The sequence below is a fragment of the Vibrio sp. zbq_1 genome (assembly GCF_043102935.1).
Lineage (GTDB): Bacteria > Pseudomonadota > Gammaproteobacteria > Enterobacterales > Vibrionaceae > Vibrio > Vibrio parahaemolyticus.
Genome location: NZ_JBICJH010000009.1, coordinates 57,672 through 115,342 on the forward strand (window position 1 = coordinate 57,672; position 57,671 = coordinate 115,342).

General features: G+C 45.2%; 51 protein-coding genes and 1 riboswitch (2 of these 52 cut by a window edge). Of the genes, 23 read left to right on the plus strand and 28 right to left on the minus strand.

The genetic code is table 11. The annotated features are described in order from the left end of the window. The 4 genes from ACF8CV_RS06390 to ACF8CV_RS06405 form a co-directional block, all read left to right on the plus strand. Positions 1-1,457, plus strand: the 3' portion of a protein-coding gene (locus tag ACF8CV_RS06390; RefSeq protein WP_025508951.1) for an EAL domain-containing protein. It extends 52 nt beyond the left edge of the window; only the last 1,457 of its 1,509 coding nucleotides appear in the window; its start codon lies off the left edge, out of view; it ends in the stop codon at positions 1,455-1,457. Between the two features lie 557 nt (positions 1,458-2,014). Further along, positions 2,015-4,180 carry an Ig-like domain-containing protein gene (locus tag ACF8CV_RS06395; RefSeq protein WP_230391719.1) on the plus strand — a complete coding sequence of 722 codons (2,166 nt, stop codon included), beginning with the start codon at positions 2,015-2,017 and terminating at the stop codon, positions 4,178-4,180. 131 nt (positions 4,181-4,311) lie between these two features. Beyond that, a complete protein-coding gene (locus tag ACF8CV_RS06400; protein ID WP_120458764.1) occupies positions 4,312-4,953 on the plus strand; it encodes an alanyl-tRNA editing protein in 642 nt (213 codons plus the stop codon). A gap of 134 nt (positions 4,954-5,087) precedes the next feature. After that, a complete protein-coding gene (locus tag ACF8CV_RS06405) occupies positions 5,088-5,915 on the plus strand; it encodes an AraC family transcriptional regulator (RefSeq protein ID WP_138937498.1) in 828 nt (275 codons plus the stop codon). 59 nt (positions 5,916-5,974) lie between these two features. Here the strand turns inward: ACF8CV_RS06405 and ACF8CV_RS06410 are convergent, their stop codons facing one another. Beyond that, on the minus strand, positions 5,975-6,862 hold the full coding sequence (locus ACF8CV_RS06410; RefSeq protein WP_015296859.1) for a DMT family transporter: 888 nt from the start codon (positions 6,860-6,862) through the stop codon (positions 5,975-5,977). Positions 6,863-6,982: 120 nt separating this feature from the next. On the opposite strand from ACF8CV_RS06410, the gene ACF8CV_RS06415 reads away from it, so the two are divergent. The 6 genes from ACF8CV_RS06415 (at position 6,983) to ACF8CV_RS06440 (ending at position 10,369) form a co-directional block, all read left to right on the plus strand. Beyond that, the gene (locus tag ACF8CV_RS06415) at positions 6,983-7,465 is read left to right on the plus strand and encodes a MarR family winged helix-turn-helix transcriptional regulator (RefSeq protein ID WP_005464470.1); all 483 of its coding nucleotides are present in this window, start codon (positions 6,983-6,985) and stop codon (positions 7,463-7,465) included. A gap of 33 nt (positions 7,466-7,498) precedes the next feature. Next, positions 7,499-7,852: an MmcQ/YjbR family DNA-binding protein gene (locus tag ACF8CV_RS06420; protein WP_025554373.1), complete on the plus strand. Its 354-nt coding sequence runs from the start codon at positions 7,499-7,501 to the stop codon at positions 7,850-7,852. Between the two features lie 124 nt (positions 7,853-7,976). Beyond that, entirely contained in the window at positions 7,977-8,411 is a 435-nt protein-coding gene (locus ACF8CV_RS06425; protein ID WP_005477866.1) for a DUF962 domain-containing protein, read from the plus strand. An 87-nt stretch (positions 8,412-8,498) separates the two neighbouring features. Then, positions 8,499-9,044: a class IV adenylate cyclase gene (cyaB, locus tag ACF8CV_RS06430; protein WP_138937499.1), complete on the plus strand. Its 546-nt coding sequence runs from the start codon at positions 8,499-8,501 to the stop codon at positions 9,042-9,044. 183 nt (positions 9,045-9,227) lie between these two features. Then, on the plus strand, positions 9,228-9,560 hold the full coding sequence (locus tag ACF8CV_RS06435; RefSeq protein ID WP_005464576.1) for a hypothetical protein: 333 nt from the start codon (positions 9,228-9,230) through the stop codon (positions 9,558-9,560). 182 nt (positions 9,561-9,742) lie between these two features. Next, positions 9,743-10,369, plus strand: a complete 627-nt coding sequence (locus ACF8CV_RS06440) for a sugar O-acetyltransferase (protein WP_005464401.1) — start codon at positions 9,743-9,745, stop codon at positions 10,367-10,369. Between the two features lie 80 nt (positions 10,370-10,449). On the opposite strand, the gene ACF8CV_RS06445 is transcribed toward ACF8CV_RS06440, so the two are convergent. The 7 genes from ACF8CV_RS06445 to metA form a co-directional block, all read right to left on the minus strand. Further along, a complete protein-coding gene (locus tag ACF8CV_RS06445; protein ID WP_171055876.1) occupies positions 10,450-11,538 on the minus strand; it encodes an outer membrane protein in 1,089 nt (362 codons plus the stop codon). 1 nt (position 11,539) lies between these two features. Continuing rightward, complete coding sequence (locus ACF8CV_RS06450; RefSeq protein ID WP_005485695.1) at positions 11,540-12,019, minus strand: hypothetical protein; 480 nt, start codon at positions 12,017-12,019, stop codon at positions 11,540-11,542. A gap of 11 nt (positions 12,020-12,030) precedes the next feature. Continuing rightward, the gene (locus ACF8CV_RS06455) at positions 12,031-15,186 is read right to left on the minus strand and encodes a response regulator (RefSeq protein ID WP_138937501.1); all 3,156 of its coding nucleotides are present in this window, start codon (positions 15,184-15,186) and stop codon (positions 12,031-12,033) included. Between the two features lie 174 nt (positions 15,187-15,360). Further along, on the minus strand, positions 15,361-17,520 hold the full coding sequence (locus ACF8CV_RS06460) for a GGDEF domain-containing phosphodiesterase (RefSeq protein ID WP_208871013.1): 2,160 nt from the start codon (positions 17,518-17,520) through the stop codon (positions 15,361-15,363). After that, complete coding sequence (locus ACF8CV_RS06465; protein ID WP_021449133.1) at positions 17,520-18,449, minus strand: phosphate/phosphite/phosphonate ABC transporter substrate-binding protein; 930 nt, start codon at positions 18,447-18,449, stop codon at positions 17,520-17,522. The genes ACF8CV_RS06460 and ACF8CV_RS06465 overlap by 1 nt, the downstream gene beginning before the upstream one ends. Before the next feature lie 330 nt (positions 18,450-18,779). Continuing rightward, the gene (gene pilW, locus ACF8CV_RS06470) at positions 18,780-19,505 is read right to left on the minus strand and encodes a type IV pilus biogenesis/stability protein PilW (protein WP_005477819.1); all 726 of its coding nucleotides are present in this window, start codon (positions 19,503-19,505) and stop codon (positions 18,780-18,782) included. 149 nt (positions 19,506-19,654) lie between these two features. After that, positions 19,655-20,596, minus strand: a complete 942-nt coding sequence (metA, locus tag ACF8CV_RS06475) for a homoserine O-succinyltransferase (RefSeq protein ID WP_005464332.1) — start codon at positions 20,594-20,596, stop codon at positions 19,655-19,657. A 377-nt stretch (positions 20,597-20,973) separates the two neighbouring features. Between metA and ACF8CV_RS06480 the strand changes: the two genes are divergently transcribed. Continuing rightward, positions 20,974-21,333 (plus strand): hypothetical protein, encoded by a 360-nt coding sequence (locus tag ACF8CV_RS06480; RefSeq protein WP_005485673.1) that lies wholly within the window; start codon positions 20,974-20,976, stop codon positions 21,331-21,333. A gap of 112 nt (positions 21,334-21,445) precedes the next feature. On the opposite strand, the gene ACF8CV_RS06485 is transcribed toward ACF8CV_RS06480, so the two are convergent. After that, positions 21,446-22,873 (minus strand): APC family permease, encoded by a 1,428-nt coding sequence (locus ACF8CV_RS06485; RefSeq protein ID WP_138937502.1) that lies wholly within the window; start codon positions 22,871-22,873, stop codon positions 21,446-21,448. 685 nt (positions 22,874-23,558) lie between these two features. Here ACF8CV_RS06485 and ACF8CV_RS06490 point away from each other — a divergent pair. Next, entirely contained in the window at positions 23,559-24,518 is a 960-nt protein-coding gene (locus tag ACF8CV_RS06490; protein WP_005500398.1) for an LpxL/LpxP family Kdo(2)-lipid IV(A) lauroyl/palmitoleoyl acyltransferase, read from the plus strand. 90 nt (positions 24,519-24,608) lie between these two features. Here the strand turns inward: ACF8CV_RS06490 and ACF8CV_RS06495 are convergent, their stop codons facing one another. Continuing rightward, positions 24,609-26,081, minus strand: coding sequence for a carboxypeptidase M32 (locus ACF8CV_RS06495; protein WP_171055877.1), 1,473 nt, complete (start codon positions 26,079-26,081; stop codon positions 24,609-24,611). A gap of 221 nt (positions 26,082-26,302) precedes the next feature. Between ACF8CV_RS06495 and ACF8CV_RS06500 the strand changes: the two genes are divergently transcribed. Together ACF8CV_RS06500 and ACF8CV_RS06505 are read left to right on the plus strand one after the other, a co-directional pair. After that, complete coding sequence (locus tag ACF8CV_RS06500; RefSeq protein ID WP_021486433.1) at positions 26,303-26,938, plus strand: LysE family translocator; 636 nt, start codon at positions 26,303-26,305, stop codon at positions 26,936-26,938. Further along, positions 26,939-27,505 (plus strand): threonine transporter RhtB, encoded by a 567-nt coding sequence (locus ACF8CV_RS06505; protein WP_138937504.1) that lies wholly within the window; start codon positions 26,939-26,941, stop codon positions 27,503-27,505. It abuts the gene before it with no gap. A gap of 108 nt (positions 27,506-27,613) precedes the next feature. Here the strand turns inward: ACF8CV_RS06505 and ACF8CV_RS06510 are convergent, their stop codons facing one another. Further along, positions 27,614-28,990: a sodium:alanine symporter family protein gene (locus ACF8CV_RS06510; protein WP_005464704.1), complete on the minus strand. Its 1,377-nt coding sequence runs from the start codon at positions 28,988-28,990 to the stop codon at positions 27,614-27,616. A 117-nt stretch (positions 28,991-29,107) separates the two neighbouring features. After that, a riboswitch (glycine riboswitch) is annotated at positions 29,108-29,209 on the minus strand. A gap of 528 nt (positions 29,210-29,737) precedes the next feature. Here ACF8CV_RS06510 and ACF8CV_RS06515 point away from each other — a divergent pair. Further along, positions 29,738-29,896: a hypothetical protein gene (locus tag ACF8CV_RS06515; protein ID WP_005477734.1), complete on the plus strand. Its 159-nt coding sequence runs from the start codon at positions 29,738-29,740 to the stop codon at positions 29,894-29,896. A 31-nt stretch (positions 29,897-29,927) separates the two neighbouring features. Continuing rightward, on the plus strand, positions 29,928-30,662 hold the full coding sequence (locus tag ACF8CV_RS06520; protein ID WP_005464478.1) for a hypothetical protein: 735 nt from the start codon (positions 29,928-29,930) through the stop codon (positions 30,660-30,662). A gap of 81 nt (positions 30,663-30,743) precedes the next feature. Here the strand turns inward: ACF8CV_RS06520 and ACF8CV_RS06525 are convergent, their stop codons facing one another. From ACF8CV_RS06525 to proV, 13 genes are all read right to left on the minus strand, one after another. Further along, positions 30,744-31,127, minus strand: a complete 384-nt coding sequence (locus ACF8CV_RS06525; protein ID WP_020840698.1) for a hypothetical protein — start codon at positions 31,125-31,127, stop codon at positions 30,744-30,746. A 101-nt stretch (positions 31,128-31,228) separates the two neighbouring features. After that, positions 31,229-31,594, minus strand: a complete 366-nt coding sequence (locus ACF8CV_RS06530) for a VOC family protein (protein WP_138937505.1) — start codon at positions 31,592-31,594, stop codon at positions 31,229-31,231. A 158-nt stretch (positions 31,595-31,752) separates the two neighbouring features. Continuing rightward, entirely contained in the window at positions 31,753-33,702 is a 1,950-nt protein-coding gene (locus ACF8CV_RS06535; RefSeq protein ID WP_138937506.1) for an LTA synthase family protein, read from the minus strand. A gap of 203 nt (positions 33,703-33,905) precedes the next feature. Further along, positions 33,906-35,318 carry an ATP-binding protein gene (locus ACF8CV_RS06540; protein ID WP_025499122.1) on the minus strand — a complete coding sequence of 471 codons (1,413 nt, stop codon included), beginning with the start codon at positions 35,316-35,318 and terminating at the stop codon, positions 33,906-33,908. Next, entirely contained in the window at positions 35,308-35,964 is a 657-nt protein-coding gene (locus ACF8CV_RS06545) for a response regulator (protein ID WP_005464355.1), read from the minus strand. The genes ACF8CV_RS06540 and ACF8CV_RS06545 overlap by 11 nt, the downstream gene beginning before the upstream one ends. A gap of 3 nt (positions 35,965-35,967) precedes the next feature. After that, complete coding sequence (locus ACF8CV_RS06550; RefSeq protein WP_023623474.1) at positions 35,968-36,603, minus strand: hypothetical protein; 636 nt, start codon at positions 36,601-36,603, stop codon at positions 35,968-35,970. 14 nt (positions 36,604-36,617) lie between these two features. Next, on the minus strand, positions 36,618-37,412 hold the full coding sequence (locus ACF8CV_RS06555; protein ID WP_025795114.1) for an SDR family oxidoreductase: 795 nt from the start codon (positions 37,410-37,412) through the stop codon (positions 36,618-36,620). Positions 37,413-37,420: 8 nt separating this feature from the next. Then, positions 37,421-38,104, minus strand: a complete 684-nt coding sequence (locus ACF8CV_RS06560; RefSeq protein ID WP_005464637.1) for a TenA family transcriptional regulator — start codon at positions 38,102-38,104, stop codon at positions 37,421-37,423. A gap of 25 nt (positions 38,105-38,129) precedes the next feature. After that, entirely contained in the window at positions 38,130-39,689 is a 1,560-nt protein-coding gene (locus tag ACF8CV_RS06565; RefSeq protein WP_138937507.1) for an AMP-binding protein, read from the minus strand. Between the two features lie 80 nt (positions 39,690-39,769). After that, a complete protein-coding gene (locus ACF8CV_RS06570; protein WP_015296838.1) occupies positions 39,770-40,381 on the minus strand; it encodes a thermostable hemolysin in 612 nt (203 codons plus the stop codon). Between the two features lie 277 nt (positions 40,382-40,658). Then, entirely contained in the window at positions 40,659-41,666 is a 1,008-nt protein-coding gene (proX, locus tag ACF8CV_RS06575; RefSeq protein ID WP_015296837.1) for a glycine betaine/L-proline ABC transporter substrate-binding protein ProX, read from the minus strand. Then, a complete protein-coding gene (proW, locus tag ACF8CV_RS06580; RefSeq protein ID WP_138937508.1) occupies positions 41,659-42,744 on the minus strand; it encodes a glycine betaine/L-proline ABC transporter permease ProW in 1,086 nt (361 codons plus the stop codon). The genes proX and proW overlap by 8 nt, the downstream gene beginning before the upstream one ends. A 3-nt stretch (positions 42,745-42,747) precedes the next feature. Beyond that, positions 42,748-43,935: a glycine betaine/L-proline ABC transporter ATP-binding protein ProV gene (proV, locus tag ACF8CV_RS06585; protein ID WP_005500435.1), complete on the minus strand. Its 1,188-nt coding sequence runs from the start codon at positions 43,933-43,935 to the stop codon at positions 42,748-42,750. 438 nt (positions 43,936-44,373) lie between these two features. On the opposite strand from proV, the gene ACF8CV_RS06590 reads away from it, so the two are divergent. The 7 genes from ACF8CV_RS06590 (at position 44,374) to ACF8CV_RS06620 (ending at position 52,899) form a co-directional block, all read left to right on the plus strand. Beyond that, complete coding sequence (locus ACF8CV_RS06590; protein WP_005485718.1) at positions 44,374-46,254, plus strand: DUF294 nucleotidyltransferase-like domain-containing protein; 1,881 nt, start codon at positions 44,374-44,376, stop codon at positions 46,252-46,254. Next, positions 46,251-46,997, plus strand: a complete 747-nt coding sequence (locus ACF8CV_RS06595; protein WP_047726093.1) for a 3'-5' exonuclease — start codon at positions 46,251-46,253, stop codon at positions 46,995-46,997. Before ACF8CV_RS06590 ends, ACF8CV_RS06595 begins: the two co-directional genes overlap by 4 nt. A gap of 188 nt (positions 46,998-47,185) precedes the next feature. Then, a complete protein-coding gene (locus tag ACF8CV_RS06600) occupies positions 47,186-48,847 on the plus strand; it encodes a BCCT family transporter (protein WP_020838949.1) in 1,662 nt (553 codons plus the stop codon). Between the two features lie 300 nt (positions 48,848-49,147). After that, positions 49,148-49,681, plus strand: coding sequence for a diaminobutyrate acetyltransferase (gene ectA, locus ACF8CV_RS06605; protein ID WP_005477699.1), 534 nt, complete (start codon positions 49,148-49,150; stop codon positions 49,679-49,681). 34 nt (positions 49,682-49,715) lie between these two features. Then, on the plus strand, positions 49,716-50,981 hold the full coding sequence (gene ectB / locus ACF8CV_RS06610; RefSeq protein WP_138937510.1) for a diaminobutyrate--2-oxoglutarate transaminase: 1,266 nt from the start codon (positions 49,716-49,718) through the stop codon (positions 50,979-50,981). 15 nt (positions 50,982-50,996) lie between these two features. After that, complete coding sequence (locus tag ACF8CV_RS06615) at positions 50,997-51,383, plus strand: ectoine synthase (protein WP_005464385.1); 387 nt, start codon at positions 50,997-50,999, stop codon at positions 51,381-51,383. Between the two features lie 91 nt (positions 51,384-51,474). After that, on the plus strand, positions 51,475-52,899 hold the full coding sequence (locus tag ACF8CV_RS06620) for an aspartate kinase (protein WP_020840547.1): 1,425 nt from the start codon (positions 51,475-51,477) through the stop codon (positions 52,897-52,899). Between the two features lie 70 nt (positions 52,900-52,969). On the opposite strand, the gene ACF8CV_RS06625 is transcribed toward ACF8CV_RS06620, so the two are convergent. The 4 genes from ACF8CV_RS06625 to ACF8CV_RS06640 form a co-directional block, all read right to left on the minus strand. Further along, positions 52,970-53,956: a cytochrome-c peroxidase gene (locus tag ACF8CV_RS06625; protein WP_025625392.1), complete on the minus strand. Its 987-nt coding sequence runs from the start codon at positions 53,954-53,956 to the stop codon at positions 52,970-52,972. 401 nt (positions 53,957-54,357) lie between these two features. After that, entirely contained in the window at positions 54,358-55,509 is a 1,152-nt protein-coding gene (locus ACF8CV_RS06630) for an ABC transporter permease (RefSeq protein ID WP_392416333.1), read from the minus strand. Next, positions 55,506-56,672 carry an ABC transporter permease gene (locus ACF8CV_RS06635; RefSeq protein ID WP_031850795.1) on the minus strand — a complete coding sequence of 389 codons (1,167 nt, stop codon included), beginning with the start codon at positions 56,670-56,672 and terminating at the stop codon, positions 55,506-55,508. Before ACF8CV_RS06635 ends, ACF8CV_RS06630 begins: the two co-directional genes overlap by 4 nt. A 20-nt stretch (positions 56,673-56,692) precedes the next feature. After that, a protein-coding gene (locus ACF8CV_RS06640; RefSeq protein ID WP_005500450.1) for an HlyD family secretion protein crosses the window boundary here: on the minus strand, positions 56,693-57,671 show its 3' portion. 2 nt of this gene lie beyond the right edge of the window; 979 of the gene's 981 nt are visible here — the last part of the coding sequence; the start codon is cut by the window's right edge — 1 of its three bases falls inside, at position 57,671; it ends in the stop codon at positions 56,693-56,695.

Below are 57,671 nucleotides of genomic sequence, written 5' to 3' on the forward strand. Positions count from 1 at the left end.
TTATTTTTGCTGTCGCTTTTAATGCTTTGTCAAATTTATATGTTGGGCATATCAAAGAGGCGAAAATCGAAACGTTGGTTGAATACTTAAATCAAAGATCCACGTTTTTAGAGAGTGCCATTACCAAACAGATCGCCCAGCTCGATTTCAACTGTCAATCTGATGATATGAAAGTGTTGCGTGATCCTCGTTACTACAACCGCTACATTCGGTTTATTGGCATGACCACGGAAGATGGCGACTCGTGTTCAAGCATAGGGATGCCTGTCTCCAAAATTACGTCATCCAAACGGGTTCCAGTAGATACCAACTTCTATATTTCCTTGATTTTGCCGGAATACAAAGACCAAGCAGAATGGATGGTAATTTATGACAATCAGCACGTTGAGGTGTTTTGGGTTCTCGATAACAGTTGGGTAAAACAGCTTATTGCTGAGCCGTGTGAAGAGTGCTTATTCGTAAAATTTGAATATCACGAACCTATGTTTGGTGACCTTTCAATCAGTCGCGGCATGCCTAACATTATTGATGAAGACAATGCGCTATCGAGCGAGTTTTTCTTCTCTGATGAATCTCAGGCCAACATGCTCATCAAGATTTACAGTGGTGAAGCCTTGGCCGCATACGCGAATCAGCGTCTTTTCGTGTGGGGTGTGCCTGCTACTTTGATTCTTGGGATTGTGTTTGCGCTGTTTTATATCTCAAGTAAAAGCCTAAGAAAGTCTATCAAAGGCCTGATTCAAAACGGTATCAATAACGGCGAATTTATCCCTTACTATCAAGCTATTGTGGATAGTAGAGATGGCCAAACTGTAGGTTATGAAGCGTTGGTGCGTTGGTCAAGACGCGATGGTTTGGTGCCACCGAATATGTTTATTGGCGCCGCAGAAGAGAGCGGATTGATTGTTCCGATGACGAACCAGATGATTCGCAAAATCATCCAAGATCTTGAGTCACTGCCTGAGTCGATTTGGGTGAGTGTCAATATTGTCTCTTCTCATTTAGAAACCGGTTCGTTAACCAAACTGTTGGCAGATTTGAATTGGCCGTGTGCAAACCGAATTCATTTTGAGCTAACAGAAAGAATTCCGGTTAAAGACGTAGAAGCCGCGAAAAAAGAGATTCTCTACCTCACCAACAAAGGTTACAAGTTCAAAATTGATGACTTTGGAACTGGGTATGGTGGCTTTTCTTATTTGCAGGACTTGGGTATTCGCTGCTTGAAAGTGGACAAAATGTTCGTTGATCCAATTGGCTCAGACGACCAAAAACTCAAAGTGTTGGATTCTATTGTGTCTGCGGCGATGAAAGCGGAATGTGAAATGATTGCTGAAGGTGTAGAAAACAGAAAACAGATTGAGTATTTGGCTACGCACAATATCTATTTGATTCAAGGCTATGTGTACGCAAAACCAGAGCCAATCGAGAATATTGCTGAACCGAATCCGGAGGCGTAACTTCTGTTCGTTGACTTTAAAGGTGTCCAATGTGGCACCTTTTTTCTTGCCTATTGTTTACCAGAAAATAGGGAAGTCATTAAAAGTGACTCCCAACTTTAAATCGAAAACTTGAGCTGATTTTTATATCACGATGAGACGATTTTGATATTTAGCATATTGTCGAATTGAGCACTTCCCATTACATTTTTTTGCCATCTCATAGATGGTCGTCGAAGTAAATAAACAGAATGTAATTTCTAAATTTATGTATTGTGAGAATCACGATGAGTGAACATGAGTTCATGTGCTCGTTTGACGAGCAATTAGCGATGGCCAAAAGTGAATTAATTTCAGCAATTACCCGTTATCGAGAAAACATCTTGATGAGAGATACTAAAAACAGAGCTGAGTTGGAGGTTGAATTAGAGAAAAAGTTTCATACATACGAAGCGCTAACCAGTCAGCGGTATTGCTGAGTTGTTTGTATTCATAATTTGAATTTTTAATGTTGTCTAATAATAAAAGTTTGAATGTTTGACTCTATGATAAGCAAAAATACTTTTAATAAGATCGCAATGCTATTACTCCTCACGAGTTTGTTTGGTTGTAATAGCGACAGTGGAAGCAGCACTAGCCAACCACCAATGAGCTTGCCAGAAGAAGTATTACCTGACGAGCCAGAAATTGAAGCGCCAATACCGGAACTGCCAGTGCCTGAGTTTCCTGATATTTCCAAACCGGAAGTTCCTGAAACGCCAGAGGTGACGCCGCCGGAGCCTTCTGATCCCGTTATTCCCGAGCCGCCAGTACCAGACAAAGTGGTGTCTCGTATTGCGCTAAACCAAAGCCGTGTGTCGCTTGCAGAGGGTGAGCTGGCACAAGTGAAAGTCATCGGCTTTTATAACGATGACACTCAAGACGACCTTACATCACAAGTTGTTTGGAACGTTGAAAATGCTGACATTGTTAACATCGACGAACGCGGTGTGATTACAGCGCTTAAAACAGGTGTTTCGGTCATTCGCGCAGACCTAGATGAGTTCAGTAGCGAAATGACTGTACAGGTTGTGGACGCGAAGTTGACCAACATTTACTTCGATCTGCCACATAAGGCGATTGCTAAAGGGCTAAGCTTTCAAGCGAAAGCTTACGGTGAATATACTGACAAACAAACCCGTGATATTAGCCATCTCGTAGAGTGGGACTCCACAGATTGTAGCGTTGTCATGCCAGGCACAAATGGCATTTTCACCGCACAAGATGAGGGTGACGCGGATATCTATGCCGAACTTGATGGCTTAACCAGTACGCATGGTTCTATTACTGTCACGCCTGCGGTATTAGTGAGTATGGACATTTCGTCAACCGCACTGGAAATGCCGTTGGGCACACATAAGCCTTTGGTGGTCATGGGAACGTTGAGCGATGGTGAACAAGTCGACCTCACCCGAGGCATCACTTGGCACGCCGACAACGATGTGGTTGAGATTGTCGACAACGTTGTGAAAGCCAAACATAAAGGAACAGCGTTGGTGACGGCTGCGTTAGATGGTGTGCAAAGCGAGCCAATACAAGTGCAGGTGACCGATGCAATCCTAACAAATATTGAAGTGACAACGAATGCGTCGAGCGTGGCAAAAGGCAACTCGACCCAGCTGTCTGCACAAGGAGTTTATAGCGATGAAAGCCGCGTTGAGTTGACCGAACAGGTTGCTTGGTGGGTTGATAATCAAGATGTCCTACAACTAGAAGGCGATCGCGTTAAAGGTCTTGCGGTAGGGCAGGCAATGGTTTACGCCACCAAAGATGCGATCACCAGTGCACCATTGCAAATTCAAGTAACGAATGCGGTGTTAGAAAAAATCCATGTTCATCCTAGTGAAATCACTCTAGAGGAAAAGAACGTCCAGCGATTTTATGCCTACGGTGAATATAGCGATGAAACCACTCAGGATGTAACGAATCGAGTGACATGGCGAAGCAGTAATAAAGCGGTTTTAGATTTGATTGCTGGTGGACTCTCAAATAGTGCTCAGCTTGGTTCGGTCACCATTTCAGCTTCCTTTGGGGAATTAAAAGGCACCTCTGAGGTCAAGGTTGTTGAGGCGGAAGAAAAAGAGTCTGCCATCTCTATTTGCCCACAGCCTCGTTCAGGAGAAGGAAGCGCGGAAGTGTGTTTGATGGTAGCGAGTGATGAAGATGGTCGCCTATTTACCGCACCACCATCAGTGAAGCTCATGAACAAACTAGGCTATGAGCTTGTTAAACCTCTGAGCTACGACGCGACAAAACCGAAAACTTACGTTGGCATCAAAACGGAAGACGGTACACGCGGCCCTGAGGGTGACTTTGCGATGTTCAACCAATACGGACGTGATCGCACAGGCTTAACCAGCCAATACGCAAACTGGTGTCATGATTTGTCTGTAAGAAACTTTGCTGGTCGTGACAACTGGCGTCGTGCCACTCGCAATGAGTTGTTTAGCTTGTATCGTGCATCACGAGGCAGTGTTTGGGACGGGACTGAAAGCATCTATGAAGAAGACAAAGATGGCGGAGGTTTTGGTTGGCCAGCGAATTCGGAATATTGGTCTACTTCGCTAATGGATTTACCGCATCATGAGGGCGTCGTGTATGACATCATTAACCTGCATCGAGGTCGAGCGCAGTTGGTGATGGATGCTCGAGACCCGGCTTATGCTTCCTGCGTGTCTGACGCGCCTGGCGTTCCTCTTAAGTAATTGAAAGTTAGTGAAAGTAAGTGAATAGGCTCCTTCGGGAGCTTATTTTTTATCTCATCAGCATCGCTTGACTTCACTTATTAGCCGCGTAGCATCGATGTACGTCAATATTATGTGCAAAGGAAGGCCATATGACCGTCAAGGTATTTTGGAAAAACCCTTACCAAACAGAACTCACCTCCACGGTAACTCGAATTTCGGACAAAGAAGTCGAGTTATCCCACACTATTTTTTATGCTGAATCCGGCGGACAAGAGAGCGATGCAGGTACGATCGACGGGATTCCTATCGTCGGTGCAATTAAGTCTGGCTCACGCATTGTTTACACTCTAGAACGTCAACCCACGTTTCGAGTTGGCGACCAAGTGATCACTCAAATTGACTGGCAAAGGCGTTATGCGTTGATGAAGCTCCACTTTGCGGCGGAAGTCATACTTGAACTGTTCACGCAAAAATTTGCAAACATTCAGAAGGTTGGCGCACATATCTCAGCAGATAAAAGCCGAATTGATTTTGAATGGCCTGAAAGCATCACGCCACTGCTGGCGGAGTTTCAACAACGAGCTCAGGCAGTTATCGATTCGGACGCTGAGATTGAGAGCGCATTCTCTGACGAAGACCAAGAAAGGCGCTATTGGAAAGTGGAAGGCTTTGCTCAAGTGCCTTGCGGTGGTACACATCTTAAACGCACCTCTGAAGTCGGCCGCATTGCCTTAAAACGTAAAAACGTTGGTAAAGGAAAAGAAAGAGTCGAAATTACTCTGGTTAACTAACCGACTTCAGCGTTCAGTATTTCTGAACGCTGATTAAAAAATATCAAATTGACTCTCTGACCGCGAGAACTAACATTCACGCACTTTGTTCATATCGTTTCAAGATAGCGTTGACACTCATTTTGGAAATGTAAATGAAGGCTTTGATTGAGGTTCTTGACGGGCAGGTGCAACACTGTCCGATAAATCAAAAGTTTGATATTAGCTCGACGGATTTTTACATTGTCTTAAACCATAACTGTGCTTTGGAGTTATGTGATTCTAAAGGCATTAAACAGCTTATCGACCCACCTTGTTTGGTCGCTATTGGCGCGGATTTCAAAGGGCAAATCGCCATCAATTCGTTCGTGGAAAATGCCAATATTTCGGGTTTCAGACTGGCTGCGTGTTTCATCGAGAAACTCAATCAACAGTTGAACTTCCGCGATCTTTGCGATGGCGTGTTCTCGGGGAATGTAGCGGTGAGTTTCACTTTACGTCCGGGAATTGTGGATATTTACTCAGCATTAAAAGCAATGGTGAAAAAGGGCTGTGGTAACCGTTCAAATGATGAATTGCTCGATATCAACAGCATGCTTTTGTATTTGTTGATGCACTTTGAGCAGATCGCCAGTCAGGCAGAAACTCGTTCATATTCTTCGTTGTCTTCACGTATTCGCGCGCTTATTTCTAAAGATCTAACGAAGCCGTGGACGCTCAAAGAAATTGCGAAACTGGTTTACATGAGTGAGTCGACGGTAAAAAGAAAGTTGAACAAGGAAGGGACGACGTTTACTGACGTGCTGCAGGCTGCACGACTAGATACAGCACAAAAAATGGTGTGCAACAGCGATGCGAGTGTCAGTGCAATAGCTGAGCTATGTGGTTTTAAGCATACCTCTTATTTTGGTGCCTGTTTCAGAAAAGAATATGGTGTCACACCGCTTGCTTATCGAAAACAAGCCCAGCTCAGAGCGAATTGAATAACAAAACGCCCGATACAAAATCGGGCGTTCTCTTGAATATGATGGGGGATGATTACTTAAACCGTTATTACTTCTTTTCTTGCGCGCAACGACGTTAAAATTTGAGGCAGTAAAGACATCACAATCATGCCCACCATCAAGCTGTATTGGAGTGGAGTAAAGTTTTCACCCAACAGCAATAACCCAGAGACGATCCCTGCAATCGGGTTGGCAATGCCACCAAACGTAAAGTCGACCACAGACATGCGTTGCAACAACCACACATACATGCCGTAGCCTAGCGCGGTGTTGAGCACAATGACCCACAGCAGCCCGAGTGTGTTGGTCATATCGATATTCTGTACGGCATGCACATAAGGCTGCGGATTGATGGTAGCTAACACAGCCGCGGCGATAGACAGCAATACACCACCCAAAATCAACTGCCACGTGAGTACCGTCCACCAATGCATTTTTGTGCCGAGTGATTTGGTTACGCTACTGCCAATCACGATGCACATGATGGCCGCCAGCATCGCCCCTAAACCGATAGGGTTCAGCGAGATTGAGCTTGGATCGAACAAGAACCACGCTAACGCAATCAACACTGCGCCGCTAATACCTTGTATTGCGCTAGGCTGACGTTTGTAAACCGCCCAACCAAACAGCATGGCAAAGACGGGGACTGAAATCATGCCGACACCGGAAATTGCAGAAGGTAGGGTCAACGCCATCACAAAAATGAGGCCAAAGAAGAAAGCGATGTTAATCGTGCCCAATACCAATAACACTTTCCATTCGTGCTTTTTAGGCAGCGAAGGTTTGATTGCCAGTAGCAGTAGTCCGGCTGGCAGTGCCCGCAGTGCTCCCAGCAACACAGGCGGCCAGTCTGGAAGAGTGAACTGCGTAACGGCATAAGTTGTGCCCCAGAAAAATGCGGGGATCATTGCGAGTAATATGTTCATGTAAAATATCTTTACGTTGAGATAATTAATTGTAAAGGTACGCGCTAGATTGCTTTTTGTAAAGTATCTTTATGTTAAAATAAATCGTCAGACCGAATTCGTATTGGAGAAAGAAAACTCGTGGACGCAATTGATAGAGTAGTAACGCAGTGGGCGAAGGAAAAACCAGATCTTGATACCGAACCAATGGCTATCATGGGTAGGCTAATGCGCATTGCTAAGCATATGGAGTGTCGAGTCGCTGATCTGCACAAGCAATATGACCTGAAAATGGGCGAATTTGATGTGTTAGCCACGCTGCGCCGTGCCGGAGCGCCTTACCGTCTCACCCCATCAGAGTTGATTGCGTCGATGATGCTCACGTCCGGAGCGATGACCAACCGCTTAGACAAGCTAGAAAAGAAAGGCTTTATTGCCAGAGAGCACAGTAAAGAAGACCGACGCAGTGTTACTGTTGAGCTAACGACTGAAGGCTTGGCATTGATTGAGTCGTTGATCCAAGAGCATGTGGATGTACAACATAGTTTGATTAGTGGATTGTCGGCGGATGAAAAGTCACAAGTGAATCAGGCGTTAAAGTTACTACTGCCTCAATTTGAATAGCGAATCTCGTCGCAAAAAAGCTAAGGAATGAGCATGAATATCAAAGAATTGGAATCGTATTTAGAGACATTTATGTGCGCCGAAAGTGACCTCCCTTTCGGCCCTGACGCACTTGTGTTCAAAGTAAAAGGCAAAATGTTCGCGATAATCGCGGAGCGTGGTGGTCGAGAATACGTCAGTGTTAAAGTGAAACCGGAAGATGGAGAAGTGCTAACGTCCCAGTTTACCGACATCACACCGGGCTACCACCTTAACAAACGCCATTGGGTCACAGTGTATTTCAATGGTGATGCCGAAGATGGTCTCATTCAAGACTTGTGCGAGCGCTCCTACGATTTGGTTGTAGCGAAACTGCCCAAAGCGCAACGTACATTGCTTGGACACTGAAGCCAAATAGCATTTCAGGAAAGCGTTTAGGCAATAACGAAAACCATCAATTGCTCGCTGAAAAACTCGCACCTTTTTTGAGCTCGGACTATATAAAAAGAAGTTGCGTAAAAAGGGAAGTGATATGCGAGCACTATCTGACTGGTTAGAAGCCTACGGTGAAAGCCATCAAAACCCAATCAATCAAAAAATTCACAAAGTTGCCGTACCGGGTATTTATCTTTCTGTGGTTGGGCTTATTTGGTCCATTCCTCAACTTTCAATCTTAGGTTTTCAGCTCAACTGGGTTTGGTTCGCTGTCATTCCGGTTTGGGTCTTTTACTTCCGTTTATCTCTCAGTGTGTTCATGATGATGCTCGGTTACACGTTAGCGTGTATTGGTTTGATTTGGTCGTTGGAGATTCTACAGCTACCCGTCTTACACATTTCTATGCTGTTGTTTGGCGCTTTGTGGATTCTTCAGTTCATTGGGCACAAAATCGAGGGCAAAAAGCCATCCTTTTTTGAGGACCTACAGTTCTTATTAATCGGCCCAATCTGGGTGTTTCGAAAGCACTAAATGCGCAAGCTGAGTGTATTGCCACAACACGATTAAGATTTTGAGTGTAGTATTCGGCTCCTTTCGACGTTTATGTAGTAGAGGCGAGTGGTGAGTGACGCGCATTTCCAAGGGCAGTTTGAAGTCGAGTTAAAGTATCGAGTAAAAAATCATGATGCATTTTTAAACATGATCAAACAGATTGAGCATGAAGTCATGTTCGAAAACAACCAAGAGTCAGATTGGTTTTACGATACCCCACAACGCACGATGACTCAGCAGGGCAAGAGTTTAGTGCTCAGAGAAATTCAGCCTGCCGGCATCAAACTGTGGATTGTAAAAGGGCCAGAAGCTGACCGTTGTGAAGCAACAAATATCACTAAGTTAGATTCTGCTCAAAGTATGCTCGAAAACATGGGCTACGAAGTGATTCAACGCAGCAAGAAAATCAGAAGTATCTTCTTTGTCGGCGAGTTCCATATCACCTTAGATTTTCTTGATGGTTTTGGTCACTTTGCGGAGTTCGCTATTATGACCGACGACGAAACTGCTTTGGCTCGCTATCGCGAGCGGTTAGTCGCACTTGCGCAGCAGTTTCATCTGAGCGAAGCGGATAGAGAGCATCGCTCATACAAAGAGATTTTATCAGCTTAGTCGCTATTTCTTTCCTTTCTAAAACGCGAAGCGAATTCTTCCCAAAACACAATGTCATTTTTGTGTTCTTCTCATTGGTTTGACAGGCAACTCCTAGTAAACAGCACTATGATTACCATAGTGCTGATGCACTGAACCCACACTATCATTTAATGAGTGACGCTGTCACTTTGTGGAGGAGTAATGTATAACCGAGAACATAAGTATGTTTATTGGCGAGAGGAGAGAAAGAAAGGAAAATGGCACTACATCATGAAATCGTTTTTTATGATTTGTTGTGCGTTGTTGGTGGGTAAAATTATCGGTTTGTTCATCTTTGGAGAGCTTCACACTTTTCAGGACGTGACGGAGCAGTTTCCGGCAGATTTTTTCATCATGATGTTAGTTGGTTTCCCGATTAGTGTTGTGGGCTGGTATCACGAAGAGTCCAAGTTCTTCCGTGCTCTAAAACGTAAAGATAAGCAGCTAAAGATGAAGCGAGAAAAAGCAAAGCAAAACAATTCATCAGTGAGTTAATTTCATTTTGTGCGATGGCGCAACTTCCTGTTTTTTCGTGCAGTAATCCGCAAGGTTTCCATAATTTTTTGCAAATTTTGTTCATGCAAGGTCTGCTAGTTTCTACAAGACATATTCCGGTCTGCCACTGTGATTGGTTATTGTAAGACCGAAGGTAATAGAACGTTAAATGAGATGGATACATGGACCGACAATCAATGCTGCATAGTCAGAAGATTTACTTTTGTACTGACGAAGAACTCGCAAAACAGCAAACGCAATGCCTAGAGATTCTCTATGACTACAACCAAACGCGACCTTCAGAGGGCGAAAAACGTGGTGAAATTCTTCAGCGTTTACTTGGGGCTGTGGGCGATAACTGTTATTTAGAGCCACCGCTTCGAGCAAACTGGGGGCGTCACACTTATCTGGGTGATAATGTGTACGCCAACTTCAATCTTACACTTGTTGATGACACCTATATTTATATCGGCAATTCCGTGATGATTGGCCCGAATGTGACGATTGCGACAGCAGGACATCCTATAGAGCCAGATTTACGTCGGGAAGTTGCTCAGTTCAATATTCCTGTTCATATCGAAGACAATGTTTGGATTGGCGCAAACTCAGTGGTGTTACCGGGTGTGACGATTGGTGAAAACTCGGTTATTGGTGCAGGGAGCGTTGTGACTAAAGATATTCCAAGTAATGTCGTTGCGGTGGGAAACCCTTGTCGTGTGCTACGTGAAATCGGCGAGCATGACCGAGAGTTTTACTTCAAGGATCGTAAAGTCGAGGGCAATGTCTATAGCGACCAAGAAGAGGCTTAACGCTGGGCACATGAAGCGATAGATAGAAACAAGAAAAGGCAGATTGGACCATATAATCTGCCTTTGTTTGTATTGAGTAGCTAAAAGACGAAATTCAACATCACCGTGTAGAGGTTGGCATTGGTATCGGCTGGTGGGAGAGAAAACGCGCCGGAGTCGTTGTTGAAGGCGTTAAAGTGTTGCCATTCGGCATTCACTGACACGTTGTAATCCACGTCAAACCTTAACCCTGTAAGGACGCTGTCACCGGTCTTCTTTTCGTTGTCGTCAAACTGCTGGCCATAAACCACGTAAGGGGTGAACTTGTTTAGGTTGTAGCTGGTTGCGGCGTACCACGAGGTCGAGATATCGCTGGTTTGTCCTTCGGCTGTGACGGTTATACGGTCAAACTCATATTTTGCACCCAGTGAAAACAGCTGGATGTGTTGGTCTTCATCTTTCAGCCGTATTGTTCCCGCCGCGCTGCCTTGGCCAGGTATGGGCTGCATGGCGTTAGAAAGTACGGTGGTTTGATCGTACTCGGCATTCAAATACGCAAAGTTCCAACGGTAGTTATCACCGCTTAACGTCAAGTTAAGCCCTGCTGAGTAGTTGGTGTCTATACTAATGTCCGTATCTTCACTGATGGTAACGTCGCTGCTGTAACCGTAGCCCACAAACGGCATTGCCGTGATCATCACATTCTCATTAAGGTCGTAGTTCCATCTAACAGATAGGCCATCATACGCCGTAATCCCGAGAATGCTGTCATACACTTCGTTCGGCGGTCTGGCGGTGGTAAACGCTTGTCCCACATAGTTGTATTCAGAAATAAGGAATACAGGCAAACGCAATCGACCACCACGAATTTCGACGTTGTTATAGGTGTAAGCTAGGTAAGCCCATTCTACTTTGGGTTCACTCCAATGATCTTGCGGTCGCTTGACGACTTGAACAGAAGCACGAAAAGCTTGATAGAAGTAATCAAGTTGGAGGCCGAATGTGGTGTCGCAATCGAAACAGCTGTCATCATCAATAAATCGATTCACGAGCAATGAAGTTTCGTTGTCGGACTGCGCCCAAGCAATGGAGCCAAACCCGCTAAGCGATAAGTTATCGGTCAGTTCTACTGTTGCTAAGCTCGGAAAAGCGACACTGCTAATAAGTACTGCGAGGAGCGATCTCTTCATTTCATTTCTCCGAACTGACGACATAAAGAACATGAGCATCCGACGGCAACGAGTCGACGGGGGCATAGCCAATGCGATTAGGTTGTTCTCGCATCCACGCTAACAAGATTTCAATACTGGGTTGATCAATTACTTTGGGTGGACGCGCCTTGCCTGAAAACGAAAGGCTGGCCCAATGCGCATTCATTTGCGCCAAGTTTTTATTAAGCAGGTAGCGATAGAACTCCGTTCGTTCAACGGACGTCTCTGGCCAATCAGAGAGTTCAATTCGTTGGCCTTGTAATAGTCTGGTTTTGCCTCGGTAGAGCTTCCTCGCTTTATTAATGGTCAACGCGTCAAACTGAGCGTTAAGTGAAAAAATGGCGTAACTTTCTGCGGCAAATGCCTGATGGCTCCAAGGCAACAAAAATATAAGCAGCAAACAAGCGGAGACCAGTAGTCGCAGCGCTCGTTGATTATGAGGGGGGAGAATCATGCTCATGTGTGGCTCGCCTACATTACGTTTTCGATTTGATGCAACAGTTTCTCCTTTCTCACTGGTTTTGGCACATAAGCGTCCATCCCGGAGTCAAAACAGCGTTGAATATCGTCGTCGACCACACTGGCTGTTAGCGCGATGATCGGCGTTTTTTCGAGTCCTAAGCTTGCTTCATAAGCGCGGATCTGTTTCGTTGCTTCGAAACCATCCATCACTGGCATCATGCAGTCCATTAAAATGATGTCGAAGCCACCATCGCGCTGGAACATCTCCACTGCGATCTGGCCATTTTCCGCGACTTCAAACTGATAGCCAGCCTTGCTTAACAGTAAAGAAGCAACTTTTTGATTCACCCGGTTATCTTCCACCAATAAAATCCGTTCACGTCGCATTGGCGCAGCACTTAACGTCTCACCAACGCGTTGTTTAAATTCGGGTTCTTCAAAAGCGGGCAAGCTTGATTGGTTGAGCTTTGTCGATGCAGTTACGGGAAGTCGCAACCCAACGGCTTTATCAAGTTTCTCTTTGAGTAAATCCGCCTTAAACGGTTTTGGTACGTAGTCGTCCATGCCGACGTCAAAACACTTTTGAATATCGTCATCAACAACGCTTGCTGTTAACGCGATGATAGGAATGCGGAATGTTCGATTTTCTTTCTGCTCTATTTGTCGGATTTGTTTTGTTGCCTCAAACCCATCCATCACCGGCATCATGCAGTCCATCAAAATCAGACAGTATTGGGATGTTCTGAACATGTCGACCGCTTCCTCACCATTAGCAGCGACATCAAAACTAAAACCTGCTTTGGTGACATGCAACCCTGCAATTTTTTGGTTCACAGTATTGTCGTCTACAACGAGCACTTTGGGTAATGTTTCAAGTCGGGTTGCAGGCTGGACGACGGAAATAGATTGAGTAAATCGTTCAGCACAGCTTTCAAGCGCTTTGAGTAGACGTTGTCCTAGCAAAGGTTGAGTAATGATCGCTGCGACACGGTGACCGAAATCAAGCTGTTGGCTGTGTAGATGTTTGATTAGGCAAACTTGCACATGTTGATGTTCCAAATTTCGCATCAAATCTGTGTTCTTCACTGCGGCATCTGGCGTCGTTTCAACATAAAGAATGATGATGCGTTCTTTGTCGTTAATCCATGTTGGAAGAGCACTAAGATCATGAACAGATTGATGCACTTGAATTTGATAGAAGCTCAACTCATTGCGCAGTTTTGTTTCTAGGTCACTGTCGTCACAGACGAGCCAGATTTGATTATTCACGGTATGTCGAGCACGAAAATGGGCTTGAGAAATCGGCGCTGTGAGTTGGAAGTAGAAACGGCTTCCGCGGCCTTTTTCAGATTCAAGCTGTATGCTTCCGCCCATGAGTTCTACAAGTTGCGTACTGATGGCAAGACCTAAACCTGTTCCTCCAAATTGGCGGGTGGTGGAATCGTCCTCCTGAGCGAATGGTGCGAAGATTCGTTTCTGTTGCTGCTCATCGATGCCGATGCCTGAGTCTTGCACGGAAAACTCGATGATGGCTTCCGATTCACTACTTTCAAGCGTGGTAATCGAAAGCTCTACACTGCCTCGTTCCGTAAATTTAACGGCATTGGACATGAAGTTCATGATCACCTGACGCAAGCGGTGATCGTCAATGACGATGTGATAAGGCGTGTTTGGGCTAATGCTGACGGTTAATTCGATGCCTTTCTCTTTTGCTTTTGGGGACACGATTGAGGCGATGTCATAAATTGATTCTCGCACGCAGGTTGAATGAGGACTTATCAGCAACATGCCGGACTCAATTTTGGAAAAATCCAACACGTCGTTAATCAGGCTGAGCAGCAATTGGGAAGACGTCTCTATTGTGTCGACGTAATCTCGCTGTGTAGCGGTCAACGGGGTGTCTGCCAGCACTTCAGAAATACCTATTACACCGTTGAGCGGAGTACGAATCTCGTGCGACATGTTCGCTAGGAAGCTACTTTTCGCTTTGCTGGCTTCAATCGCGTCGTCTTTGGCGCGCTCGGCATCTTCTTTGGCTTTGGTGAGTTTCTGCTTTGCTTGCTCTCTCTCATGACTGAGTTTTTCCACTTCTTGAGCAAACTTGCTTAACTCATCTTTGCCTTTGATGAGCTCAGAAAGTGGTGAGTCTTCGCTGTAATTTTCGCGGCTTAAAAACTCGAGAACAAGATGCAGGTTGTTGGTCACTTTACGCACCAAGCGAATGGTTAAACTGATAACAAGAATCGTCACCAACGACATGAGAACAATGAATACCAACCGCTGTTGCGTGGTTGCTTTAATGGTTTGTGCGAGCTTCGTTTGCAGCTCATGTTCCATCGTATCGTCGATGTCATGAAGTAGCGCCAGCCGCGTGTTCAGCGCAGCAAGTCCAGCTCCCGTTTTAAGAGGAGATAACGCTTGTAGTTCCTCTTGGTTAAGTAGCTGATCACGAAATTCTTGGCTAGTTTGAAATACCTTGTTGCTAAAGGTTTCTATCAGCAATTGGACTTGGTTCTGGTTGGCATTGAGCGCGACGAAGCGCTCTACAAGCAGTTGTTGGTTTTGAATCAGAGACTGAATCTCATCACGAACAGCGTCGTCGTAATGAAGACGCTTATTGGCTGAATAAATGAGATATTCACTCAATCGACGCTCTTCCGTCGACCAAAACATTAACCATTCCAATTGCATTAAGGAGGAAAGATGGCGATCGGTTTCGTAACTGACGTTACTAAAATAGACCTTGTCGAGATTAAGTAGGATTTGCTCAAAAGTATCTGCTCGCCATTCTGCAATATCCAGTTTTTCTTCGATATCGATTGCTGTGAACATCGAGAGGCTGGCTTCTTCAAAACTCACAAGTAGAGGCAAAACCTCAGAATCGTCGCCAAAAACGCGGGGGGTCGTTTCTTTTAGTTCTTGAATGAGCTGCGCTGTTTTGTCAGCTTTATTCGGGATGGATGGGTTATTGGGTAAATTAAACAGGTAAGAGACTTTGTCGATGTAAACAGAGAATAATTGAGCTTTTTGTAAATCTTGAGCTTGAGTCGAAAGGTTATGAACGTGTTGTCCCGCCAGAAAAAACAACAAAATGATTGGCAGTAAGACAAGGCCAAACAGTTTGTGTTTAACTGATAGGTTATTCCACGAAAAAATTCCGACCACAGCGCATTTCCATATCCAAAGGGTTGATATGAAAAGTGTAGTTTATCTATTTGGGTTGTTAGCGCTGTGAGTGCAATCGGGTTTAAAAGGGGATAAAAATGTGACGTGTTTTGCAGAAAGCTTCTCATAACGCCAAGCAAGAAGCAGAGCGTTATGAGCTTTTCATGCCAGTTTTTAACCTACGATGGAAGAGGCATTGTGCTTCATCGCTTGGCAGGTATTTTCAAGTTCTAGGAGCTGCGCCGCTGGAACAGGCTTGCCTAAGAAAAAGCCTTGTGCCACATCGCAATTTAGACGCTCGATCAGCGCCAGTTGTGTTTGGGTTTCTATACCTTCTGCCACAACTTTCATTCCGAGGTTGTGAGCCATTGAAATGATGGCACGTACCAGAGAGTCATCTTTGTTGTCTTCCTGGGTTTGCGCGATAAATGAGCGATCGATTTTAAGCCCATCAAAGTTAACTTGTTGAAGATAGGACAGGGCAGAATAGCCAGTACCAAAATCATCTAACCAGACTTCAATACCAGTGGCTTGCAGTTTGCGCAAAACGAAGTGGGCTTTTTCTATGTCGTCCATCAAAAGTGACTCCGTCACTTCTACGTGAATGTCTTTGGCGGATACATTGTATTGCGATAAAAAGTGCTCAAATATGAGGCTAAGATCCTGACGGTAGATTTGTCGTGGGGACAAGTTCAACGCGATATGAAAATCATGGTCGAATGCTTCTGCCCATTCCGCTCTTTGCTTGATCGCGGTTTCGATCAAATGCTCACCAAGATCGAGAATCAAGTCGTTTTGTTCTGCAATCGGAATAAACTGTTCAGGGCCAATGTAACCTTTCTCGGGATGATTCCATCGCACTAAAGCTTCAACCCCAACCAACTGGTAGGTCTTAAGGTCAAATTTAGGTTGATACCAAAGCTCAAACTGAGATAAGTCGTGGATGGAGCGACTCAGTTCTCTTTCGATATAGAGTCGTTGTTTCACCGTCGCATCGAATGCGGGATCGTAAACGGACATAATGTCTTTGCCGCGACGTTTTGATTCTTGTGCGGCAAGGGATGAAAGTTGCAGCAACGAATCTGCGTTACAGCCAAACTCTGGATATACCGCAACACCAAGGCTGGTGGTTAAGCGGATATTGTGACTGTCGAGCCTCAATGGCGATAGCACTTGTCTATGAATTTGGTTGGCAATCTCGCGCGCTTCTAAGCTGTTGTTGCAAGGGAATACGACGACAAACTCATCCGCCCCAACGCGGCTTGCGAGTATCCATGGTCGATAATCTGGTTCGATATAAATTGGCAGTTCATTCCTTAATAACGCGGAAAGGTGCACCAGTAATTTGTCCCCAACATTGTGGCCGTAGTTATCGTTGATGTGCTTAAAATCATCCAAATCGACAAACATGACGGCAAGCGCTGGCGCTCTCTTAGTGCTGATTTGTTCTTGAAGATCAATCAGCAACTTTTCACGATTAGAAAGCGAAGTCAGAATGTCGTGATAGGCCATGAACTCAACACGGGTTGTGTAGGTGTTTACCTTGTTAGACATCTTGTTATAGGCAGTAATCAGCTCACCAATTTCATCTTTGCGTTGAATATCGGTAACTGGAAGTGCTTGGGTATCAAATTCCGAAAACTGTTCACTCAACTGTTTGATTGGTTTCACCAACGAGCGACCTACAGCGAACGCGAATAAGCTACCCATGAAGATAGAAATAATGCTGATTGCCAGCAGCAAAATAAACATGTTGTGTTTATCTTTAGACGTTATCGCTGCAACTTGTGCAATGTTTTGCTCTTTTTCTTCTAATAAATGGGCAAGGTTGAGCTCCAAATATACGGCTCCAAGCGTCACATCTGATTGGTGAATAGGCGCGGCAATTTCCAGTTGTTCTCTAGATAGAGCGACTTGGACACGCTCTTGTTCAATTGCCTTTAGAATAAAGTCTGAGCGGTAGTGGGGCTGAGCAAACATGGCAAGCTGAGGTGTACCATCGTGGAATACAAGTCCATCGTTATCTACAACATGGATTTTTGATACGTCCGGTTGGCTTAAGGTTGCCGTAATCTGTCCATAGACTTGGCTGATGTTATCGTTGTAAAGCGGATCAAACAGCTGCTTAGACAACAACTCCGCGTACACTAATCCTTTTTGTTTGACGTAGGATTCCGTTTTATCTTGAGAATTTTGCGTAATCTGCTGCGCGAGATTGTTTGAGTATGTGTCGTAGCCATGCATGTAAAGTACAAGGTTGACCACAACCACCAAAACAACGACGGAGATGGTCGCGAAAATGTATTTGGTTTCTAGCGAAAGTTTGTTCAGCATCAGTTTGCCTTTGGTAGCAAGTTAACAGACTTTCGAACCGTGTCGAGAGACGTTGCCATATCTGGCGTGAGTGCTGATATGCGCTTGGTATTTTGGAATACATCCAAGGCATGCAAACCTTCTGGTGAGGCATCCATTTTCAATAAAATCGATGTAATTTCATTTTTGGTCGATTGGCTCAAAGTAGGCGACGCTAAAACCAAATCACGCGGGATCTCCACCGAGTTATGGAAAATGGTCAGTTTTTCCTTCATGTTTTCTGGCAAATCTTTTGGGTTGTTCCAGTTGAAATTACTGAACGCCCCAGCGGCAACGCGCTGTTTATACACCCAAACGGATAGGTTGATTTCGTTGGATTGTTCTAAATGTTCATCCAAAAACAAATAGCCGATACGGCCTTTCGTTGGGTGATCATCTATAGAACGAAGGTATTCTAATTTTTCGCCTTGGTTGAGCAATGTAATGGCAGGTAAGTAAAAGCTGCTGGTGGAGTTACGACTCTCGAAAATGAGCGTTTTGCCGCGCAGATCGGCCAAGGAATGAATGCCACTGTCTTGATGGGTGAAAAATACAGAGTGGTATCTTTCAAGTCCCTTTTTCCACCTTACGGCGAGCACTTGGCTGTTAGATTCTCGTTCTAGGGTTACGGCGTTAAACGGTGTTGCTGTTGCAATTTGAACGCTGCCATTTTTGAGAGCAACTGCAAGTTGTCCATAGTTGTTGAAGACTTGTACCGACCCAGAGGTATAACCGAGGTGATTCAGTCTTCCGGATACATATTGAGCAAAGGGTGTCGCCTTTTTGATTTTACTTTTTGCTTTGTCGGATACGATACCTACGGTGAATACGAGGTCATTGACGGGTTGAGCGCTAGCAAGAAAGGGGGAGCTTAAAGAAGCAAGCAGTAAGAGTGTGCAGGCAGGTTTCATCCGGCGTCAACATCCTTGGGTATGTGTTCTTGAACGACAAGATTCATAATAAAAGCAAATTGCACTTCAACGAAGCGCACAATCATTCAGTAATTATTGAGTTAGAACTCAAAAAGTGACTCGGTCACGTATCTTTCAAATAGTACCGATTTTGAATGTTAAGTACAGGAGTAATGTCGCTCTTTCAGTGACTGAAACACAAGTGAAACAGGGGATTTGTCGGCGTTCTGAGAAACAAGGCTCACTTAACTTGAACGGTGTAAGTGAGCCTGAAAATAAAATGAGAGGTTAAGCAAAGACTTATGCTGTTTGGGTTGTCAGTGTGGCTAGTTATGACATGCGTTCTAACTGTTTTACGTATTTTTGCTCTAGCGCTTCATTACCTGCCGCACGTTCTAACTCGATCATAAGTTGCAGTGACGGTTTTTTCACACCGTACATTTGATTAAATCGCATCAGTCGAATTCTTGCATCGGTAAAGTTGCCACTTTCTATTTCGAGTTTAGCCAGTTGGAGAATCGATTTTGGGCGGTGTGGGTCGTGATCGATAGCTCGCGTAAAGTAGTATTTTGCTTTGTCTTTATCTTGTGATTTCAATGCGCAGAAAGCGGCGTTTTCGTAGCTTGCTGGGATGAGGTAGTAATAAGGTTGTTCAATTGCGCGGTTAAACATTTGGTCGGCTTGTTGGAAATCACCTCGTTTACATAGAAATGTTCCGTAGTTATTGAGCACGTTGCCGTTTTTGGTGTGTTGGCGTAAAGAGCGTTTGTACATGTCTTCTGCTTTCGCATCTTCACCAACGGTTTCGTAGTAGTGCGCCATAGAAAGCTGTGCGCGATAGTACTGTGGGGCGTGGCTCAAGGCTTGTTGCAAGTTGTCGTGCGCTCGGATCATATTGCCACCTTCGAGATAACCAAGCCCAAGAGCGATGCGAGATTCTGCCATAGCAACAGGATCGGCCTTCACGATAGGAGCGCCGTTTTCTTTTACGGTAACACAGCCTACGAGTGCAAACTGAGTCATCAACATTAGTGCACTGAGCGTTACGGTTTTCATTCTTCTTCCCCACATCCCTGAATCTGACAGCATGATATGAATTACGTAGCAAAAGCCCATTGAGGAAAAAGCACTATGCGATCAGGTTTGCAAACTGATATGAAAAAGCCGCCAGATGGCGGCTCGGTTCACAAACTTAATTCGTTGATTTAATCGTCTTTAGTGAAAGCATCTTCGCTGAAGTGATCCAGATCGTAAGGCGTTTGTTGGTATACGCAGTAGTTGAGCCAGTTCAAGAACAGCAAGTGTCCGTGGCTTCGCCAACTCGCTATGGGAGGGTTATCTGGGTTGTTGTTCGGGTAGTAATTGACCGGAATAGCTGGCTCCATCCCTTCACCCAAATCCCGAATGTACTCATTGTGAAGAGTGTGCGAGTCATACTCTGGATGGCCGGTAACAAACACGTTTCGCTTGTCTTTGGTCGTTGCCAGATATACGCCCGCCACATCGGATGTGGCGAGAATATCTAAGTCAGTATGTTCTTCTAAAAAGTGTGGCGAAAAATCGGCATAACGCGAATGGGGCGCTAAAAACGTATCATCAAACCCGCGCAAAATAGGGTGGAATGGATTATGAATTTGGTGATGATATACACCGGAAAGCTTTTCTTTACGCGTTTTTTTCGGCAAGTCATACAACAACTTTAAGCCAGCTTGCGCCGCCCAACACACATACAACGTCGAGGTAACATGGTCTTTTGCCCATTCCATGATGGTTTTTAAATGATCCCAATAGATCACATCTTCAAATTGCACCAGACCAAGTGGCGCACCAGTGATGATAAGACCGTCGAAATTCTTCCCTTTTACCATCTCAAACTGACGGTAAAACGTATCTAAATGCTCGGTTGGTGTGTTTTTGCTTGGTCGATTATCGATGCGCAGTAGCTCGACGTTTACTTGCAATGGACTGTTTGAAAGAAGGCGAAGAAACTGCGTTTCTGTTTCGATTTTCTTGGGCATCAAATTCAGAATCAGTACTCGCAAAGGACGTATTTCTTGACTCGCGGCACGAGTTTCGCTCATTACAAAGATGTTCTCTGTCCTTAGTACATCTGAAGCAGGTAGTTGATCTGGAATTCTAATTGGCACGACTTTCTCTCCCTAAGCTTAGTCAATCTAGACGTCTATACTTCTAAAGCTAACTTAAATTAAAATGGATGTCGATACGAAATGTGACTTTAGCCAAGGTTATTTCAAAACGCTGATAGCAGAAGATGGCGACACCTATTAGATAGTATGGGAAAGGCACAGCAAAGCAGCCAGCAATTGTGATTAAAACAGGGTTTCTGATGAGACGAGGTTGAAACGAGGTGACTATTATTTGATGCGCATTATGCGATCAAGTTAGTATACAAACGTGACTTGAATGTAACTTAGTCTCTAAATCGTGAGCCATACTAAAAACTATTCGCTCGCTCAACCCACGTTGTGTGCGGTATTTGGAGACATCGTCAGTGGAGGACATTATGTTCGGTATTTTTAAGAAAAAAACGAAAATTCAGAGCATTGCTCAAGAGGTTCCAAGCGTGTTGTTGCGTTCGTTTGGCGATAAAAACACTTACGTTCCCGATGAAATTGATCAGGCACTTCAAGAGCTTGGCTATGACAAACAAAAAGATCTAAATCATCATTATTACGCGTATGGCATGTTCGCAAGCGAATCATGTTACGAGCAACTAGGCCTAACCGATGAGCTTGGGAACTACGGCCATTTTCAGCGCGAAGTCGGCAAAATGCTTTTGAATACACCTGAGCCAATAGACATGCATATCTACTTCGAAATTTCTCAGCAATACCAAAAAGAAGGTAAACGAAATACCCACTAGAACGCGTGGGGTTGCAAGAATGCTTTGCATGACATTTAGACAAAATATGTAAAAATAAAAAGCCGCGACAGGTAACTGCCGCGGCTTTAATCTATTGCGTATTTCGGAAAAATTAGCTTGCTAAAGCTTCGATTAGTTGAGCTTGAGAGCGAACTTTTCGATTGCGATACATCACCGCCGCGATAGCTGGCAAACTGAATGCGATGAACCCCAATACGAGTGCATACGCGCCCGTTTCTGCGCTGATACCTGCTGGTACGTCGAACGACACCACGATAGTGATCATACAGCTAATTAATCCTAAACCTGCCACTAAGCTCATTCCCACTTTGCCGCCAGGGACACGAAATGGTCGTTCGATGTTTGCGTGTTTGCGTCGTGACACCAAAAAGCTAATAAAGATACACACGTACATCACCATGTATAACTGAGTCATTAAGATATTCAGCAGCCACATACCTTGGTTAACGTTTGGAACCAAAATAAACACTAAGGACAACACGCTAACGATAGCCCCTTGCAATAAGAGTAGGGAGACAGGTGCTTGGTTTTGATTTTCTTTCGCCAGTGCGAGTGGCATAAACTGGTCTTTCGCCGCCACATGCAGGCTCTTTGTCGGTGCAATAATCCAGTTGTTCAAGCTTGCTAGCGTGCCAAACACAATCGCCAAAGCTATCACAGGCAGCATGAACGAGAGGTTCAAATCATCAAAGAAGGTTTTGAACGCCAAGATCACACCTTCGCTTAAGCTGGCGTGATCGCTTGATACCACCGATGAAATTGACAGCGAGCAAGCTGTTAAAGAAACCAAAATCAGCGCCGTAGAAGCCAAGAGTGCTTTTGGATACGCCTTTTGTGGATTTTCTACTTCACTCGCATATGAGGTGGTAATTTCTAAACCAGTCAATGAAAGCACGACTGCGGTGAAACCTGCCCCAATTCCATCTTGAGAGAAATCGGGTAGCCAGTCAGAGACATGACTAAGGGAGATATGAGACTCACCCGGATTGGTATATGCCCAGTAACCACCCAAGCCAATGATCAGCAAAATTGGGAAAATGAGCCCTAGAGTGCCAAACACGTTTGTGATCATCGATGACAAACGTAAGCCGAATATATTTACTAACGTTAGCGCCCAAAAAATCACATTAATCATGATTAACATGAAAATATTATTCTGCGCCAGTTCTGGGAAAAATGGGTAGGCACCTGTAGCGACAATGAAAGAGATCAGAGGCGGGTAATAAACGATATTTTCCGCATATTGATACCAAACTGTCGCAAAGCCGAAGTTAGGTCCAATCGTTTCTTTTCCCCAAAGATAGACGCCACCCTGTTGAGGGTAAGTCGTGCTTAGCTCGGCACACACTAAAGCCGTGGGAACGAAAAAGCATAAACCAGCAAGTAAAAAGAAAGAGATGGCATGACTACCAAATAAGGCGGCACCCGGTATGTTTCTGATGCTATCAACGGATGTAACCGTAATCATGATCACAGAGAAAACACTGAGTTTAACAGCGGACTTGGCGATATTGCTCATTCGATACCTTTAATAAACGAGCCACGAGTTCATGGTTGGAAAACCCGCGTGCTACAAGTAAGACGTGCGTATTGTAGGGTTGTTATAAACGGCGGGTATATAGCGAAAAATGGTATGTATTTACCCAAAAATGAACCGAAAACTCAGTGATTTATTTGTAATCGATGTAAACGTTTGCGTTGGTGTGTTGGCGCGAAAAAAGTAAAAAGACACACAACAAACTGCCACAGGTTGACCTTCACCCAAGGGTAAGCGTTAAGTTAAAGGGAACGAAAATCGTTAAGGAGAAGTCAAATGGGATGTTGTAATCAAGCGCCAAAAGGTGGAACAGGCAAGCTATCATACTTAATGTTAGTTGTCGCTGGATTGTTTGCGGCTATTTTTCTGATCGCCGCTCTTTGGGGGTAATACGAAACCCAAGGTATTGTAAATACACGGTTATGTTTATCCAAACTTTATGAAAGGCGGGTGGATTCATTTCATCAGTAGATGGTAATGTCCGAGCTCGTCTTTGGTGTTTTTGCACGCCCAACATATTCTTGTAAAGTTCTTATTGTGTAGTGTGTCGAAGAACCATAGAATCCGCGCGCTTTAATTTATGTTATTAGCGTTATCAATGATAAAAGTGCTTTTTATTATCATTGTTTCTCCCACTTATAGATGCTCGCATCTGAACATTTCATACATGAATAAATACAAAAAGCCTGAATTTAAGGCTAAATTTCTTTTACCTCGTTATTGGGGTACGTTAATTCTCATCGGCGTGATGTACTCATTGAGCCTTCTTCCTTTTAATATTCAATTAGCGCTAGGACGCGGTATTGGCCGTTTAGCCATGCGAATAATGAAAAAGCGTCAAGTGACGATACGGCGCAATCTTGAGCTTTGTTTTCCTCACATGGGCGAATCTCAACGCGAGGCAATTTTAAAAGATAATATCGACAACTCCGGTATTGCACTCTTCGAAACAGCGATGGCATGGTTTTGGTCAGATAAAAGAGTCAGTAAGCACGTTACGATTAAAGGAATGGAGCATTTAGAAGCGTTAGAAAAGTCCGGTAAAGGTGCCTTAATGTTGGCCGTCCATTCAATGAACTTGGAATTAGGTGCTCGCGCATTTGGCATTCAAAAATCTGGGACGGGTGTCTATCGACCAAACAACAATCCGTGTTTCGACTATTTCCAATACAAAGGCCGTTCTCGTTCTAACCGTACGTTGATCGATCGTAAAAATGTCAAAGCCATGCTTGAAGCACTCAACTCTGGCGAGCGTGTTTGGTATGCGCCGGATCATGATTACGGAAACAGACGTTCGACGTTTGCTCCGTTGTTCGCGGTTAAAAATGCCTGTACAACAACGGGCACTAGCTTGCTAGTCGATAATACAAATTGCGCAATTGTCCCATTTACGATGGTCAGAGGCGAAGATGGGCATTATACGTTGACGATTGATGCGCCAGTGGATGGTTTTCCAAAAGACGACCCCGATAGTGCTGCGGCTTTCGTTAATAAAATTGTTGAAACATCTATTATGGCAAGCCCAAGCCAATACATGTGGCTCCACCGACGTTTTAAAACTAGGCCAGAAGGTGAAGACTGCTTGTATAAACCAAGACTTGTCCCTGCAATGGATATCAGTATTTAAAAAGAAAAATGCCCAAGGAGCTACGTTCCTTGGGCATTGACTTTCTTGAGTCTTAACTCGTGGGTCTTAACGTTATATTAAGTTCAGCAGTTATAGGTAACGACTTTTCAAGTGGGCTTGGAAGTGTTGAGCATTAAGCGTTTCTCCTGTTGCGTGTTTTACGAGCTCATCGGTCGTTAACAAGCTGCCTTTGCTCCAAATATTGTCTGATAGCCAAGTAAAGATAGGTGAAAGGTCACCACTTTGAATTACGCCATCAACGTCGATAGTCTTCTTCATCGCTGCCATAAATTGTGCCGCGTACATGGCTCCTAGTGTGTACGATGGGAAATAACCAAAAGAGCCGTCAGTCCAATGGATGTCTTGCATACAACCATTTTTGAAGTTGCCCTCTGTAGATAGACCCAGATACGCTTTCATTTTCTCGTTCCACAATTCAGGGACGTCAGTGTGTTTAATCACACCGTTCATGAGATCTCGTTCAATTTCGTAGCGAAGGATAACGTGCGCAGGGTAGGTCAGTTCATCTGCATCAACTCGGATGAAGCCTTTTTCTACTCGCGTGTATATCTTCACTAGATTGTCCTTCGCGAACTCGTTGCCAGAGAAATGATTTGAAGCCAAGCGAGCAAGATGATCGATAAAGGCGTTGTTGCGGCCAATTTGCATCTCGAAGAATAGAGATTGTGACTCATGAATGCCCATCGAGCGCGCTTCACCCGCTGGTGTGCCAGCCAATTCCTTAGGTAAGCCTTGTTCATAACGAGCGTGACCAGTTTCGTGCACGATTCCCATTAATGATTGCATAAACTCACTCTCATCGTAACGAGTTGTGATACGCACATCGGTAGGAACGCCGCCACAGAACGGGTGGACACTCTCATCGAGTCGACCATGCTCGAAATCGAACTGGAGCAGCTTCATCACTTGCAAGCCCAGTGCTTTTTGTTTTTCAGCAGGGTAATGGCCGTTAGGAAGCAGAATGTTATTTGATTTTTGCTTTTCAATTGCTTCGTCAATTAAAGAAGGCAACCATGTTTTGACGTCAGAAAACAGTGTATCTAAAGAAGCCGACGTCGTGCCTGGCTCGTAAACATTCAGCATCGCATCGTATGGCGTTGTGCCATTTGCGTCTGCACGAATTTGAGCCTCTTCTTGGGAAAGCTTTACAACTTCTGCCCAGTTCTTCTCAAAACCGGCCCAGTCATTATTAGCACGCTGTGTGCGCCACGCGTGCTCACACTTCGAACCGGCAAGAGAACTTGCTTGAACTAATGATTCTGGAAGAAGGTTTGCAAGCTGCCATTCGCGTTTCATTTCACGTAACATGGCTCGCTCTTGCGTGGCGAGGGTTTCTTCTTCTGCTTGCGCAAATAGATCCTCAAGATGCGGCTGAGTCATGAGCGAGTGGATGTGTACTTCAAGTTCAGCCATTGCGTTGGAGCGTGCTTCAGCACCGCCTGAAGGCATCACAGCAGCTTGATCCCAGCCTACAATTTCTAATAAATGGCCAAAGTTGGCGACTTTTTTTGAATGTTCGACGAGTTTTGTAAATGAATTCATTGTGACTACTCTTATTTTTGTTCTTTCCCTAAACACCTGAAAAGGGTCCTTCACATCAAGTCGCGCTAAGCAACTGAAGTTAATTTACTAATAATTAACATTTAATGACGTCTCATTGTCCACAAATTCATCCGGTTGTATAGCGCTCTTAAAAAAGAAGCTTGCGAATCGAGTTGATTGTCGGTATTGATGACACATTACCCATTAATTATCACAACAATATGGACATACTAAATTTTGAAGCGTTTCTTATCGCTATCACGATTTTAACGCTGACGCCGGGGCTGGATACCGCATTGGTTCTTCGTAATACAAGTCGTTCGGGCGTAAAAGATGGGTGTACAACAAGTTTAGGCATTTGTTTTGGCTTGTTTGTACATGCGTTTTTCTCTGCCGTGGGCATTTCTGCCATCCTTGCACAATCTGCTGAGCTATTCCAAATCGTTAAAATGATTGGAGCCGCGTACCTCATTTGGCTTGGTATCAGCAGTTTGAAAGCGTTAATGGCTTCAGACGGAGGCATTACTGTCGCTGAACAAATTCAGCAGGTATACAGTGGAAAACGTTCGTTTAGAGAGGGCTTTCTCTCAAATGTACTAAACCCAAAAACGGCAGTGTTTTACTTGGCATTTTTACCGCAATTCGTTAATCCGGAAGGCTCACCATTGTTGCAATCTATGACGATGGCCGCTATCCATTTTGTTATCGCAATGGTTTGGCAATGTGGCTTGGCAGGGGCTTTAAACTCAGCAAAGAACTTGCTCAAAAATGCCAGCTTTATGAAATGGATGGAAGGAGTAACAGGTGCTGTGCTTGTTGCGCTAGGAATTAAGTTACTGATTGAAGAACCACTTTAAATGCGCAATTTATACCGACTTGCTTTAATGCTGACGCTGTTTTTGTTGGGGTTTGCGAGTGCTGTTGCTTGGATGACATTACCACAAATCAAGTTTTCACCTCGGGGGATGGAGTGGGGGTGGCACTGGGCGCACTTTGAGCCGTTTTCTAATGGTATCCAAAAGGCGCGAACGTACGACACCAAACAGCTCTTGTTAAGACGAGTTTACCTTGACGATGCGATCGTCGTTTTTGTATCTACGACGTTAGACAACAAGTTTGAAATCGATGTTGTGCAGGAGAAAACTTGCAAACCGAACACCACAACTTGGGCATCCGTATCAGTGAATCGCCAGCGAATGGCGCATGTGCCAATGGTGTGTGATAGCGTCGGACAGAGTTATTTTTACCGTTACATAGGTAAGCATTTAGATTCGCTAGAATTTGGCGTTGATGAGTCTTTCATTACGGAAGATTTTGCCCATTGGCCAATCGCGGATATTAAAGTTGATCAGTTCAAACAGCAAAACGCTAAGTTTTTTGAGCAGCGTGGAGAGAAGGTTGAACATCAGTGGTTACGTGATTAACGCTGTCATCTGAATCTAGATAAAAATAAAGCCCGCTAAACATGAGCGGGCTTTGTGTTTTAAGGTTTCTAACTCGTTTAAGTGCAGGCTTAACGGTTCTTTGTAGAGCTATGCTTTTACCGCATCAAGATCATCAGATTGAACTGAAGGGTTAAAGAACAATTTAGTTTCTGCCAGTACAACATGACGAAGCGCAATCAAACCAATAAGGTTAGGGATCGCCATCAAGCCATTTACGATATCTGCCAGAATCCAAATCATGTCTAGATGCAGGAACGCGCCTGAAGCCACTAGAGCAAGGAAGATAATCTTGTAAGGCAGAACCGCTTTTGTGCCCATTAGGAACACCACACAACGCTCACCGTAGTAGTTCCAACCAAGGATCGTTGTAAACGCAAAGAACATCAGACCGATAGACACCAGCATTGGGCCAAATGTTTCTGCGTTGAGACCAACAGCAAAGGCATGTGTTGTCATCGCGGCACCTGACAAGTCACTTTGCCAAGCGCCAGTTAGGATCAGGGCTAGACCTGTCATGGTACAAATGATGATGGTATCGAAGAAGGTACCTGTCATCGAAATCAAACCTTGTTTAACACAAGAGTCTGTTTTCGCTGCTGCTGCGGCCATTGGCGCGCTACCCAAACCCGATTCGTTGGAGAATACACCACGCGCAATACCAGATTGGATTGCCAACATGATGCTAGCACCTAGGAAACCGCCCGTTGCTGCGGTAGACGTGAAAGCAGATACCAACACAAGTTCAACAGCATTTAGTAGTTGATCTGCGTTCATGATGATCACGCTAAGACACGCCAACACATAAAACAGCGCCATTGCTGGAACCACTTTACCTGCGACACTTGCGATAGATTTGATGCCACCTAGAGTTACAAATGCAACCAAAAGCGTCAGGATGAAAGCTGCAAGCTCACGGTTTACACCTAGAGAGATTTCACTTGCATCAAGAATCGCATTTACTTGCGGGAACGTACCGATACCAAAACAAGCAACCCCAAGTGAGAATACCGCAAACATGATGGCTAGTGCTTTAGAGCCAACACCATATTGTAGGTAGTACATTGGGCCACCAATCATTTGGCCATTGTCGTCAACGCGTCGGTATTTAACAGCAAGCAGACACTCAGCGTATTTCGTCGCCATTCCGAATAGGGCTGCAAGCCACATCCAGAATAGGGCGCCAGGGCCACCAAGTTTGATTGCGGTTGCAACGCCGACAATGTTACCAGTACCGATAGTTGCAGAAAGTGCAGTACAAAGTGCTGCGAAGCTAGAAACGTCACCCTGTTTATCAGATGACTTATCTTTACTGAATACCATCGCTAACGCGGTTGGTAGGTGTTTAAACTGGATCAAGCCTAGGCTAAAAGTGAAGTAAACACCGGTTCCCACAAGCAAAATAAGCAGTGGTGGACCCCAGACAAAGTTATCAATGGTTTGTAGTAAAGATTGTAGGTCGTTCATGATTTCCCCTTAATAAAACAACTAATAAGGAGAAGAGGGAAAGGACGAGATCAAGGATCTCTAATAGAACTAAGCTATTTAAAGAAGGCGGGAACGCCAAATAGTTAGGTTGTAACTTTCCACTCCTCTGTCCTTTTGCCTGAGAGTTTCACCCCGCACACATGTGCAGGACTTGCTCCTTCGGCGACCGATTTAACGGTTCTCTCCAGAGGTTCCTCCAACTACAGTCCCCGCTACCAAGGTAGCACCTGAAATAGTTAATTCTTCGGCGAGTTAATCTAACCAAATGTTAAAGTTTGGTTAATAACCACTCTCCTGCAGTCTTCATCGGAACATTTACTCAATCAAATGAGTAAAGGTTAGTTAATGATGCTGGTCACCATTAACGTGTGAACTCTATCATGTTTCTTGACCATTTCAACACCCTTGGACGATTTATTTTCAACACATTTTTGAACAAAAGGTATTTTTATGACGTACTGGATAGAGGTTTGTTGAGTAGAGTAGGGAACTGATATTATTTCTATCGGCAATATTCGCATTTCTCAACATAATTGTTGGTAATGCATCGCCAGTGAGCCTTAGGTAAGTTATTCAATTAAGAGCACAAAATTGATCCAATCTAGCGCACGCGAATGAAAATCTACGCTAAGTTGACCTTGCGTAACGTAGAAATGAGTTACAATAAACTTTTGTGAAACTGTCTCAGGAGTTAGTCAGTTTTACGCGATTGGACAAGGAGGCTGTATGACCAGATTGTTAGCCATTGCGGTATTGATAGTTGTAGCGTTTGTGCTATTCCGTTATCGAACCAATGAAAAAGTCCAAAAAGCGACCGTCATAACATTGATTGGCGCATTCCTGATTTATACCGCATCCATTGTGATTGCGGAACTGATTCGCTAGCAAGATAGAAGAGTCCTTGGAGTAATATACGGTGACTTCTCAAAAAAATATTGAAGAACAAGATGAAGTGGTTGTCATTGAGGAACGTGACAAACGCACACACATATATATCGCAATTGCAGCGGTACTAGGCTTGGCATTTGGGGGCTTGGCTGGCTCCGTTTTGACGGCGAATAAATGGGAATCTACTTACCAAGTTTTAGAAGATAAATATCAAGCGCTTGCGCAAGATAAAACCGCGTTAGTTTCTCAAGTTAAAACTCGTGAAGAATCGCTAGACAAAGAAATCCAAGAGAAAGTGGATGCACTGCTCGCAGAAAAGGACGCCGCACATCAGAAAGCGCTGAAAAAATTACAAGCTCAGCTTACCGAGGTCGAGAAGGTTAACTTGTCGTTGGAATCTCAAGTGAAGCAACAGAATGACAAGTTGAGCTCGAGTAAGACAGAGAATGAAAAGCTTACTCGCCAAGCGGATATGCAAGCAACCATGTTTGAACGCTCTCGTGAAGTGTTCCAGAAAGAACTCAAAATCTCGCAAGATCTAGAAGCGTTAGAGAAAGAGCGAGAGAAGCTATTGCCGAAAATCGACAAGCTGAAGAAAGAGTGTGATGTGTTCTTAGAAGGGAAGTCGTGGGATGTAAAATCCGATGCTTGCGATAAGCACGATGAAGCAAATTCTCGACTTAGCCAAATTGATCAACTAATTGAAGTCTACAAAATGGATCTCAAACAGATCAAAGAAATCACATCGGATATGGGTTTGTAAGCTTAAAAATACACTCGATTGTTCATACAAAAAGGAGCTCACTGAGCTCCTTTCCTTTTACCTATGTTAAGCTAAAACTCGTTAGATACGAGAGGCATCATAACCTGATGCAAGCAAAAGTTCTCGTTCATACCTAATGAGTTGAGCGCGATCTTCAATTAATTCGTTCAAAGCTTGAGATGGCTTTCCTGCGAGAGTTTTGAAAGCAGCAAACGTTTCCGCACTGTCGATCTCATCAATCATACTGCTAATGACATTGCGCGCTTCACACGGATTGTTATTTGTAGTGAAGTATTCTACTTGTTTAGCTGCAGCTTTCATTTCTGTTAATAGCTCAAGCGGGCTTGTGTCTTTTGCTACCGCCATGTAGTTGTCTAACACGCGCTTTGCATAAAGCAGTTCTTTTAGTGGGATATCACGTCCACTTTCAATTAGGGATTCGCTAAGGATCATACTTGAGCTCATGGGCATTCCTTTAGTTATATACAACGCAGCTTATAAGTGTCCCCTGAGTCTAATTTATTGAAGTCTAGTTGGGAATGGTAAAAAGCATTTTTAACGCATTTTTATTCAATAATGAACACGCGAATGCGATGCTTATCAGGATCGGTCGCTACAAAATTTAACCCATACATCGAGGTCATTGGTGGCTGAATAAAGTCTACGCCCATCTCTTTCCACTTGTTGTAAACCAGCTCCAGTTGATGTCCGTCTGCTACAGACAACGATAATTCGGCTCCTCCACCTTTCACCATGCTGACTGGAGTGAGCGCGTCACTTTGTTTGAGCGTAAGTTTGACGCTATGGGAAAGTGGCATAGAAGCAAATGTAGGAGATAAAAGCGTGACCTCGCAATCAAACAGTCTCGAGTAAAATGTTTGGCTCACGTGAATGTTTTCTACATAGAGAACGAATGAATTGATAGTCAGCATGTTTTATTCCTCAACTTTGTTAAATAGATGAGGCTGAATTTACCGAAAGAGCATGACAGGTGCTGTCAGTAGTGAATTTTCACGTTAAAAATCTAGTCGCTCTAAAACAAAGCAAAGGAGCCATTTGGCTCCTTTTTTCCTAACTGAATCAACGAGTACTAGTTAGCACGTTTCGAAGAGTACCAGTTGTTTTGATACGCTTTAGATGCAAACAGCGCGTTTGCTTTTGCGCGGTCAATAACGGATTCATCGACCTTTAGCGGTTTCATCGTTTGGCTTTCAAAGTCGTATTCCATGGTCGACACTTTTTCGCCAGGAGAAAGTACAACTAAGTTATCTCGGGTTAAGTAACCGAAGTTTTTGTCGTACTGCATCATTGCGCGTTCATCTTCGCGAGCCAGTGGCTTAGTTAAGTCACGGCCAATCATCGGTGTTTTTGCGTCCACACCAATAAGAGACAGCAGCGTTGGCGGCATATCAATGTTGTTGGCGATGCGGTCATCTTTACGTGGTTGAATGTCTTTACCAATGATCAAAGCAGGGATGTGGAAGTGCTTAACAGGAACAAGGTTTGCACCAAATACACGAGCATCGTGGTCCGCAATTACGATGAAAATCGTGTCATCCCAGTATGATGATTTTTTCGCTTTGTCGAAGAACGTACCCAAAGCGTAATCTGAGTATTTCACCGCGTTGTTTCGCGTCATGTGCTCAGAATCGTATTGTTCGATTTTACCTTCTGGGTACTCATAAGGACTGTGGTTGCTTGATGTGAACACAAGGCTGAAGAAAGGTTTGTCGCCTTTTGAAAGGCGCTCAAACTCTTCATCTGCTTTATTGTAAAGATCTTCGTCACTGACTCCCCAAGAGCCAACAAAACCTGGGTTCGTATAGTTTTTCTCTTCAACAATTTGGTCGAAGCCATTGCCGAAGAAGAAGGTCTTCATGTTATCGAAGTTTGCTTCACCGCCGTAAATGAACTGTGTGTGGTAGCCTTGTTCTTTCAGCAAATCAGCAATAGTAAAGAAACCCGTTTGGCTCTTACTCAGTTTAACAACCGCGCGAGAAGGCGATGGCGGGAAGCCAGTTGTTACCGCTTCGATACCACGAACTGAACGAGTGCCCGTTGCGTACATTTGTGTAAACTGCCAGCCTTCTTGCATCAGTTCATCAAGGTTTGGTGTAAGAGGCAGACCACCCAAAGAGCCCACAAACTGTGCGCCCAAGCTCTCTTGTAACAAGATAACCAAGTTTTTACGCTTGCCTTGGTACGTCGCTGGGTTGCTGTTCATGGTTGGTAGCAATGTAGGATCAAAGTTGACCTTCGTTGATGAAGCGCGAACGAGATCCAACATTTTTTGATTGTCCATCTTGCCGTAGAACTGCTCTGCGCTCTTTTCTGACTTCATATTGTTGACAGCAAATAGCAATGAGTAAGACGAATTCAGTGCTAAGTCGTTAAGCAGTGGATCGTTCGAAAACGCCACCATAGCAGGGTTGAGCGGACGGTGACCCAAAGACGAACGAGCGCCTGCAACACAAAGAAGCACAACGAAAATCGCCAAAAGAGGGCGCCATTTCCAATTGATTTGTTGCGCGCTATCGGTCAGTTTTTTGCTCCATTTCCAGCCTAAAACTAGCGTCAAAGCGGTGCCGATCGCACCAATAAACAGTTCTAGTTTGTAGCCAGTCCAAAGCATGCTCATCACTTCTTTCGGGTAGATGAGGTATTCAACAAACAGGCGGTTCGGACGCAGGTCATATTCTTGAATGAATGGCGCCGTTGCCAATTCCATGTACACAAGAATCCATAGCCCTGCGACCATCCAAAGGCGCAATACCCATTTCCAGCATTCTCCGACCTTGCCTTTTAGTGGCATGAAAGAAGAAAGCAGAGCAGGGAGGATGAACAACCAGCATAACGTTGCGATATCAACACGCACGCCTTGGCCTAGGATGTAAAGGAAGTCGTTGAAGGATTCAATACGATCAAACTGCCAAAAGGCGAGTAAAATGCGTGATATGGACAAAAATGCAAGTGAAAACAAAGAAAAAACAGCGAGAGGCTGCAATGGCCCAAACATGGGTCTCTTAGACGAACTTTTCATATTTATTTTGTGATGGACTTAGTCGTGATGTTGTGTCGTTTCTAGCAAAGCGAGCGTGAAATAAACGTGAATTATAATGAAAATCTATGGACTGAATTGTAAGTATTCGTATGTCTATGTAAGAGTGGGGGGCGTCTCATACTTGGTGCGAAACAAGGCGATAGAAGTGTGCTCCATATCGCCTTTTTAGTCGTCTTTTTTCGCTAGTACTTTGGGAATGCGACGACAAACGTGTTCTTGCCATTTTCTCTCGGAATCAGCTCTATTGTTGCGCTGTGTAGCGTGGCGATGTCTTTGCAAATAGACATGCCCAACCCTGCACCATCGCCTTTTTCTGAGTGACCTCGGTAGAATTGTTCAAAGATCCTTTCTCGCGTTTCTTGTGGAATCTCCGGGCCAGTGTCGGAAATCAAGATTTTGATCGCATTTCTATTTTCTTGCACACTAACTTGGATTTCGCTGTGTGCGCCTGAATAGCGAATGGCGTTGTCTACAAGGTTACGGAACAATACCTCTAACAACATTTTGTCGCCAGAAAGTGCGACTTCCGCTGGTGAGAGGCTGATGTCTTGATCTTGTCTTAAAGCAAGTGGCGCTAAATCGGCGACGACGGTTTGCAGCAATGGCGTTAGTTCGACGTTGTCAAAGACACGTTCAGATAAACTGTCTACTTTAGCAAGCGTAAGCAGTTGGTGGATGAGACGGTCGGTTCTTTCAATGCCTTGAAGGATGTTGTGTAAGTCTCCGCGTAGCTGCTCTGGGTCATTACTTTCAAGAGCGTTTTCTACGTTTAGGCGCAGGATTGTCAGCGGCGTTTTGAGCTCGTGTGCGGCGGCTCGCGTAAAGCGCTTCTCTCTCTGCCACGCTTGTTCAAGTTCAGAAAGCAATGAATTGAGTGCTTCCACCAACGGAGCAAGCTCGGTTGTGTTGTCGGTAACATGAATGCGGTCTAAGCGGTGCACGTTTCGTTGCGTGATAGCCGTGCGTAGATCGTTAATCGGTCTGAAATACCTGTCTATCAGCCAGAACAGCAACAGCAGCAAAGTCGGCAATAGTAGTAACTGTTCGATGGACGTCGACAGAGCGATTTCGTGGATGATCTCTTTCCGTATCTTTTGCTTTTCAGCAACGACCACGTATTCGTTCTCATGCTCAGTCTGTGGTAATGAGAGTTGGAAAGTGCGCCACTGCAAGCCGTCTTTGGTAATGTCGGCGTAGCCGTTGTTGTCAAAAGAAGAAGAAAGAGAGCGCAGATTCGGAGTGGAACTCCAGATCAACTTGTTGTCACGGTAGAATTGAAAAACGAGATTCTGCTCGTAGGGGTGACCAAACTTGGTGGCTTTGTCTTCGTCGCTCTTTGCCAAAGAATCAATGTTCTTCATCCACTGGTCGAATAGCTCTCTGTGGTTGGCGAGCGTGTCCGTTTCGGTTGAAATGGACAGCGTCAGCAGCATCAGCTTAGCGGATTGCCCAAGCCTAGCGTCATAAACTTCTTCGACTTCGTGTTTGGCTGACTGAAAGCTGAAGTACAAAGAAATAAGCAAAAGCGCGCTGACTAACAAGCCAACCGAGAGCGTCAGTTGGCGTTTAATGGAGTAAGGTTTTTTATTTTTCAAGAATGTACCCCACACCACGAATGTTCTTGATGGCGACGTTGGGGGCTTTTTTACGCAGGTTATGAATGTGAACTTCTATCGCGTTGTCGCTTGAACCTTCATCCCAGCCATGTAGTGATTGTTGCAATTGCTCCTTACTTTGCACGCGTCCGGCGTTCGTCATCAAGCTGGTGAGGATTTTAAATTCATTGCGTGTGAGTTTAAGCGGCGCGTCATCGTAGCGAATGCTTTGTTCCGATAGGGATAAAGATAACTGCCCAACTTGAATGATTTCTTCTGCACTGCCGGATTGACGGCGAATCAACACACGCAAGCGAGCGAGCAACTCTTCGAGTGCAAACGGTTTTCCGAGGTAATCATCTGCGCCGCCATCAAGGCCTTGAACGCGATCGCGAATGTCGTCTCGTGCGGTAAGTATCATCACTGGGAGCTTAAATCCGCCTTTGCGAATATTACGCAGAACTTCCAATCCATCGATATCGGGGAGAGTGAGATCCAAAATCACGGCAGTGAACGCTTCTGTTTTGAGTGCGCTAGTCACGCCAGACCCTTTTTCCACCCAATCCACGGTGTACCCATGGCGACTTAATGAAGTCACCATGGATTGACCGAGTAGTTTGTCATCTTCTACGAGTAATAAGCGCATAGATTATTTCAATCTCCCAAGAGTCGCTTCAATTTCCAGTTTTCGACCTTTATCCGCCAAAGGTCGGTCAGGGCGAGGTGATGCTTGCATTGCGCGAGTCAAATACACTTTCGCTTCTTTGTCTCGACCTTCTTCTGCAAGGAAGTCTCCATAAAAATAGTTCGGATCGATGCCTTTTGGATTGATCTCTAACGCTTTTTTCAACATTTCTTCGGCTTTATCGTCATCACCAAAGCCAATTGGCCACCCCGGAACTTTGTAATACAAAGAACCTAAACTGGTGTATGCAGAGCCATCAAGCGTTTGCGGTGACGTTGCAATTACCCCTTCGAGTAAAGATTTGGCTTCTTTGGCGAGTGATAGTGCACCTAAGCCACCTTGAGCACCAGCCAGCGATGCTTTATTGATTGCCAGCCAAACAGTGAGTTCGGGATTGCCGGGTTCTCTGTCGAGATAAATACTGGTTTTGGCAATCGCACGATGGAAGCATTGTTCCTTTTCGTCACCATCGGGCGTGCTGTACTGACATTCCGCCCATTTCTTTTGAACCTGTTGCAGTGGAGCATTACCTGCCAACGCAGCGGTCGAAGCTAACGTTGAACAAACCGTTAAAGCGCAAAGTAGTTGTTTGGAATTCATCGTCCATGTCCTCTTCAATGACTGACTCGGTTTACGTATTGGTGAATGGTTTCTTGTTGCTTACGAATCGCAGAAGAAACCACGCTTGGAAGCAGTTGATTGATGCGAGCAAAAAGTTTTTCTGGCCAACCAATCCATTTCGCGGAAATTTCTTTTTCCAACATGGTGACAACGTGATTGGCAACAACTTGCGGCGAGTCCGTTTTGTTACCCAGTTGTCGATTCATTTCATTGACGGCATCGCTATTGAGTGAGGTTTCTGTCGCTCTTGGTGCCAAATACAGCGCACGGATTCCGGTTGCGAACAGCTCTCTGTCGAGCGATTCGGTAAACCGGTGCAACCCCGCTTTTGCCGCGCAATAGGAGGTATAGCCTGGGTAGCCAATTGAGCCGAATGTTGAACCTATATTGAGAATCACCCCAGGTTGCTTTAACCACGTCAACGCCGATTGGCACAGCAGCATCGGCGCAACGAGATTGAGTTGGATTTCGTCTGCAATCTGCGTTGGTCGTTTGTGGCTTAACAACGAGAAATCGTTGCTGCCCGCATTGTTAATCAGTGCGTCCACTTTTTGATGTTGGCGCGCTCGATCTTTAATCGCTGTTAATCCTTCTGATGAGGTGATGTCTGCAACGACTACGTCATGACGTTCTGGATTTGACAGTTCACGCTGTAGTGTTTGCAAGCTCTCTTCGTTTCGCCCAACAAGAATGAGGCTGGCTCCGCGTTTTGCTAACTCGCGCGCGATGGCTTGCCCAATTCCGCCCGTTGCGCCTGTCAGGAGAATGGTGCTGTTGTTAATGATCATGCTTCACCTCACGCCGCTTGTTGGGTTGAGAAAGAAGGCAAAGAGCGCAGCATTTGTCCGTACAGTGCAAACACCATTTTTGCAGAGTCGATGATGACTTGTTGATCTTCCACTTTGGTGATTTTGTTCATCAGTGATTCAAAAAATTGCAGATGATCTTGGTCTAACACGCTGTGTGAAATTAGGTAAGTCATTGCTGAAGGCGGTAGGCTTAACGTTGACTGGATTTTTTCTGCCATTTGGCCACCAATGCCGACGCTGGTGCCTTCTAATACCCACACCATGCCAAACAGCGCGAGTGGGTTGTGGCGGTCAATGTTGTGGTAAAGGTAGGAAACCATCAATTCAATCGGCGCACCGACTTGACCTACATCTTTGTTGTTGCGCACTGCTTCGGCATCGCCGCCACATGCTTTGATGTCATTTAAAATCCATTCTTGATGGCCTTTCTCTTCCTCGATGTATTCGGCAATGGCGTCTCGTACCCATTCGTATTCGCCAGATAGTCGGCCCCCACACGCCATCAGCAAGGGAACGGTGTGCTTAACGTGATGGTAAGCTTGGGTGAGAAAGGCGATATACATATCTTTGGAAATGTTGCCTTGTTGAACGTCTGCGATGACTGGCGCAGTTAACATTGCTTGTTGAGCAGCGGCAGTGCTTTTTTTGAGTTGTTCGAAAAATAAAGTCATAACCTTCTCCTTAAGAAGCCGTTAACTAAGATGCAGTTTGGAAAGACGTAATGTGTTGCTGAAAGGGCAAATCGATGCGTTGGATCTTTTGCGCTTGCAGCGTTAATTCAGGCGTTGTGCTCGCTAATAACTGAGCCACATCATGTTCGATTTGATTTCGTTTGAGCTTGCCGTTATCCGTGTACCAACCAGAGATGGCTCGTGGGTTGTTCAGCAGCAATAAGGTTCGGATTTGAGCGTAATCGGGTAGGGTTCGGTTTAATGCATGAACCTTTGCTTCGACGTCTTCGCTATTGGCAATGACAGCGCATAATGTTTGTTGGCTATCGCCTGTAACGATCAGCGGCGTCATCGGCAAAAACGCCAACGCTTCTGATTCAATCCATTCCGGTGAGACATTTCTGCCGTATGCGGTGACGATAAGGTTCTTCTTGCGTCCTGAGAGAGTGACAAAACCTTGCGCGTCAATTTGGGCTAAGTCGCCAGTCGCTAACCATTCTTGAGTAAACGGCTCATTCAAATAGCCAAGAGCAACGTTGCCTTTGACGAGCAGTTCACCATCTTCCGCGATACGAATCTGAGTGTGCGGAAGCGGTTTGCCACACGTTCCTGCTTTAAATGCGCCTGGTGTATTCAAACAAACAACAGAGCCACATTCAGACAAGCCATAACCTTCAAACGCAGGGATGTTCAGCGCATGCGCGGTGTTAATCAGTTGCGACGACACTCTTGCGCCGCCAACGGCGACAAATTTTAGAGAACCCACAAGAGAGGGCTGCTGTTTCGCGATCTGAATGAGCGCAAGCAATAAAGCCGGTGTTAGCACTAAGCTTTCTGGTTTGATGGTCGCTAATGCTTGTGCAAACAGACGCGGTTCGAATTGGCTTGAACCGAGTAGGCCGGTTTGTGCTCCGGGTAAAATATATGACGTCACGCCCAACATGAGTGGAACATAAACGCCGGTTATGTTCTCGAGAAGTGTCGATAACGGAAGCAGCACTAAGTGCGAGTGCGCCGTGCCGTTTACTGCGTCGGCGAGCGATTTCGCCACCAAACACAAATGATCATTGCTTAAACAGACGCCTTTAGGCTGACCAGTCGAGCCCGACGTAAATGTGATTTTTCCGGTTTCTGGTAGATAAGCTACCTGTGTATCTTCATCTCCCAACTGGTTACGACGCAGCAAAGGCAAATTTGCAATGGAAAACGAATGGTCTTGCTGGTTAAAGCTTTGCTTAGGATGAGAAGCCAACCATACTTGCCAATCGCCGACTAAAGCATCGACGCCTGATTGCTCTAATGTGTGTTCAACTTGTGCATCAGAGAAAAAAGTCGGAATAGGCACGACGACTATGTCTGCCGCCATCGCCGCCAAATCAACAATGGCCCAATTGATGCTGTTTTCTGCGCGTAGCGCGAGTGCTTTTATGTTCTGTGCAATAAGCTCGGCGGCAACGAGTTCGATCTTGTTTAACAATTCAGAGTAAGTCAGTTCAACCGTTTGATTCGCTTCGTAGCCGACAAGTGCTACTCGATCTGGTGTCGTTTTTGCCCATTTTGTAATGGCATCGAGGAGAATATTCATACATCACCTATATTCTGGCGTTGTGTTTAACCAAGTTGTTGTGGTTGTGTTTGCGTTTTTAACGACGTTTACTTTTCTATCTAGGCTTGTTTGCGTTTTCTTTCTTGGACTAATCGAAGACGCTCTAGTCCTTTTTGCAAATTGCCAGCTAACACACGCGGTTGATGTTCGTAGTACGACCCCCAAGTGGACTCGGCATCGGGGACTTTGTTTTGATCGGCCTGCGCGATGATATGAGGCTCCAATCCTAGGCGCGCCATCATGGCGTGAAGTGGGTCTGTCGCGGTGAAGATGCACCATTCAAAACCGAGGTTGACCAGCATTTCTGCGATGAGGTAGAAGTGAAGAGATGACATGCCCTTAGCGAAAGATGCCAAGTGACCGAATTCCACTAAGTTCGAACGTTTTACGTCGCAGTTAAATACGTTAGAAACCAGTTTTTGGGCGTCGTCTTCTAAATACTGTTCAAGGAACAAGGGTTCATCTTCGGCGATGCGAAAGCCGCATACGGAAATAATTTGGCCGCCTTCAATGAGGGTTAAATACGCCGGCATAAATTGTTTTAGCTCGGCAAAGAATGCTTCTTGATAACGCTGAGAAACATGCTCGATAACTTGGCTCCAAAGCGGATGCATTGGATAAACGATGTCTAAAGTAAAGCCATCTGCAGAAGTTTGTGCATGGTGTTTCATGAGCGCTTCCTTTGTTTGAGTAGTTATCAACAAAATAAAACGCGAAACTTAAGAAATTCTTAAGGAATGAAATTTTGATAAATTATTTAACGACAGGAAGGCTTAAATGGCAGTGCCTTTTGGGGTTTTGTGCTGGTATGTGGTTGATATTAATACGATGTTTTCTTGAGTAATCTAAATAAAAAAGCCAGTCTAAATAATCGACTGGCTTTTCATTTTCTCACTGAGGAACTAAAGATACGCTAAAGCTTTAGCGGTTTCTTAAGGTTTTTGGGCGTTACATTGCCGCTTTCTTCGCTTCTTCAATCCAGCCATCAAAGGTTGTTTGGTTGGCTTTAATCCAGCCATTTACGTGCGCTTCGATGTCTGCCGCGCTATTTTTACCTTGGCTCATCATCATGTTTTGAGCGCTGACATCATTGATATTCAGTTTGATGATTTCGAACAGTTTCGCTGCCGATGGGTTCTTCTCTGTGAACTCTTTGTTCGCGACGATGCGCATAGAGTTCATTTCAAAACCGTAGTTTTTGCCGTTTTTCAGTGTGGTGTCGATGTCTTTACGTTCACCAGGAAGAGACGAGAACGGCACCTCTAGCCAAACGACGTCTTTACCCGGAACAAGTACGCCACTTACCCAATACGGTGTCCATGTGTAGTAAAGAATTGGGTCGCCTTTTTTGTAGCGGGAGATTGTATCAGCAATGATTGCGGCGTAGTTACCTTGGTTGTGAGTGACGGTGTCACGAAGTTTGAACGCGTCCAACTGATGCTCTACCACCATTTCACAACCCCAACCTGGGTTACAGCCGGTAAGATCGGCTTTGCCATCGCCATTTGCGTCGAATAGTTTCGCCAATTTTGGATCTTTTAACTGACCAATGTTCGTAATGCCGTATTTCTCGGCGGTTTTCTTATCGATGAGGTAGCCTTGCGCTGCGCCACTGACGTATTGCCCTTCTCGGAAAAACTTATCATCACCACCTGACATGGTGTATTTGTCTGCATGGAGCGGGAACCAGCCAACCGCTAAGAACGTTGCGTCACCTTTTGCTATCGAGGTGTAACCGACGTTGTAATCCACTTCTTTGGTTGGTTGGACATCGTAACCCAAAGCTTCCAGAGCACGATTTACGATCAACGTTTGGAACGTCTCTTCAGCGACAGTGGACTGTACAGGTTGAACCGTGACGCCTTCACCCGGTAACTCTCCGGCAAAGCCGTAAGTCGAAAATGCGATTGTGCTTAGCGCGCCGACAGACAGCGCTTTCTTCCATGAATTATTCATTCGTATTTCTCCTAAGTTTTAGGTCGTTTTGGTTCTTGTTGGTTTTAAATTTGAGCAGATAAGAGATAGGGCCGGTATGGTACCAGCGAAGTTTGGTATTGCCGGCGTTGACGCCAAGCTCTTGCGTAATGCGATCCAACAAAATAGCGAGGATCACAATGCCTAAACCGCCGACAGCGGCCAGACCCATGTCCAGTCGTCCGATGCCTCGTAACACCATCTGACCCAAACCGCCCACGGCGATCATCGAGGCGATAACCACCATCGACAGAGAAAGCATTAAGGTTTGGTTGACGCCCGCCATGATCGTTGGCAGCGCAAGTGGCAATTGAATGCGATACAGCATTTGCTTTTTGTTTGCGCCAAAAGAGTGACCTGCTTCGATAAGCTCTTCCGGTACTTGTTGAATCCCAAGAATGGTCAATCGAACCACTGGCGGTAGCGCGAAAATGATCGTCACGACAACGCCCGGTACGTTACCAATACCAAACAGCATCACGATAGGAACAAGATAGACGAACGCCGGGGTGGTCTGCATCGCATCCAATATTGGTCTTACAAACTTGGCGGCGGTTTGGCTTCTGGCTAGCCAGATCCCCATGGGTAAGCCAATCAACAAGCAGAAAAACACCGAAGTGAGCACCAAAGCGAGCGTGGTCATGGCTTGAGACCAAGCGCCGATCAAGCCAATGAACACTAGCGATACTAGCGTTGATAAACCAAGTTTGAAGTTAGAAAACTGCCACGCGAGTAAAAATAGGATCAGCACCATAATCGGTGACGGCGTAGAGACTAACGCGGTTTCGAATGAGGACAAGATAAAATCGATCGGAACTCGTATGGCTTGAAAAACAGGGCGACCATGTTCAACGAGCCAATTCAACCCAGATTCTACCCAATTATCGAGTGGGAGAACGGCATCTTGAAATGGGTTCATGATATCGAAAGGTGTCTCTTGCACGGCTTCGCTGTTCAACCAATCGTTGTTAGTTGCGGCCTCACTACCTTGTGACCACGGGTCTTCTTGTGTTGGTGCGGTTTGCGACCAAGGATCGTTATTTGTTTGCTCTGTAGGCATCGTTTAATCCTTATCGAGTGTTTGCAGAAGACGCGACTTCGTCACGACACCAAAATAGGTTCCTTGCTCATCGACTACTGGCACAGCATAAGGAACGCTCGCCACGACGCCGAGAATGTCATTCACAGACTGGTCGGGCTGAAGGGTCACGTCATCTTCTAATTGTGCGCTGGCCAAGGAGCGATTTTCCTTGTGGGCTAAGCGTAAGGAGTCGAGAGAAACGATGCCGGAATATCGGCTAGATTTATCGACGACGATGCCGTAATCACGGTCGTGATCCATCAAGATTTGCATGGCAGAGCCTGGGCCGTCGTGTTCGGATTTCTTGAATACCGCAGCGGGCTTCTTGCGCGCAATATCTTTGACGGTTAGCACGCTGGCGACATTAACGCCGCGGAAAAACGCCTCGACATAATCATTGGCGGGGTTATGAAGAATTTCATCTGGTGTGCCGACTTGCACAACTTCGCCGTTTTGCATGATGGCAATTCGGTCACCGATGCGCATGGCTTCGTCCAAGTCGTGCGAAATGAATACGATGGTGCGTTTATCGTCATTTTGCAGACGAATCAATTCATCCTGCATTTCAGAACGAATCAAAGGATCGAGCGCTGAGAACGCTTCATCCATCAGCAAAATATCAGGGTCGCAAGCTAGGGCGCGGGCAAGACCGACACGCTGCTTCATACCACCTGATAATTCATCAGGAAACGATTCTGCGTAGGTGTCTAATCCAACTCTCTGCAACGCTGATAATGCACTTTCGTGGCGAGCAGTCACATCGACGCCTGCGAGTTCCAGGCCGAAAGCGGCATTTTCTATCACCGACATGTGGGGCATGAGCGCAAAATTTTGAAAAACCATTGAAATGTTGTTCCGACGAACTTCGCGCAGTTCTTCTTCGGAGATGTGAGCAATGTCTTTCCCTTTGAGGTAAACACTGCCTTTGGTGGGTTCAATGAGTCGATTGAGAAGTCGAACGAGAGTGGATTTTCCTGAGCCAGAGAGACCCATAATGACAAAAATCTCGCCTTCATTGATGGTCAGAGATACATCGTTGACGCCAACGGTTAAGCCAGTTTGTTCAAAAATATCGTCTTTATCAACGCCTTTTTCGATGAGTGAGAATGCTCGCTCCGGAGCTTCTCCAAACACTTTATAAAGTCCCTTAACTTCCAGTATGGGATCCATGTTAATTGTCCTTTGTTATGTGTTTATTACGAGTTAACGTTTTGTACTCTAATTAAATTGATAAAAGTTTTCAAATGATTGACTTGGCTTATTGGTGTTCTGTGATCATATTTTTCGTAGTAATGAACTTTCGTTGTTTTATTGATAAATCTTTTTAAAACATCTAGTTATGAATGTGTTCGTTTGTGTTTTTAGGCGATAAACACGACGTTGAATTTATTTTTAAGTTTTTAATACATGTCGGCACAGTAGGGTTGCATATTTATTGCCCAGTATTTAGAGGCAGAAAGAATAGTGAAATAATTAGAGTTCAAATCTGTGTTTGGAAGAAGCAAACATAACATGATGAGGTAAGCAGAAGTCTTAGCGTTATCTGTTGCTTATGCTAAATCGAGATGATATTGATCTGGTTACTTTAGGCAACGCATGGAATAAAGAATGGAAGCCGAGCAGTTAGAAGTACTCAATTTCATTAGCCAACATCCTCCTTTCGATGAACTGCCAGAAGAGCAGTTAAAAAAAATCGCCATTCATGCAGAAGTGGCGTATTTCCGTCAAGGTACCGACATCCTCAAATTTGGCGATACGATTCGCGACTTGTATATGGTGCGCAGTGGTGCGGTAGAGATTTATCGACGCAAAGGTGAACTTTATAACCGTATTGATGCTGGTGGCCTGTTCGGGCAAATGGGGTTGCTCATGAACAACCGCGTTCGTATGCCAGCAAAAGCGATAGAAGACACCTTGGTGTATTGCATTCCTGAGAACATCTTCAACGAACTTTGCGACGAGTTTGAAAACTTCGCGGATTTTATGGAGCTTGAAGATAGCGCTCGGCTTCGCAATGCGATCTCTAGTCGCTCCGATGGCAATGATTTAACAACCGCAAAAGCGCGTAAAATCCTGACTCGTGACCCTGTGACACTCGAAGCGACCGCTTCTATTCAAGAAGCTGCAAGCCTAATGGCAGAAGAAAACGTCACCGCCTTGCTCATCGTCCGCCCAACTGAAGAACTGACCGAAGAGGATGATGATCAACTGCTTGGCATTCTTACTGACCGCGATTTATGTATACGGGTTTTGGCGCAGGGGATTGATACCAATATCTCGGTGAGTGAGGTCATGAGTTACGATGTGGTATCGCTTGATTACAACGCGTATGTGTTTGAAGCGATGCTGACCATGCTTCGCTACAACGTGCATCATCTGCCGATTCTCAAAGACAAAAAGCCAATAGGCATCATCGGTATGACGGACATTGTCCGTTACGAATCTCAAAACAGCTTGTTGCTGGTGAGCTCGATTTTCCAACAGACTAGTGTGGAGGATCTCAAACAAGTTTCCCTGCAAGTGAAAGATTGTTTTGTTCGCATGGTTAATGAAGACGCCAACGCACACATGATTGGACGAGCGATGTCGGTGATTGGCAGCAGCTTTAAGCAACGATTAGCGGAACTCGCCGAGCAAGAGCTTGGTCCTGCTCCAATTCCATACTGTCTGGTTGCGATGGGATCGATGGCGCGAGATGAGCAGCTCATCGTCACCGACCAAGATAACGCGCTGATTCTTGATGACAGTTACGATCCTGACAAGCACGGCGAATATTTCGCGCAGTTTGCGAAATTTGTATGTGATGGATTGGCGGCATGCGGCTATACCTATTGTACGGGCGACATTATGGCTACCAATCCTGAATGGCGAAAAACTAAATCGCAATGGGAAGAGTGCTTTGGCGATTGGATCGATCATCCGACGCCAGAGAGGTTGCTAAACAGTAATATTTTCTTCGATTTGCTAGGGATTCATGGCCGGGTGAAATGGGCAGAGCAACTGAGCAGCTTTATCGTCAGACGAGCCAAAAAGAACAATCGATTTTTGGCTTGTATGGCTTACAACGCAATTCGAAGAACCCCGCCGTTAGGATTTTTTAAAGATTTCGTGATGGAGAAAGATGGGCGTCATCGCAACTCTATCAACCTTAAACGACGCGGTACCGCGCCGCTGGCAGATTTGATTCGAGTGCATGCCTTGGCGATTGGTTCGCGCTCGCAAAACTCGTTTGATCGATTAGACGACATTAATGACGCCGGGATCCTGCCAAAAGGGCGAGGAATGGACTTGCGAGATGCGATGGAGCTTATCTACATGGTTCGAATCCGTCACCAAGCCTTGGATATTGAAAATGGCGACGAGCCGGATAACAACATCGAGCCAGAAAACATGTCCGATTTCGAACGTCGTAATCTAAAAGCGGCATTCCAAATTCTAAGCAATGCGCAGAACTTCATTAAGTTCCGCTACCAAAGAAGCAGTAAATGATGTGGTTGGAAAAAAGTAAGGCGAGTACACCGCTGCTCGATACTTCGCAAACGCCGGAGTGGTCAGTATTGTTTGAGCAGTTGGCAGAGCAAGCGCAAGATCAACGGTTGAAGCGTTACTATTCGACCCCGATGGTGAATGGGGATACGCCATTAAAAGAGGTGCCGTTTGTCTCGGTAGATTTTGAAACGACGGGCTTAAATGCAGAAGAGGATGCCATTCTTACCATTGGTCTTGTGCCGTTTACGATTGACCGAGTGCAGTGCAGTGGTTCAGCGCATTGGATTGTAAATCCGAACCGAGAGCTTAATGAGGAGTCTGTCGTTATTCATGGCATTACGGATTCTGAAGTGAAAAACGCGCCCCAATTAACGCAAATATTAGGTGAGATTTTGGATGCACTCGCTGGCAAGGTGGTGCTGGTGCACTACAAGAATATCGAGCGGCAGTTTTTTTATAATGCGCTTTTAAACACCATTGGCGAAGGGATTCAGTTTCCCGTCGTCGATACATTGGATATCGAGTACGCACTTCAACGCCGAGAATGTTCAGGCATTTGGAATAAGTTAAAAGGTAAGAAGCCAGGGTCAGTGAGGTTAGGGCATGCTCGGGAACGATATGGTCTGCCTGCTTATCAACCGCATCACGCATTAACGGATGCATTGGCGACGGCAGAGTTGTTTCAAGCTCAGTTGCAATATCACTTTAACCGAGACATGCCAATTTCTGCTATTTGGCAATAAATGTTATTTACCTTAAATACAAAAACATCAAATGATCGATGGAGGTGTTTCCTTTTAAGATGCTAATGAGAGCAACTACTTTAAGAAAATACATATACTTAAACTTGTGCTTGGTGATGTGAACTAATCATCACTCAAACTCCTACAAAGTATTTAAATTTGGTCACGTATTGTTAAGGAGATTATTCGTGAGCACCGACAATAATGGTGGGATTAAACGTCCCGATGGAAAGGTAAACGCGATAGATACTGACTATCAGATTGGTCAGGATAACGTTGCGTTAAAAGTCGGCCCATTCGGCTTAGACATTCACAACCGAGTTTTCGCAATTTCTGGGATGGCTATCGTCCTCTTTGTTGTGGCAACGCTAACTTTTCGCCAACAAGTTGAACCCTTTTTCGCTGGCTTACGTGCTTGGCTAGTATCCAATCTTGACTGGTTCTTTCTTGCTTCTGGCAACGTATTTGTCATTGTCTGCTTGGTCTTGATTGTGACACCGCTTGGTCGAGTTCGAATTGGTGGTACTGAAGCGACACCAGATTACTCTTATGCAGGCTGGCTAGCGATGTTGTTCGCAGCCGGTATGGGCATCGGATTAGTGTTTTTTGGTGTGTCTGAGCCAATGTCGCACTTCAGCTCTGCACTTGGCGGCGTGAACATTGAAAATGGTGTGCGCACCGACTGGGCACCACTTGGTGGTGCGGTTGGTGATACAGATGCTGCATCTGCACTTGGTATGGCTGCGACCATTTACCACTGGGCACTTCACCCTTGGTCGATTTATGCGTTGTTGGCCCTTGGCTTAGCGATTTTTTCGTTCAACAAAGGGTTGCCACTGACCATGCGTTCCATTTTTTACCCGCTGTTTGGTGAACGAGTTTGGGGCTGGGTAGGGCACATTATCGACATTCTCGCAGTTGTTGCGACGGTATTTGGTCTGGCGACATCGCTCGGCTATGGCGCTTCACAAGCAGCAACAGGTTTGAACTTCTTGTTTGGTGTGCCAATGACCGACACAACTCAAGTCGTGTTGATTGTTGTGATCACGGCATTGGCGCTGATCTCGGTGGTTGCTGGCCTTGATAGTGGGGTAAAACGTCTGTCTGAAATCAACATGATTCTGGCGGCGATGCTGCTGTTCTTTGTGATCATCGTTGGCCCAACAATGGCGATTCTGACTGGCTTTTTCGACAACATTGCGTCGTACATCACTAACATTCCCGCATTGTCTATGCCGTTTGAACGTGAAGACGTGAACTATTCGCAAGGTTGGACGGCGTTCTACTGGGCTTGGTGGATTTCTTGGTCACCATTCGTGGGCATGTTTATCGCTCGCGTTTCACGTGGACGTTCGGTTCGTGAATTTATCATCTGCGTTATTTTGATTCCTTCGACGGTTTGTGTGCTTTGGATGACCGCTTTTGGTGGCACAGCGATCAGCCAGTACGTGAATGACGGTTACGAAGCCGTATTCAATGCTGAGCTGCCGCTTAAACTGTTCGCCATGTTAGACGTAATGCCGTTTGCAGAAATCACATCGGTAGTAGGTATCATTCTGGTGGTTGTGTTCTTTATCACGTCGTCGGATTCAGGCTCTCTTGTGATCGATACGATTGCAGCTGGTGGTAAAGTCGATGCGCCAACACCACAACGTGTTTTCTGGTGTACGTTTGAAGGCTTAGTCGCCATCGCACTGATGCTCGGTGGCGGACTGGCAGCGGCTCAAGCGATGGCAGTAACTACAGGCTTACCATTTACCATCGTATTGCTTGTTGCGACAGTTTCTTTGATTAAAGGTCTAATGGATGAACCTCGTCCAAGTACCAAGGCAGTCAAAAAAGATAAATAGCCACGACGACAAAACTAACCTTAAAACGGCATGCGAAAGTGTGCCGTTTTTTATGTAAAAAACCTTAAGTCCCCTCTTTGAAACCCCACTGCATTCTGACTCATGTTGAGTTGTTTCGTATTAAATGATGCTTTAATAAATTAGAGTTCAAACTATTTTAATTTTAGGTTAAATGTTATTTTAATGTGATTTTAGTCACATTAATCCAGATTAAAACGCCAATTATTTGATTTTCAACCGTAAAGAATGTCCATAATAAATACGAAATTTAATTAGACGTCAAAGGATATGTATTTCAAAATGATCACATCAGCACCTTGGGTGCTTTATCCAGAAATTGGAGAAGACCCAAGCAAAAAATGGATTTTTCGTGAACCTAAAATCTCTGATGGTGACGGCATTTACAGCTTAATTGCAGATTGTCCTCCGTTGGACATGAACTCTTCTTACTGCAATTTTCTACAGTCAACGCATTTCAGCAAAACCAGCATTTTGGTTGAGCACAAAGGCGACATCGCTGGCTTCATCTCGGGTTATCAGAAGCCTGACGAACAAGACGTATTATTTATTTGGCAAGTCGCTGTATCACCTCGATTCAGAGGTAACGGTTTAGCATTTCGTATGCTCAAGGAGCTTCTCGAAAGGGAAGCGCTGAGCGAGGTTAAATCGGTAGAAACGACCATCACGGAAGATAACCAAGCCTCTTGGGCGTTGTTCAAAAAGTTAGATGCGATGAACGGCAATCATGGCCAAGTCAGCACTTTTTTGGATGAAAAAGCCCATTTTAAAGGCAAGCACGATACAGAGTTTTTGTATCGCATTCCTCTCAAATAATCCTCAAACAATAGGAATCAAAAACGGTCTCATCATGGATATTTTCAAAAAGCAGGAATCCAACGTACGCTCATATTCAAACAATTTTCCAGTGGTATTTCGCAAAGCGAAAGGTTGCTGGCTAGAAACAGAACAAGGTGAACGCTACTTAGACTTCCTCGCTGGAGCGGGATCCCTAAATTATGGCCATAACAATCCTGTATTGAAGCAAGCTCTGCTTGAATACATCGAAATGGATGGCATCACACACGGTTTGGATATGCATTCAGAAGCGAAAGCGGGCTTTCTCGCCGCGCTGGATAACTACATCTTAAAACCAAGAAAACTGGACTATAAAGTTCAATTCACCGGCCCAACTGGTACGAATGCGGTGGAAGCAGCACTCAAGTTGGCGAAAAAAGTGAAAGGCAGAAGCAGCGTTGTTGCATTCACTAACGGTTTCCACGGTTGTACCGCAGGCGCGCTGGCGGCTACAGGTAATCAGCATCATCGACAAGGTAACGGCTCAAGCCTTACAAACGTAACGCGCATTCCGTTCGAAGGTTACGCTGGCGTTGATGGTTTGGCGCTGTTCGAAACTATGCTGAATGACAACTCTGCAGGTATGGACAAACCAGCAGCCGTATTGCTGGAAACAGTACAAGGCGAGGGTGGTTTAAACGCCGCCTCTAATGATTGGCTACAGCGCCTGAGTAAAATATGTAAAGCAAACGACATCCTATTGATTGTCGATGACATTCAAGCTGGTTGTGGCCGAACTGGGACATTCTTCAGTTTTGAGCCATCAGGCATTGACCCCGATATTGTGACACTATCGAAATCGATCGGTGGTTATGGTCTGCCAATGGCGGTTGTACTGCTTAAGCCAGAACTTGACCAATGGAAACCAGGCGAGCACAACGGCACGTTCCGTGGTAACAACCACGCATTTATTACTGCGGCAAAAGCACTAGAAATCTACTGGTCAAATGACGATTTCGAAACGCACATTAAGCAATGTTCGCAAAATGTGAGTGAGGTGATTGATCGCTGCGTGCGTCGTTTCCCGCAAATGTTCGTTCAGAAAAAGGGACGCGGCATGATGATTGGCATCGAGTGTATTCACGGTGACTTGGCAGCAGAAATCGCTAAAGCATGTTTTGACGACGGCATGGTGATTGAAACCGCAGGCCCAGACGATGAGGTGGTGAAGTTTTTCTGTCCATTGACCATCAGTGAATCTGAGCTGAACCAAGGATTAAGCATCTTTGAACGTGCAGTGGAAACGATTGCTGCAAAACACTTCAAACAAGCATCTTAATAAGGATTATCAATTATGATCGTAAGAACACTTGACGAGTGTCGAAATAGTGAGCGTCGCGTAGTCGCGGATAACTGGGAAAGCGTACGTATGTTGTTGAAAGATGACAACATGGGATTTTCTTTCCACATCACCACGATTTATGAAGGAACGGAAACGCATATTCATTACCAAAATCACCTAGAGTCCGTTTTCTGCATGAGCGGTGAAGGTGAAATCGAAGTGGTGGGGGGCGAAACTTACCCAATCAAACCCGGCACATTGTACATTCTGGACAAGCACGATGAGCATTACCTAAGAGCATACAAAAACAAAGAAATGGTCATGGCGTGCGTTTTCAATCCCCCAATCACAGGTGCCGAAGTGCACGATGAAAACGGCGTTTACCCGCTCGTTGACTAAAAGCTAAGTGTGAGGCGCATGTCGCCTCGCACCTCGAAGCGCTTTCTTTTTCTCTATTTCACTTAACGTTACCAATCAAAAAAGGCTTATCATGACTTTTACCGTAGAAAAAATCGGCGGTACTTCAATGACAGCATTTGATGCTGTTCTCGACAATATTATTCTTCGTCCCAAAACGCCATATAACCGCATTTTTGTTGTGTCGGCATACGGTGGCATGACCGACGCGCTATTAGAATGTAAAAAAACCAGCAAAGCAGGCGTCTATCAGTTAATTGCTAAACGTGACGATCAATGGCAAGACGCCCTAGCGTATGTAGAAAGCCGCATGCTGCTTACTAACGAAAACATCTTTGCGGATCCAATGAATCGCATTCGAGCGGATAAGTTCATTCGTTCACGCATTGCAGAGGCGAAAAATTGTATCGCTAATATTCTAGAAACCTGCCAATACGGACAGTTTTCTCTGCGTCACTATCTGCCACAAATTCGCGAGTTTCTATCGTCGATTGGTGAAGCGCACAGTGCGTACAATACGGCGCTTAAGCTGAAAAATATGGGAATCAATGCGAGGTTTGTGGATCTCTCTGGTTGGGATAATCAGGAACCAAGAAGTCTCGATGATTCCATTCGCGACGCGTTTGCTGATATCGATGTGACCAAAGAACTGCCTATCGTCACGGGTTATGCATACTGCAAAGAAGGTTTGATGCACACTTATGACCGGGGCTACAGTGAAATGACGTTCAGTCGTATTGCAGCTATCACCAAAGCAGACTTAGCCATCATCCATAAAGAATACCATTTAAGTTCCGCGGACCCACGCGTTGTCGGCCCAGAGAAAGTGTTGCCAATTGGAAGCACGAACTACGATGTAGCGGATCAACTTGCTAACTTGGGCATGGAGGCGATTCATCCCAATGCTGCCGCTGGTTTGCGCGAAAGTGGGATTGAGCTGCAAATCAAAAACACGTTTGAGCCAGAACATGAAGGTACGTTGATATCTTCAGGGTATCGCCCAGAAGAAGACAAAGTGGAAATCATCGCCGGTAAAGAAAAGGTCTTCGCGCTGCACTTGTTCGATCAAGCGATGGTCGGCAAGGTTGACAACGTGAGTTACGAATTGATGGAAATCATCTCTGATGCACGCGTCAGCTTGATCGGTAAAGAGATGAACGCTAACTCGATTACGTATTACCTTGGCGGTAGCTCGGACAGCTTAAACAAAGTGTTATACAAGGCCGAAAAACGTTACCCGAATGCTTCCATTAAAGGGCGAATGGTTGCGCTAATTTCAGCCATCGGTTCTCACATCGACACTAACAAAACGTTAGCGAAAGGCGTACTTTCTCTCATGAACAGCGGTGTCACCCCGGTGGCGTTGCACTCGTCACTGCGTAATGTAAACGTGCAATTTGTCGTCAGTGACAAAGAATATCAACGCGCTATTTGTGCATTACACGATGAATTTTTTACGCCTGTCGAAGGCTCGAACGCAATGGAGCATGTGGCTTAATTGATTCATCGATTTAGACGTTACAAAAGGAGCCTTTCGGCTCCTTTGTCTGTTTAGTGCCAACCAAATTTTAAATATTTGGCCTTGCGGTTTCATGAGTTGATGGTGGTAAGTGAGGCAAGGTGACTTGTGGTTGCTCGCCTGTCAGAGAACGTAAGAATTCAGTGATTTTGGTGGACTCTTCTTTCGTTAGCTTTTGACCAAGTTGCAGATCGGCCATCATTTCTACCGCTTCTTGAAGATCCCAAACAGACCCGTCATGGAAGTACGGGTAGGTTAATTCTACGTTACGTAAGGTTGGGACTTTGAAGACGAACTTATCGAAATCACTTCCGGTAATGGCTTTGCGGCCAACATCTGGGTTGTCTGTTGCAAATGGCTTCACTAACCCCATTTTTTGATACATTTGTCCGCCCGCTAATGGTCCGCTGTGACAAGCGGTGCAACCTTTGTCTTTAAACAGTTGATAGCCTTCCACCTGTGCAGTAGTGAGTGCGTCGTCGTTACCTTTCAACCATAAATCGAATGGAGAATTTGGCGTACGCAGTGTTTGTTCAAATGTTGCGATAGCATCGGTCACGTTATCAATGGTGATGTTGTTGCTGCCATAAGCTTGCTGAAACCACTCGCGGTATTGAGGGATAGATTGAAGAGTGTCGACCGCGAGCTGGTGGGTAAATGCCATTTCCAATGGGTTTTCGATAGGGCCAGCGGCTTGCTCTTGCAGATCTTTCGCTCGCCCATTCCAAAATTGAACGAAATTCAAATCTGAATTAAACACCGTAGGTGAGTTGATTGGACCAATTGACCATTTGTGACCAATTGAGCTTGGTAAGTTATCAACGCCACCTTTAGCGATGTTATGGCAAGAGTTGCAAGAAATGGTGTTCGACGCCGACAGTCTCGGTTCAAACCACAGCGTTTTACCCAGTTCAATCTTTTTACTGTCGAGCCCAGAAATGGGTTCGATGACCTTGATGGGTTCGTTGGATTGACGTTCAGCATGGGCACCGAAAGACAATATAGATAAAACACTCACTGCGATAAGAGTTTTCATAATAACTTCCTTTTGACGTGATTTTCGACTCTCACTAGAGCGGCGCACTTCTTATGAAACCGCTGATAAAACAGCCGTTGGTGCGCTCGGAAATTACGGTATAGGAAAGGTGTTATTCGATAAAATGCAAAAATTCGATGGTTTTTATGGTAAAAAACGATGTTAAAAATGATGGTTTTTTGTACGTCAAGCTGGGGCAGGCTATTGTGAGTGTTGGTTACAAAATTATCACAAACGTTTAAAGTTATTTATCGGACGAATCCTTGATTAAAGTCAATTTCAATCTGAGGTAGCGGGGCGTTCAAATACAAAAAGGGGGCGATAGTTCGCCCCCTTTGTTGTTCATCTGGTCATGGAATTGTGGTTTCTGTCAACTTATCTCTTTGAGCTGCAGAGAAAAATTAACTTAGGCTTTCGGTAACAACGGGTTTGTTGTTACGTTTTGCTATCCAATACGCCACGCCACCCCATAGCGCAACAAGCAACCACAATGCCGTCCAGTGTTTGGCAACCTGCTGCCACGTCGCGCCCATTTGGTTAAGCGCCAAGAAGCCTTTTATTGCCCAAGTACTCGGGCTCAAATCGGATATCCAAAGCAGTGGATCAGGTATCGATTCAACTGGCCAAATGAAGCCCGCTAAAAAGATGAGAGGCATTGAACTGACTAGAACCACTAAGGTGACCAGTTCTCTTCTTGGTAGTAGATAGCCAAGCCAAAAGCCTAACCCACAACAACCCAGCAAGAACGGGAAGAGTATGGTTAAGAGCTCACCTGCTTTGGCAATGTGATTCACACTCAGACGTTCGAAGCTAAAACCAAAGTAATACGCGCTCAGTAAGTAATAAATGGCAATAAATACCAACGTTCTTACCAATAACAATGACCCGGTTGATACCTGAGACCAGTAGCCTCGGCCATGACGCTGCGAACCGGTTTGCAAGCCAACTGCCATAATAAGTGTTTGCTGTAAAATCAGCACAAAGACAGCAGGAACCACGTATTCGATATAGCCCATCGTTGGGTTGAAGGTCGGTTTCATATTCAGCTTGATAGCAGAGTAATTGTTGCTCGCCAAACTAAGGGGGACGCCTTCAATCACCATTTTGCTGACTTTAACTTGTGCGCCTAATGTACCGCCTGCTTGAGCTAAACCTTCAACGACCGTGCCGTAAACCAAGAAGTAAGAGGCGTCTGCGGCGTATGCAAGAGTCGGGCTTTTACCTAACATTACGTCTTTGTAGAAGTGCTCAGGGATCACTAAGAAACCCGTAATTTCGCGATTCAAAAACGCTTGTTTTGCATCCTCAATTGTATGTAAACGCGAGACGATTTTGACTTGAGGTGTCGCATCGACCATACGCTCTAACTTTAGGCTGGTTTGGCTTCCGTCTAGGTTTACGACCGCAATTGGCTGCTCTCTCGGGGTTTGTTGTGCGTATGGCAGTGGATACAAAAACGAATAAAAAACCACGCCACCAAAAACAGTTAATGTGACGACGGGGTTGGTCAGCACAGCGCGAATCTCTGCTTTAATCAGTTGCCAGAGTGTCATGCTGCCTCCCTTTGCTGAGTCGACAGTGCTGCCGCTCGGTATTTATGAATGAATGCGGCTGTCAGTAAGAGTGGCACCACATACCAGATCATTGGCCACAAAGCACTAAACGATTGAGCGGCTGAGGCTCCGTAGCTTGCCTGACCAACCTGAACTTCGATGTAATGGGTGATAGGTAATAGTGAGCGCCAAGCATGAGCGAGCGTGTTCATGTCGGAAACTGGAAACGTAATCCCCATAAAAGCAAAACTTGGCGCAGTAAACGCACCAGCAAAACTCATTGCGCGGGCTGGGTCCATCGATAAAAAGAAAAACAGTGCGCCCATAATGATACAGGCAACAACGGTGACCAATTGAGCCAGTAACATGACTACGAGACTGCCTTCCATCGGCCATTCCAATAACACATAAAACCAGTAGAGGAACAAGGCACCTTGCAACATAAACACTGGGATGTATTGGCTCAAAATTGCGCTGAGTTTTGTGTATGGTTTATTACCCAAAAACTCAAAGCCATTTTTGCCCCCATATATGCGAAAGTGCGCCGCAAGGATCAAAATCGTACTCACAACGATACAAATTTGCCAAATCGCAGGCACGATAGCAGTGACCAAAAATTGCGCGTAGTTAGTGTTGCGATTAAACAGCGCGGTGATTTGGGTCGACACTGGCACAGCTTGGCCGAGCGCGGACAACGTAGTTGTATTGCCTTTGGCGAGATTGCCCATCACTTGCACCTGAGCATCAAAGTACCCTTGAGCTTGTGCCACGGCTGAATTAATTAACTTTGCCACCAAAATATATTGGCTGTTAAAAAACACTGAAAGTTGCGGTTGGCGATGCAGCAAAATGTCTTGGTCAAACTTAGATGGAATGACGGCAAAAGCGTAAATATCGCCTTCAATCATGGCATTCTTGGCTTCATTCGCGCTGGTGTAGTAATAATCCACAGACAGTGTTGAAGAGGCATCCAACGTTTGGATCAACTTACGAGAGAGTTGCGAATGCTGTAAATCGACCACGCCAATCGGCAGGTCTCTCGCGATTCCCGCAGAAAACACGCCCCAAATGGTAAGCGAAAGCAAAATAGGCACCCAAGTTAAGCACGACAGTAGCCACTTGTCGCGCCGTAACACATGCCGTTGTGAAATCTTAATCGTCATAGACTTTTTACCTTGAGCGATTACAGCTCAACCACAACGCTCATACCCATGCGCAGTTCTGGTTCTGGCTGAGTAGGGCGAGCTTCTACTTCAAAGGTACGCAGATCGAAACCTTGTGCTGCATCGGTCGCTCGCCAAGTTGCGAAATCGCCCATTACTGCAACGTGCGTGACTTTAAACTCGACACTTTTATCTAATGCTGGCAGGTATGCGTTAAATGTGGTGTCTTTAGTGAAGTGTTTAAGCAGATCCTCGCGCACGTTCAGTGTTGCCCATGCATCTTCAGTGTCGATGACGGTCACGACAGGGAAGCCCTGCGGTGCAAGCTCACCGCTTTGTAAAAGTACTTGAGATACTTCACCGTCAAACCAACTGTAGATTTGAGTATCTTTCGCATAGGCTTCCACTTCAGCAACTGCGCCAGATGCCATACGAGCTTTCTCCGCCGCGGCCACTTTGGTTTCGCTACGAGCCCCTTCTTTCGCCATCTCATACATCTGGAAAGCTGCACTTTCGGTGTATTTAGAAGCCTGCCATTGGGTTAACGCTTCATCGCGTTTTTGCTCGGCAACCACACCATCTTTATACAGGTTGTTCACGCGGTTATAGGTTTTTTCCATCAAATCCGCTGCGGCTTTCGCTTTTAGCCATTGGTCTTTCGCGGCTTGAATTTGTTGCTCACGTGCACCTTTCTCTGCTTCTTGCGCTAGTGCATCTGCCGCTTTTTCACCAGCCTTTGCTTGTTCCAGTTTCGCTTCGATTTCTGGGCTGTGAAGCGTAAAAATTAACTGGCCTTTTTCAACATCATCGCCTTTGCGAACCATCACTTCGTCGATGCGACCTGGGACTTTCGATGAAATGCTGTATTGCTGAGCTTCAATCAAACCTTGCAAACGAACAGGTTCTGGCTGATAAGCTTGGTAAAACTGATAGCCAACCCAAGAAGCCACACCCAAGGCGCAAAGTGAAAGTAGAACGGGTTTTAAAGATTTTGCTGCC

Coding starts and splice junctions, on each gene's coding strand:
- ACF8CV_RS06620 (WP_020840547.1), top strand. CDS start 51,475: ATGACTTTTACCGTAGAAAAAATCGGCGGTACTTCAATGACAGCATTT.
- ACF8CV_RS06630 (WP_392416333.1), bottom strand. CDS start 55,509: ATGACACTCTGGCAACTGATTAAAGCAGAGATTCGCGCTGTGCTGACC.
- ACF8CV_RS06490 (WP_005500398.1), top strand. CDS start 23,559: ATGAATAAATACAAAAAGCCTGAATTTAAGGCTAAATTTCTTTTACCT.
- ACF8CV_RS06595 (WP_047726093.1), top strand. CDS start 46,251: ATGATGTGGTTGGAAAAAAGTAAGGCGAGTACACCGCTGCTCGATACT.
- ACF8CV_RS06535 (WP_138937506.1), bottom strand. CDS start 33,702: ATGAAAAGTTCGTCTAAGAGACCCATGTTTGGGCCATTGCAGCCTCTC.
- ACF8CV_RS06485 (WP_138937502.1), bottom strand. CDS start 22,873: ATGAGCAATATCGCCAAGTCCGCTGTTAAACTCAGTGTTTTCTCTGTG.
- ACF8CV_RS06405 (WP_138937498.1), top strand. CDS start 5,088: ATGAAGGCTTTGATTGAGGTTCTTGACGGGCAGGTGCAACACTGTCCG.
- ACF8CV_RS06500 (WP_021486433.1), top strand. CDS start 26,303: ATGGACATACTAAATTTTGAAGCGTTTCTTATCGCTATCACGATTTTA.
- ACF8CV_RS06460 (WP_208871013.1), bottom strand. CDS start 17,520: ATGCTGAACAAACTTTCGCTAGAAACCAAATACATTTTCGCGACCATC.
- proW (WP_138937508.1), bottom strand. CDS start 42,744: ATGCCTACAGAGCAAACAAATAACGATCCTTGGTCGCAAACCGCACCA.
- ACF8CV_RS06525 (WP_020840698.1), bottom strand. CDS start 31,127: ATGAGCTCAAGTATGATCCTTAGCGAATCCCTAATTGAAAGTGGACGT.
- ACF8CV_RS06545 (WP_005464355.1), bottom strand. CDS start 35,964: ATGCGCTTATTACTCGTAGAAGATGACAAACTACTCGGTCAATCCATG.
- ectA (WP_005477699.1), top strand. CDS start 49,148: ATGATCACATCAGCACCTTGGGTGCTTTATCCAGAAATTGGAGAAGAC.
- ACF8CV_RS06515 (WP_005477734.1), top strand. CDS start 29,738: ATGACCAGATTGTTAGCCATTGCGGTATTGATAGTTGTAGCGTTTGTG.
- ACF8CV_RS06510 (WP_005464704.1), bottom strand. CDS start 28,990: ATGAACGACCTACAATCTTTACTACAAACCATTGATAACTTTGTCTGG.
- ACF8CV_RS06410 (WP_015296859.1), bottom strand. CDS start 6,862: ATGAACATATTACTCGCAATGATCCCCGCATTTTTCTGGGGCACAACT.
- ACF8CV_RS06570 (WP_015296838.1), bottom strand. CDS start 40,381: ATGAAACACCATGCACAAACTTCTGCAGATGGCTTTACTTTAGACATC.
- ACF8CV_RS06445 (WP_171055876.1), bottom strand. CDS start 11,538: ATGAAGAGATCGCTCCTCGCAGTACTTATTAGCAGTGTCGCTTTTCCG.
- ACF8CV_RS06565 (WP_138937507.1), bottom strand. CDS start 39,689: ATGAATATTCTCCTCGATGCCATTACAAAATGGGCAAAAACGACACCA.
- ACF8CV_RS06420 (WP_025554373.1), top strand. CDS start 7,499: ATGAATATCAAAGAATTGGAATCGTATTTAGAGACATTTATGTGCGCC.
- ACF8CV_RS06425 (WP_005477866.1), top strand. CDS start 7,977: ATGCGAGCACTATCTGACTGGTTAGAAGCCTACGGTGAAAGCCATCAA.
- ACF8CV_RS06495 (WP_171055877.1), bottom strand. CDS start 26,081: ATGAATTCATTTACAAAACTCGTCGAACATTCAAAAAAAGTCGCCAAC.
- ACF8CV_RS06555 (WP_025795114.1), bottom strand. CDS start 37,412: ATGATCATTAACAACAGCACCATTCTCCTGACAGGCGCAACGGGCGGA.
- ACF8CV_RS06635 (WP_031850795.1), bottom strand. CDS start 56,672: ATGACGATTAAGATTTCACAACGGCATGTGTTACGGCGCGACAAGTGG.
- ACF8CV_RS06590 (WP_005485718.1), top strand. CDS start 44,374: ATGGAAGCCGAGCAGTTAGAAGTACTCAATTTCATTAGCCAACATCCT.
- ACF8CV_RS06440 (WP_005464401.1), top strand. CDS start 9,743: ATGGACCGACAATCAATGCTGCATAGTCAGAAGATTTACTTTTGTACT.
- ACF8CV_RS06550 (WP_023623474.1), bottom strand. CDS start 36,603: ATGAATTCCAAACAACTACTTTGCGCTTTAACGGTTTGTTCAACGTTA.
- proX (WP_015296837.1), bottom strand. CDS start 41,666: ATGAATAATTCATGGAAGAAAGCGCTGTCTGTCGGCGCGCTAAGCACA.
- ACF8CV_RS06625 (WP_025625392.1), bottom strand. CDS start 53,956: ATGAAAACTCTTATCGCAGTGAGTGTTTTATCTATATTGTCTTTCGGT.
- pilW (WP_005477819.1), bottom strand. CDS start 19,505: ATGAAAACCGTAACGCTCAGTGCACTAATGTTGATGACTCAGTTTGCA.
- proV (WP_005500435.1), bottom strand. CDS start 43,935: ATGGATCCCATACTGGAAGTTAAGGGACTTTATAAAGTGTTTGGAGAA.
- ACF8CV_RS06505 (WP_138937504.1), top strand. CDS start 26,939: ATGCGCAATTTATACCGACTTGCTTTAATGCTGACGCTGTTTTTGTTG.
- ACF8CV_RS06530 (WP_138937505.1), bottom strand. CDS start 31,594: ATGCTGACTATCAATTCATTCGTTCTCTATGTAGAAAACATTCACGTG.
- ACF8CV_RS06435 (WP_005464576.1), top strand. CDS start 9,228: ATGTATAACCGAGAACATAAGTATGTTTATTGGCGAGAGGAGAGAAAG.
- ACF8CV_RS06560 (WP_005464637.1), bottom strand. CDS start 38,104: ATGACTTTATTTTTCGAACAACTCAAAAAAAGCACTGCCGCTGCTCAA.
- ACF8CV_RS06400 (WP_120458764.1), top strand. CDS start 4,312: ATGACCGTCAAGGTATTTTGGAAAAACCCTTACCAAACAGAACTCACC.
- ACF8CV_RS06480 (WP_005485673.1), top strand. CDS start 20,974: ATGTTCGGTATTTTTAAGAAAAAAACGAAAATTCAGAGCATTGCTCAA.
- ACF8CV_RS06395 (WP_230391719.1), top strand. CDS start 2,015: ATGCTATTACTCCTCACGAGTTTGTTTGGTTGTAATAGCGACAGTGGA.
- ACF8CV_RS06465 (WP_021449133.1), bottom strand. CDS start 18,449: ATGAAACCTGCCTGCACACTCTTACTGCTTGCTTCTTTAAGCTCCCCC.
- ectB (WP_138937510.1), top strand. CDS start 49,716: ATGGATATTTTCAAAAAGCAGGAATCCAACGTACGCTCATATTCAAAC.
- ACF8CV_RS06450 (WP_005485695.1), bottom strand. CDS start 12,019: ATGAGCATGATTCTCCCCCCTCATAATCAACGAGCGCTGCGACTACTG.
- ACF8CV_RS06615 (WP_005464385.1), top strand. CDS start 50,997: ATGATCGTAAGAACACTTGACGAGTGTCGAAATAGTGAGCGTCGCGTA.